The sequence below is a fragment of the Roseicella frigidaeris genome (assembly GCF_003258945.1).
Lineage (GTDB): Bacteria > Pseudomonadota > Alphaproteobacteria > Acetobacterales > Acetobacteraceae > Paracraurococcus > Paracraurococcus frigidaeris.
Window position 1 is genome coordinate 1 of sequence record NZ_QLIX01000031.1, and the last position, 44,578, is coordinate 44,578.

The 44,578-nt window shown below is 74.6% G+C and carries 41 protein-coding genes, 1 tRNA gene and 1 pseudogene; 9 read left to right on the forward strand and 34 right to left on the reverse strand.

Going from position 1 to position 44,578, the window contains the following annotated elements:
- Positions 1–128 precede the first annotated feature (128 nt).
- The 13 genes and pseudogenes from DOO78_RS23715 to DOO78_RS23780 all read right to left on the reverse strand — a co-directional run bounded on the left by DOO78_RS23715 (position 129) and on the right by DOO78_RS23780 (position 15,637).
- Positions 129–674 carry a VOC family protein gene (locus tag DOO78_RS23715; RefSeq protein WP_165839058.1) on the reverse strand — a complete coding sequence of 182 codons (546 nt, stop codon included), beginning with the start codon at positions 672–674 and terminating at the stop codon, positions 129–131.
- Between the two features lie 510 nt (positions 675–1,184).
- Entirely contained in the window at positions 1,185–1,829 is a 645-nt protein-coding gene (locus DOO78_RS23720) for a nucleotidyltransferase family protein (protein WP_111472372.1), read from the reverse strand.
- Positions 1,830–1,914: 85 nt separating this feature from the next.
- The gene (locus DOO78_RS28500) at positions 1,915–3,084 is read right to left on the reverse strand and encodes a methyltransferase domain-containing protein (protein ID WP_111472373.1); all 1,170 of its coding nucleotides are present in this window, start codon (positions 3,082–3,084) and stop codon (positions 1,915–1,917) included.
- Positions 3,085–3,361: 277 nt separating this feature from the next.
- A complete protein-coding gene (pgmG, locus tag DOO78_RS23730; protein ID WP_111472374.1) occupies positions 3,362–4,777 on the reverse strand; it encodes a phosphoglucomutase/phosphomannomutase PgmG in 1,416 nt (471 codons plus the stop codon).
- Between the two features lie 244 nt (positions 4,778–5,021).
- Positions 5,022–6,236, reverse strand: a pseudogene (locus DOO78_RS23735) (UDP-glucose dehydrogenase family protein); the annotation flags it as partial.
- A 254-nt stretch (positions 6,237–6,490) separates the two neighbouring features.
- Complete coding sequence (galU, locus tag DOO78_RS23740; protein WP_111472376.1) at positions 6,491–7,366, reverse strand: UTP--glucose-1-phosphate uridylyltransferase GalU; 876 nt, start codon at positions 7,364–7,366, stop codon at positions 6,491–6,493.
- A 439-nt stretch (positions 7,367–7,805) separates the two neighbouring features.
- Positions 7,806–8,396, reverse strand: coding sequence for a GNAT family N-acetyltransferase (locus DOO78_RS23750; RefSeq protein WP_111472378.1), 591 nt, complete (start codon positions 8,394–8,396; stop codon positions 7,806–7,808).
- A gap of 257 nt (positions 8,397–8,653) precedes the next feature.
- On the reverse strand, positions 8,654–9,388 hold the full coding sequence (locus tag DOO78_RS23755) for a J domain-containing protein (RefSeq protein WP_128080139.1): 735 nt from the start codon (positions 9,386–9,388) through the stop codon (positions 8,654–8,656).
- A gap of 7 nt (positions 9,389–9,395) precedes the next feature.
- Positions 9,396–10,097: a vWA domain-containing protein gene (locus DOO78_RS23760; RefSeq protein WP_111472380.1), complete on the reverse strand. Its 702-nt coding sequence runs from the start codon at positions 10,095–10,097 to the stop codon at positions 9,396–9,398.
- A 48-nt stretch (positions 10,098–10,145) separates the two neighbouring features.
- Positions 10,146–10,607: a cupin domain-containing protein gene (locus DOO78_RS23765; protein WP_111472381.1), complete on the reverse strand. Its 462-nt coding sequence runs from the start codon at positions 10,605–10,607 to the stop codon at positions 10,146–10,148.
- An 8-nt stretch (positions 10,608–10,615) separates the two neighbouring features.
- Positions 10,616–12,901 (reverse strand): NADP-dependent malic enzyme, encoded by a 2,286-nt coding sequence (locus tag DOO78_RS23770; RefSeq protein ID WP_111472382.1) that lies wholly within the window; start codon positions 12,899–12,901, stop codon positions 10,616–10,618.
- Positions 12,902–13,035: 134 nt separating this feature from the next.
- On the reverse strand, positions 13,036–15,381 hold the full coding sequence (locus DOO78_RS23775; protein WP_111472383.1) for a sensor histidine kinase: 2,346 nt from the start codon (positions 15,379–15,381) through the stop codon (positions 13,036–13,038).
- A gap of 170 nt (positions 15,382–15,551) precedes the next feature.
- Positions 15,552–15,637 (reverse strand) — tRNA-Leu (locus DOO78_RS23780).
- A gap of 50 nt (positions 15,638–15,687) precedes the next feature.
- Between DOO78_RS23780 and lipB the strand changes: the two genes are divergently transcribed.
- Positions 15,688–16,335, forward strand: coding sequence for a lipoyl(octanoyl) transferase LipB (lipB, locus tag DOO78_RS23785; RefSeq protein WP_243634767.1), 648 nt, complete (start codon positions 15,688–15,690; stop codon positions 16,333–16,335).
- 138 nt (positions 16,336–16,473) lie between these two features.
- On the opposite strand, the gene DOO78_RS23790 is transcribed toward lipB, so the two are convergent.
- The 12 genes from DOO78_RS23790 to DOO78_RS23845 form a co-directional block, all read right to left on the reverse strand.
- Positions 16,474–17,598 carry a FlgO family outer membrane protein gene (locus tag DOO78_RS23790; RefSeq protein ID WP_128080140.1) on the reverse strand — a complete coding sequence of 375 codons (1,125 nt, stop codon included), beginning with the start codon at positions 17,596–17,598 and terminating at the stop codon, positions 16,474–16,476.
- Positions 17,599–17,613: 15 nt separating this feature from the next.
- Positions 17,614–17,970, reverse strand: coding sequence for a hypothetical protein (locus tag DOO78_RS23795; RefSeq protein ID WP_128080141.1), 357 nt, complete (start codon positions 17,968–17,970; stop codon positions 17,614–17,616).
- Between the two features lie 408 nt (positions 17,971–18,378).
- Positions 18,379–18,642, reverse strand: coding sequence for a PepSY domain-containing protein (locus tag DOO78_RS23800; protein ID WP_111472387.1), 264 nt, complete (start codon positions 18,640–18,642; stop codon positions 18,379–18,381).
- A gap of 79 nt (positions 18,643–18,721) precedes the next feature.
- Positions 18,722–18,961, reverse strand: coding sequence for a hypothetical protein (locus DOO78_RS23805; RefSeq protein ID WP_165839059.1), 240 nt, complete (start codon positions 18,959–18,961; stop codon positions 18,722–18,724).
- 184 nt (positions 18,962–19,145) lie between these two features.
- Complete coding sequence (locus DOO78_RS23810; protein WP_111472389.1) at positions 19,146–20,126, reverse strand: Bug family tripartite tricarboxylate transporter substrate binding protein; 981 nt, start codon at positions 20,124–20,126, stop codon at positions 19,146–19,148.
- A 142-nt stretch (positions 20,127–20,268) separates the two neighbouring features.
- The gene (locus DOO78_RS23815; protein WP_111472390.1) at positions 20,269–21,750 is read right to left on the reverse strand and encodes a DEAD/DEAH box helicase; all 1,482 of its coding nucleotides are present in this window, start codon (positions 21,748–21,750) and stop codon (positions 20,269–20,271) included.
- Positions 21,751–22,250: 500 nt separating this feature from the next.
- Positions 22,251–23,333, reverse strand: coding sequence for a TRAP transporter substrate-binding protein (locus tag DOO78_RS23820; protein ID WP_111472391.1), 1,083 nt, complete (start codon positions 23,331–23,333; stop codon positions 22,251–22,253).
- Positions 23,334–23,486: 153 nt separating this feature from the next.
- Positions 23,487–24,062, reverse strand: a complete 576-nt coding sequence (gene gfa, locus DOO78_RS23825; RefSeq protein WP_111472392.1) for an S-(hydroxymethyl)glutathione synthase — start codon at positions 24,060–24,062, stop codon at positions 23,487–23,489.
- Between the two features lie 104 nt (positions 24,063–24,166).
- The gene (locus DOO78_RS23830; protein WP_111472393.1) at positions 24,167–24,433 is read right to left on the reverse strand and encodes an acylphosphatase; all 267 of its coding nucleotides are present in this window, start codon (positions 24,431–24,433) and stop codon (positions 24,167–24,169) included.
- Positions 24,430–25,167 carry an ATP12 family protein gene (locus DOO78_RS23835; RefSeq protein ID WP_111472394.1) on the reverse strand — a complete coding sequence of 246 codons (738 nt, stop codon included), beginning with the start codon at positions 25,165–25,167 and terminating at the stop codon, positions 24,430–24,432. Before DOO78_RS23835 ends, DOO78_RS23830 begins: the two co-directional genes overlap by 4 nt.
- A gap of 67 nt (positions 25,168–25,234) precedes the next feature.
- Positions 25,235–27,964 carry an AsmA family protein gene (locus tag DOO78_RS23840; protein ID WP_111472395.1) on the reverse strand — a complete coding sequence of 910 codons (2,730 nt, stop codon included), beginning with the start codon at positions 27,962–27,964 and terminating at the stop codon, positions 25,235–25,237.
- A 6-nt stretch (positions 27,965–27,970) separates the two neighbouring features.
- Entirely contained in the window at positions 27,971–28,969 is a 999-nt protein-coding gene (locus DOO78_RS23845) for an RluA family pseudouridine synthase (RefSeq protein WP_111472396.1), read from the reverse strand.
- 156 nt (positions 28,970–29,125) lie between these two features.
- Here DOO78_RS23845 and DOO78_RS23850 point away from each other — a divergent pair, with 156 nt between their 5' ends.
- On the forward strand, positions 29,126–29,599 hold the full coding sequence (locus DOO78_RS23850; RefSeq protein ID WP_111472397.1) for a septal ring lytic transglycosylase RlpA family protein: 474 nt from the start codon (positions 29,126–29,128) through the stop codon (positions 29,597–29,599).
- Between the two features lie 146 nt (positions 29,600–29,745).
- On the opposite strand, the gene DOO78_RS23855 is transcribed toward DOO78_RS23850, so the two are convergent.
- From DOO78_RS23855 to DOO78_RS23865, 3 genes are all read right to left on the reverse strand, one after another.
- Positions 29,746–30,135, reverse strand: coding sequence for a lipocalin-like domain-containing protein (locus DOO78_RS23855; protein WP_165839060.1), 390 nt, complete (start codon positions 30,133–30,135; stop codon positions 29,746–29,748).
- 260 nt (positions 30,136–30,395) lie between these two features.
- Entirely contained in the window at positions 30,396–30,692 is a 297-nt protein-coding gene (locus DOO78_RS23860) for a hypothetical protein (protein WP_111472399.1), read from the reverse strand.
- 405 nt (positions 30,693–31,097) lie between these two features.
- Positions 31,098–32,465 (reverse strand): replication-associated recombination protein A, encoded by a 1,368-nt coding sequence (locus tag DOO78_RS23865; protein ID WP_111472400.1) that lies wholly within the window; start codon positions 32,463–32,465, stop codon positions 31,098–31,100.
- Positions 32,466–32,619: 154 nt separating this feature from the next.
- Here DOO78_RS23865 and DOO78_RS23870 point away from each other — a divergent pair, with 154 nt between their 5' ends.
- Positions 32,620–32,871, forward strand: a complete 252-nt coding sequence (locus DOO78_RS23870) for a hypothetical protein (RefSeq protein ID WP_111472401.1) — start codon at positions 32,620–32,622, stop codon at positions 32,869–32,871.
- 259 nt (positions 32,872–33,130) lie between these two features.
- Here the strand turns inward: DOO78_RS23870 and DOO78_RS23875 are convergent, their stop codons facing one another.
- Positions 33,131–34,288: an NADH:flavin oxidoreductase/NADH oxidase gene (locus DOO78_RS23875; protein WP_111472402.1), complete on the reverse strand. Its 1,158-nt coding sequence runs from the start codon at positions 34,286–34,288 to the stop codon at positions 33,131–33,133.
- Between the two features lie 92 nt (positions 34,289–34,380).
- Here DOO78_RS23875 and DOO78_RS23880 point away from each other — a divergent pair, with 92 nt between their 5' ends.
- Both DOO78_RS23880 and DOO78_RS23885 read left to right on the forward strand, forming a co-directional pair.
- Positions 34,381–35,103 carry an SDR family oxidoreductase gene (locus tag DOO78_RS23880; protein WP_111472403.1) on the forward strand — a complete coding sequence of 241 codons (723 nt, stop codon included), beginning with the start codon at positions 34,381–34,383 and terminating at the stop codon, positions 35,101–35,103.
- Positions 35,104–35,209: 106 nt separating this feature from the next.
- Positions 35,210–35,896 (forward strand): RraA family protein, encoded by a 687-nt coding sequence (locus DOO78_RS23885; RefSeq protein WP_111472404.1) that lies wholly within the window; start codon positions 35,210–35,212, stop codon positions 35,894–35,896.
- A gap of 9 nt (positions 35,897–35,905) precedes the next feature.
- Here DOO78_RS23885 and DOO78_RS23890 read toward each other — a convergent pair whose 3' ends face one another.
- Positions 35,906–37,138: a methyltransferase gene (locus tag DOO78_RS23890; RefSeq protein WP_111472405.1), complete on the reverse strand. Its 1,233-nt coding sequence runs from the start codon at positions 37,136–37,138 to the stop codon at positions 35,906–35,908.
- A gap of 150 nt (positions 37,139–37,288) precedes the next feature.
- Here DOO78_RS23890 and DOO78_RS23895 point away from each other — a divergent pair, with 150 nt between their 5' ends.
- The gene (locus tag DOO78_RS23895) at positions 37,289–37,546 is read left to right on the forward strand and encodes a hypothetical protein (protein ID WP_111472406.1); all 258 of its coding nucleotides are present in this window, start codon (positions 37,289–37,291) and stop codon (positions 37,544–37,546) included.
- Positions 37,547–37,838: 292 nt separating this feature from the next.
- On the opposite strand, the gene DOO78_RS23900 is transcribed toward DOO78_RS23895, so the two are convergent.
- Positions 37,839–38,369 carry a sigma-70 family RNA polymerase sigma factor gene (locus tag DOO78_RS23900; RefSeq protein WP_111472407.1) on the reverse strand — a complete coding sequence of 177 codons (531 nt, stop codon included), beginning with the start codon at positions 38,367–38,369 and terminating at the stop codon, positions 37,839–37,841.
- A 297-nt stretch (positions 38,370–38,666) separates the two neighbouring features.
- On the reverse strand, positions 38,667–40,337 hold the full coding sequence (locus DOO78_RS23905; RefSeq protein ID WP_111472408.1) for a formate--tetrahydrofolate ligase: 1,671 nt from the start codon (positions 40,335–40,337) through the stop codon (positions 38,667–38,669).
- 97 nt (positions 40,338–40,434) lie between these two features.
- Here DOO78_RS23905 and DOO78_RS23910 point away from each other — a divergent pair, with 97 nt between their 5' ends.
- Both DOO78_RS23910 and DOO78_RS23915 read left to right on the forward strand, forming a co-directional pair.
- Positions 40,435–40,683: a DUF1289 domain-containing protein gene (locus DOO78_RS23910; protein WP_111472409.1), complete on the forward strand. Its 249-nt coding sequence runs from the start codon at positions 40,435–40,437 to the stop codon at positions 40,681–40,683.
- A gap of 167 nt (positions 40,684–40,850) precedes the next feature.
- Positions 40,851–41,501 carry an OmpW/AlkL family protein gene (locus DOO78_RS23915; RefSeq protein ID WP_111472410.1) on the forward strand — a complete coding sequence of 217 codons (651 nt, stop codon included), beginning with the start codon at positions 40,851–40,853 and terminating at the stop codon, positions 41,499–41,501.
- Between the two features lie 113 nt (positions 41,502–41,614).
- Here the strand turns inward: DOO78_RS23915 and DOO78_RS23920 are convergent, their stop codons facing one another.
- Both DOO78_RS23920 and DOO78_RS23925 read right to left on the reverse strand, forming a co-directional pair.
- Entirely contained in the window at positions 41,615–42,733 is a 1,119-nt protein-coding gene (locus DOO78_RS23920) for a 2-aminoethylphosphonate--pyruvate transaminase (protein WP_111472411.1), read from the reverse strand.
- 57 nt (positions 42,734–42,790) lie between these two features.
- Positions 42,791–43,462: a DUF1194 domain-containing protein gene (locus DOO78_RS23925; RefSeq protein ID WP_111472412.1), complete on the reverse strand. Its 672-nt coding sequence runs from the start codon at positions 43,460–43,462 to the stop codon at positions 42,791–42,793.
- Between the two features lie 77 nt (positions 43,463–43,539).
- Between DOO78_RS23925 and DOO78_RS23930 the strand changes: the two genes are divergently transcribed.
- On the forward strand, positions 43,540–44,328 hold the full coding sequence (locus DOO78_RS23930; protein WP_243634768.1) for an endonuclease III domain-containing protein: 789 nt from the start codon (positions 43,540–43,542) through the stop codon (positions 44,326–44,328).
- Positions 44,329–44,578: the final 250 nt, after the last annotated feature.

Sequence of the window (44,578 nt, forward strand, 5' to 3'; positions counted from 1 at the left end):
AGGGGGGTGGGGGCTGGGGAGGAGCGGCGGCGGGAGGGGCGAGGCATGGCGGCGATCCCGAGGAAGCGGACGGGATCGTAACGGATTATAGGAAAAAATTCAAGGGAGCGCCGCGGCCCCCGGCTCGCTCAGCCCAGGCCGCGCGCCGCCCGGTGCGCCTGCCGCAGCGCCTCGTACCGGCCCGGCAAATCCGCCACCTCGACATCCTCGCGGCGTGTCATGATGCGCCAGACATGGCCGAAGGGGTCGTGGAACTGCACCATCCGGTCGCCCCAGTAGCCGTCCTCGACCCCGCTGTTCCGGGCGGTCGGCGACGCCCCGGCGGCCAGCGCCCTGGCATAGACGGCATCCACGTCGTCCACATAGAGGGTGAGGCAGGTCGACGGCGCCCCCGCGGCGATCGGCGAGCGCGGCCAGTCCGGCCTGGGGGCCTCCCGCCAGCGCGGATTCTCCCGCACGACCAGGAGATGCGCACCCGCCAGCCGCAGCTCGGCCCAGGTCACCTCCCCGGCCGGGAGCCCGGCCGGCGGGGGCCCGCCCGGATAGGCCGCCGCGCCCCGGTCCACCTCCTCCGCGCCCAGGACATCCCGGTAGAAATCCGCGGCGGCGGCCACCTGTTGCACGATCAGCGTCACGCCGAGCTGCCCAATGCCCTGCCGTCCGGGAATCGCCATGGCCCTCATCCTTGGATGCGAATCAGCGGCCAGGATAAAGCCCGGCCCTGTTCCAGAAAAATTCCAGTGGCCGCGGGCCAGCCGGGGCGCGGCCCTCATGGCCGGCCGGGCCGCCCGGCAGGGATCGGCGAGCCAGGATCGGCGGGCGACCCCAGCCGATCCCACCAACCAGCCCCCGCGAGCGGGGGGGCCAGGGCACTTCCCCTGAACACCGGTTCCGGGGAAGCGTCCTAGACTACCGTTTCCAGAGCATCGTCACCCGATCCGGCGAGTCCACCCGATCGGGATCCGCGTAGGCCAGAGCGTGATCGCCTGAGGTCGCCGCGCCGAAGGGCGTGACGCAGGCGACCGAACCATGGCCGGGGCCTGGTCGATGGGTCGGGCGAGGCGGCGTTGGAACCCGCCGCGGCAGGGGGGTGCCGTGGGAGGGGGGTACCGTGGGGGGATGCCGTTCGAGCTTGAGAGAACAAAACCAGAAAACAGGGAGGCACACAAGCGTTTCCTGCGCCTCTACCCCGCCGCCATCCGCACACCCGGCCACCGCTCCCGCCAGCGCTGCGCCCGGCAGCGCGCGGCGAAGATCGCCCGCTTCGCCGGCAGCCGCGCGAAATCCGGCGTCGGCCGCACCACCCGCCCGAGCAGGTCAGCGAAGCCCCAGGGCGCCGCCACCTCCACCCCTGCCCCGGGCCCTGCCCCTGCCCCTGCCCCGGGCCCTGCCCCTGCCCTGGGCCCTGCCCTGGGCCCAGCCCAGCGGGCCAGCACCGCCGTCGCGGTCTCCGGCCAATGCGCCGCGGCGTCGCGCGTATCGGCATAGGGGGCATCGCCGTTGCGCGCCGCCATCCGCGCCTGGTTGCGCACCGACCAGGGCAGGCCCGGCATGGCCGCCCGCAGCGCCCGTCCGGCCGCCGCATCCGCCGCCGGGCCGGCGCCCGGATCGAACCAGACCACGTCGATATCGCCGGGCGGGTTGCGGCCCGGGGGAAAGCCCGAGAGCGCATCCCAGGCGGCGTTGCGCAGCAGCCCGGCGCCGATCCAGGCCTCCGGCAAGCCGATCGCGGCGACGGCCCGCAAGGGCTCGCGCAGCCGCGCCTCGCCGGCGATCAGCCCGGCCAGCCAGGCACCGCCCTCCCCGTCCCTGGAGCGGATCCCGATCATCTGGATTCACCGGATCGGGTGACGATGCCCTGAAACCAGGAGCCCGGGGCGCTTCCCGTGAACCGGTGTTCCCGTGAACCGGTGTTCATGGGAAAGCGCCCCCGGCATCATCCGGCCGGTGCGCCGCCAGCAGCAGGAACATCGGCCGGTCGAGCTCCGGCTCCAGCGCCGGCTCGGCGGCGAGCTGCGCCGCGTCCGGGGCGAATTCCTCCAGATGGTCGAGCACCAGCCCGGCGCCGCGCAGCGCCGCCAGGATCGTCGCCAGCCTGCGGTGCCGCTTCACCACCTCGGCGCCGAGCCAGCGCACCCGCCGCTCGCCCTCCCGCGCATAGCCCTCCAGCGGCCAGATCCGCTGGCCGCGCGCATCCCTCGCCCAGCCGGGATGCGCCGGCGCGGTGTAGACCGGGTGCTCCATCGAGACGACCAGCCGCCCGCCGGGGCGGAGCGCCGCCCGCACCCGGGCGAGCAGCCCCTCCAGATCCGCGACGTAGTGCAGGGCGAGCGCGCTCCAGGCGAGGTCGAAGGCCGATTCCGGCAGCGCCGCGGTCTCGAGGTCGTCCTGGCGGAAGGCGATGCCGGGGTCCTCGGTCATCCGCCGGGCGCGGTCCAGCATCGCCGCCGAGAGGTCGAGGCCGAGCACGCCCGCGGCGCCCGCGCCGCGCGCCCAGCGGGCGAACCAGCCATAGCCGCAGCCGAGATCGAGCACGGCGCGCCCGGCGAGCGGCGGCAGCAGGGCGCGCAGCCGCGGCCATTCCGGGGCGCCGTCCAGCCCCTCCACCGAGCGCCGGAGCTGGGCATAGGCGGCGAAGAAATCCGGGTCGTCATAGACGGTCCGGGGCATGGCGGTCTCCTCCGGGCGGGCGGGGATGCGCCGTGCCGGCCCTGGCCCCGAGCATGAGCCCGCGGCGGCCGAGTCTCCAGGCTGCCCGGCCCGCCAGCGCGGTGCCACCCAGGCCCGGGCCCGGACGGGGCCGTGGGCCGTCGCCGCCCGCACCGGCACCAGGCGATAGGCGGCGCCCTCATAGGCGGCGAGCCGGGCCAGCGCCGCCGGCCCGGCGCGGAGCAGCGCCCCCGGGGTCAGCGCGCCGGCGGCGCGGCGAAGGGTGGGGTATGGGGTGCCGCGCAGCGCCGCCCGCTCCCAGCCCGGCAGGGCGGCCGGCCGCAGCCGGCGGGCGAGGCCGGGCTGGCCGGCCATGCGCTCCAGCACCACCGGATCGAGCAGCGTGCCGTAGAGGAAAAGCGGCGCGCCGATCATGCGGCGCCGATCATGCGGCGCCCGTCCGGCGCATCGCGGCCGGCGGCGCCGCCACGCTGGCCACGGCCGCCGTCACCCTCGCTGCCCGTTGCCCTGCCGCGGCTTGGCCGCGACAGGCTGTGACGCGCCTCGGGTCGGAGGCGAATCCCGGGGCCCCCGCGAGGGCGCGCAGCGACCTCGTGGGGATAAATCTCGGGGCCCCCGCGAAAGCGCGAAGCGATTTCGCGGGGATGGCTCATGGGGCCCCCGCGGAGCCGCGCAGCGGCTTCGTGGGGATCTAGTGTCCCGCATTCTCCCCGGAGAAGTCCGGCGCCGCGAGGCCGCTGGCGACGAGCTGCTCCACCAGCATGCCCTTCAGCCGCTCCAGCCCCGCCTCCGAGGTCGCCTCGCAGCGGGCGACGAGCACCGCCTGGGTGTTGGAGGCGCGCAGCAGCCACCAGCCATCCGGGGTCAGCACCCGCACGCCGTCCACGTCCTGCACCTTGGCCCCTGCGGCGGCGAGGCGCTGCTTCACCTCCTGCACCACCTCGAATTTCCGCTCCTCCGGGCAGTCGAAGCGGAGCTCCGGCGTGTTGATCACCTGCGGCAGGGCGGCGCGCACCTCGCTCAGCGTCTGCGGCATGCGGGCGACGATGCCGAGCAGGCGCACGGCGGAATAGGGCGCGTCGTCGAAGCCGTACCACTTGTCGGCGAAGAAGATGTGGCCCGACATCTCGCCGGCGAGCGGGCTGCCGGTCTCGGCCATCTTCGCCTTGATGAGCGAATGGCCGGTCTTCCACATCAGCGGCGTGCCGCCGGCCTTGGCGATCTCGTCGAACAGCACCTGGCTCGCCTTCACGTCGGCGATGACGGTGCCGCCGGGCTTCGCCTTCAGGACGTCGCGCGCCAGCACGACGAGGAGCTGGTCGCCGAAGAGGATGTGGCCCTCGTTGTCCACCACGCCGATGCGGTCGGCGTCGCCGTCGAAGGCGATGCCGAGATCGGCGCCCTCGCGCTTCACCTCGGCGATGAGCTGCTCGAGGTTCTTGGCGACGGTCGGGTCCGGGTGGTGGTTCGGGAAGGTGCCGTCCACATCGCCGTTGATGACGTAGTGCTCACCCGGCAGCTTCGCCGCCAGCACCCGGGTGACGTTGCAGCCGGAGCCGTTGCCCGGGTCCCAGACCACCTTGAGCTGGCGGTCGCCGCCGTCGTAGTCCTGCAGCAGCCGGGCGACATAGGCCTCCATGACGTCGAGCTGGCGGTCATGGCCCTCGGTCGAGACGGGCACCACGTCGCCCTCCCGCGCCATGCGGCCGATCTCCTGGATCTGCTGGCCGTAGAAGGGCTTCTTGCCCAGCATCATCTTGAAGCCGTTGTAGTCGGGCGGGTTGTGGCTGCCGGTGACCATGACCGCGCCATCGGCCGAGACATGGTAGGCGGCGAAGTAGAGCATCGGCGTGGCGACCAGGCCGATGCGGATCACCTCGAGGCCGCAGGCGCGCAGCCCGGCGACGAGCTGCGGCTCCAGATCCGGGGAGGAGAGCCGGCCATCATAGCCGACCGCGACCTTGGTGCCGCCGGCGCGATGCACCAGGCTGCCGAAGCAGCGGCCGATCGCGAAGGCATCCTCCGGCTGCAGCGTCGTCCCGACGATGCCGCGGATGTCGTATTCGCGCAGCACCGTCCGGTCGAAGCTGTGGTGGAAGGCGGTCATGCTGGCTCTCCGGTCTGGCGGCCGCCGCGCCGGCCGGGCGCCAGGGGCGGACCGGCGGCGCTGGCCGCATCGATGGTGCTGAGACGATCTAATGGATTTCGCGGTGGAATTGCACCGCGAAGGTGGCGCGGGTGTGGCAGGGGCCCCGCCCCGCCGGCCCCGGCCGTTGCCCCGCCGGGGCATCGGCGCGGCCGGCCCTCCGTGGAGCGCCGCCGGGGCCCCCACGGCGAGGCCGTGGGGGTNGCAGCCGCTGCGGCGCGAGGGCGCGGAACTCGTTCCACTCGGTCAGCAGCACCAGCGCATCCGCCCCCGCCGCGGCATCGAGCGCGCCGGTCGCGTAGCGCACCGCGGCCGGCAGCAGGGGCCGCGCATGCTCCATCGCCGCCGGATCGAAGGCGCGGACCGCCGCGCCCGCCTCGACCAGGCGCGGGATGACGGCGAGCGAGGCGGCGTCGCGCATGTCGTCCGTCTCCGGCTTGAAGGCGAGGCCGAGCACGGCGATGGTCCGGCCGGCGAGGCTGCCGCCGCAGGCGGCGATGACGCGGTCGGCCATGGCCGCCTTGCGCGCCTCGTTCACCGCGATGGTGGTCTCGACCAGGCGCACCGGGGCGCCGTGGTCCTGCGCCGTGCGGGCCAGCGCCAGCGTGTCCTTCGGGAAGCAGGAGCCGCCATAGCCCGGGCCGGCATGCAGGAATTTCCGCCCGATCCGGCCATCCAGCCCCATGCCGCGCGCCACGTCGTGCACATCGGCGCCGACCCGCTCGCAGAGATCGGCGATCTCGTTGATGAAGGTGATCTTGGTGGCGAGGAAGGCATTGGCGGCATACTTGATCAGCTCCGCCGTCTCCAGCCGCGTCGCCAGGATCGGCACCTCGATCAGGTTCAGCGGCCGGTAGAGCCGCTTCAGCACGGCCAGCGCCCGCTCGCCCTCCGGCCCCTCCCGCGTGCCGATCACCACCCGGTCGGGCCGCATGAAGTCGCCGATGGCGCTGCCCTCGCGGAGGAATTCCGGGTTCGACGCCACCTCGATGGCGAGCTCGGGCCGCGCCCGGCGGACGATCTCCTGCACCTGCCGGCCGGTGCCGACCGGGACGGTGGATTTCGTCACCAGCACCAGCGGGCCGCGCGCCGCCCGCGCCACCTGCTCGGCGGCGGCGAAGACGAAGGAGAGGTCGGCATGGCCGTCGCCCCGGCGCGAGGGGGTGCCGACGGCGAGGAAGACCGCATCCGCCCCCTCCACCGCCGCGGCGAGGTCGGTGGTGAAGTGCAGGCGGCCGTCGCGGACGGTCTCGGCCACCAGGCTGTCGAGGCCGGGCTCGTAGATCGGGATGCGGCCGGCGCGCAGCGCCTCGATCTTCGCCGCGTCGCTGTCGAGCAGGCAGACATCGACGCCGAATTCGGCGAAGCAGGCCCCCGAGACCAGGCCGACATAGCCGGCCCCCACCATGGCAATCCGCATCGGCACTCTCCGCCGGCGGCACGGCGCCGCTGGCTCCTCCTATAGCACCCTCGTCCTATAGCATCCCCGCCGCCGGCCGACCCGCCGCCGGGCAGCCACCCGTCACGGCCTGCCGCCACCCGTCACGGCCTGCCGCCACCCGTTGCCCTGCCGCGGCTTCGCCGCGGCAGGCTGTGACGTGCCTGCGACCCGAGGCGAATCCCGGGGTCCCCGCGGCGGCGCGAAGCGGCGTCGTGGGAATCAGGCGTGGGGATTCAGGTGTATTTCTTGAGGAAGTCCCGCACCGCCGGCGCCATGTCCGGCCGCTCCAGCGCGAAGGCGATCTGCGCCTCCAGCCAGCCCGCCTTGTCGCCGCAATCGAAGCGCCGGCCCTGGTAGCGCAGGCCGTGGAAGGGCTGCTGGCCGATCAGCTTGGCCATGCCGTCCGTCAGCTGCACCTCGCCGCCGGCGCCGCGCTCCATCTTCGCCAGATGCCCGATCACCTCCGGCATCAGCACGTAGCGGCCGATGACGGTGAGGTTGGACGGCGCCTTCTCGACCGGCGGCTTCTCCACCAGCCCCTTCACCGAGACCAGCCGCCCCTTGTCCTCGGCGATGTCGAGCACGCCGTAGCGGTTCACCCGCTCGCGCGGCACCTCCTCGATGGCGACGACATTGCCGCCGGTCTCGCGATAGGCCTCGGCGAGCTGCGCGGTGCAGGAGGTCTCGCAGAGCATCAGGTCGTCGGGCAGCAGGATGGCGAAGGGGTCGTCGCCGATGAAGGCGCGGGCGCACCAGATGGCGTGGCCGAGGCCCATCGGCACCTGCTGGCGCACCGTGACCAGGGCGCCCGGCTCGATCTGCTGGGCGCGCAGCTCGGCCAGCTCCTTCGCCTTGCCCCGCTCCTCGAGCGTGCGCTCGAGCTCATAGGCCACGTCGAAATGCTCGACGATCGAGGTCTTGCCGCGGCCGGTGATGAGGCAGAACTGCTCGATCCCGGCGGCGCGCGCCTCGTCGATCGCGTATTGGATGAGGGGCCGGTCGACGACCGGCAGCATCTCCTTCGCCAGGGCCTTGGTGGCGGGCAGGAACCTGGTGCCCAGCCCGGCAACCGGCAGGACGGCCTTCTTCAACGGCTTCAATGCGGACACGTGCCTCTCCTGGCAGTGACGTCGAACGGGGACGGCCGGCGCCCGGGACGCGGGCGGCGAGGAGTGCCACGCATCCCCCGCGAGCCGCAAGCCGGGCCGGCCGGCGGTCCGCACCGGGCCCGCCCGCCGGGCGTCCGGCCTGGCCTGTGCCCTAGACCACGATCCGCTCTCTCTCCGGTTCGCGGACCCTGGTCTAGCGCGGTGTTTGGTCGCGTGAGTCGCGCCTTCGGTGCGTCACCTCCGGCGATCACGCCCTAGCAGTGACCTTTCGCATCACGGCCGACAACCCCCATTTGCCTGACAATTGCTACGACACTGTGAGCATGGCGGGGCGTGGATGCGGCGGGCGGACGCCCGACCGCCGGCCCTCTCGGGGCGCCACGGCCCCCGGCGCCCCTCCTGCCGCCCCTCCTGCCGCCCCTGCGCGCTGCCCCTGCGGTCAGCGGGGCTTCGCAAGCTGCCAGTCCAGGTTCGCGCGGACCGCGGGCCATTCGGGCGCGGTGATGCTGTAGACGCAGCTGTCGCGGATCGTACCGTTCCGCAGGCGCTGGTGATGCCGCAGCACGCCGTCGAGCCGGGCGCCGAGGCGCTCGATGGCGCGGCGGCTCGCCTGGTTCATGACATGGGTGCGGAACTCGACGGCAAGGCAGCCCAGCCGCTCGAAGGCATGCGCCAGCAGCAGCCGCTTGGCCTCGGTGTTGAGCGGCGTGCGCTGGACGCGGGCGGCGTACCAGGTGGAGCCGATCTCCAGGCGCGGCCCGCCGGCCTCGATGTTGATGTAGGAGGTCATGCCGACGGGGCGGCCGCCCGGGCCGTCCAGCACGGTGAAGGGCAGCGAGGCGCCCGCCGCCTGCAGGCCGAGGCGGCGGTCGATCTCCGCCGCCATCGCCTCCGGCGCCGGGACGGTCGTGTACCACAGCCGCCAGAGCTCGCCGTCGCGCACCGCCTCGGCCAGGGCCTCGCGATGCGCCGGCGCCAGCGGGACGAGCTCGACATGCCGTCCGGACAGGGTGACGGGCTCGATCGCCATGGCTGGTCCCTCGCAGCGCCGCGCGGACGCCCGACCGCGCCGCGCCGGCCCCCGAGTCGCCCCCGGATCGGCCTCCGCGCATCAGCCTTGGATCAGCGCCCCGAAGCAAGCCCCTGAGCGAGCCCTGGGGGGGGGGGAGCCGGGCAGCCCCGCGCGCCCCGCCCGTTGCCCTGCCGCGGCGGGCCACGCCCCGGGCCCCTTGGCGAGGCCCCCCGCGGCGGCGCGCCGGCGACGGCGTGGCGATCAGGGCCGGAGGATCAAAGCAGGGTGTCGCGCGCCTGGTTGATCCGCGCCGCCAGCCAGTCGCTCCCCCCCTGGTCGGGATGCGCCGCCCGCATCAGCCGGCGATGCGCGGCGCGGATCGCCGCCGCGTCCGCCCCCTCCGCCAGGCCGAGCACCGCCAGCGCCTCCTCCCGGCTCATCCGCCCGCCAGGCCCGGCGCCGGTCCCGCCACCGCCGCCCCCGCCGGCTCCCGCCCCGGGGGCCGCCTCGGCCGCCCGCCAGTCCGGCTCCACCCGGTCGAGCCAGGCCTCCAGCAGCGGCACGCTCTCCGGATCGGCGGCGCGGCATTCGGCGAGGAGGGCCAGCAGCTCGGCCAGGGTGAGCGCGGCGAGGTCGCGCCCGGCCTGCCGGCCGCGCCGCACCGTGCCGCTCATCCGCCCGCTGGCATGGTCGAGGCGCATGGCGAGGGTCGCCGTCTCCACCGCCGTCTCCCCCGGCCCGCCCGCGGCGGCGCCGGTCTCGCGGCGGAAGCGCCGGCCGGCGAGCGCCCCCTGCCCCCAGCGCCAGAGCAGCGGCGCGAAGAGGCCGATGGTCCAGAGCGCCTGCGCCCCGCGCCCGGTCAGCAGCACCAGCAGCAGCCCCGCGCCGCCGAGCGTGGCGGCGCCATAGACCGCGGCCTTGCGGATGGTCTCGACCCGCGCCGTGGCGAAGAGCCGCGCCAGCCAGAGCAGCAGCAGCAGCAGCCCGGCGCCGAGGGCGAGCCAGACCATCGCCGCCTCAGCGGCCCGGCGCCGGAAGCTGGCCGGCGATGCGCCGCGCCGCGCCGCCCGGCAGCCGGGCCAGCGCCTGCCGCCCGCCCGCGGCATAGACCGCGACCGCCCGCAGCAGCTCGCGCAGCGCCGCGGCGCTCGCCGCGTCGAAGGGCGCATAGGCGCCGCCCGAGAGCCGGGCGACCTGGCGCAGCGCCGCCGCCGCCTCCGGATGCCCGCCCTCGTGGAAGCAGAAGACCGGCGTGCCGTGCAGGCCGAGCTGGCCGGCGACATGGCAGAGCGGATCGACCGCCTCCTCCACCGCATCGCCGACGAAGACGAGGGCGTTCACCCGCTCGCGCCGCGTCTCCGCCAGCACGTGCTCGAGCAGGCGCTGGATCTGGGTCTGGCCGCCGAGGCATTGCACGCCGGCCATGCGCCGCGTCAGCTCGGCGGCATCGGCGAGGAAGGGCGTCGCCGCGAATTCGCGGAATCCCCGGTAATAGGCGAGCTGGATGGCGAGGCCGCCGAGGTCGCGCGTCGCCCCGAACATCTCGCCCTGCAACTGGCAGGCGCGGTCCCAGCTCGGCTGGCGCGAGGCGGTGGCGTCGATGGCGAAGACGAGGCGGCCGCGGCGCCCGGAGGCCGGCCGCGCCTGCGGCATGGCCTCGACGCGCTGCAGGAAGGCCGCGACGGCGGCCGAGGCCGGCTTGTCGGGCAGGTTGCTCATAGGAGGGACATGGGCGCGGCTTGGCGGCAGCGCCAGGGGGCGGTCGGCTCACCCCCCGGGATAGGGCCGGCCATCCTTGTGGCGGAAGCGGCCATCGGCATTGGCGCTCTGCATGTCCACATCCGAGCAGGTGGTCAGGTCGTCCGGATGGCGCGAGCCGACCTCGAGATACACCGCCTCGGCCGCCGAGCGGTTGACCAGGTGGTGGCCGTTGCCGCTCGCCTTCGGGAAGGCGGCGCAGTCGCCGGCCCGCAGCGGCGTCTCGCCGCCCTCCTCGACCAGCACGAGCTCCCCGGACAGGACATAGACGAACTCGTCCTCATGCGAGTGCCAGTGGCGCTGGCTCGACCATTGGCCGGGCGGCAGGCGCATGAGGTTGACGCCGAAATCGACGAGGCCGCCGGCCTCGCCCAGCCGTTGCCGCAGCCGGCCGGCGGAGCGGGCATCGAACTCGGCCGGATAGCCGGTGCCGCGCAGCACCGGCACGGCGGCGCGGTCGATCCGCGGCATCGCCCGCCCTACCCCGCCGCGGCCCGCAGCGCATTCGCCTGGTGCACCGCGACGGCGGTGAGGTTGACGATGCCGCGCGCCGTCACGCTCGGCACCAGCACGTGGATGGGCTTGCGCATCCCGAGCAGCACCGGCCCCACCTGCAGCCCGTCGGCGGCCGCCTTCAGCAGGTTGAAGCTGATATTGGCGGAATCGAGGTTGGGGAAGACCAGCAGGTTGGCGGTGTCCGTCAGCGTGCTGTCCGGCACCGCGCGGTCGCGGATCGCCGGCACCAGCGCGGCATCGGCATGCATCTCGCCATCCACCTCGAGATGCGGCGCCCGCGCCCGCAGCAGCGCCAGCGCGGCGCGCATGGTGCGCGCGGTCGGCGCGTTGGAGCCGCCGAAGGAGGAATGGCTGAGCAGCGCCACCTTCGGCACCAGGCCGAAACCCTCCACCTGCTCGGCGGCGAGCAGGGTCATCTCGGCGATCTGCTCGGCCGTCGGCTCGACCAGCAGATGCGTGTCGACGAAGAACAGCGTGCCGGTCGGGATGATGACGGCCGAGAGCGCATAGACGCGCGAGCTGGCGTCGCTCTTGCCGATGACGTCGAAGGCGTAGTGGAATTGCCGCATCCAGTTGCCGCTGCCGCCGACCAGGGCGGCATCGACCATCCCGGCCTCCAGCAGCAGGGCGGCGGCGACGGTCGCGCGCGTCGTCACCCGCCGCGCCGCCGCCTCGGGCGGGGCGCCGCGGCGGCCGACCCGGCGCTGGTACATCGCGGTCAGCGGCGCGAATTTCGCCACGTCGGCGACCGGGTCGAGGATCTCGACCGACTCGGAGAAATCCATGCGCAGGCCCATGGCGCGGGCACGCGCCTCGATCACCTCGCGCCGGCCGAGCAGCACCGGCTCGGCGATCCCCTCGTCCAGCACCGTCTGCACCGCGCGCAGCGTCCGCTCGTCCTCGCCTTCCGAATAGACGACGCGGCGCGGCGCCTTGCGGTCGGCCTCGAAGAGCGGCCGCATCAGGTAGCCGGAGCGGAAGACGAAGCGCTCCAGCTCGCGGCGATAGGCGGCGAAATCCTCGATCGGGCGGCGGGCGACGCCGCTCTGCATCGCGGCGCGGGCGACGGCGGGCGCGATCTCGAGGATCAGGCGCGGGTCGAAGGGCTTCGGGATGATGTAGTCGGCGCCGAAGACCGGCGCGTTGCCGCCATAGGCCGCGGCCACCACCTCGCTCGCCTCGACGCGGGCGAGCGCCGCGATGGCGTCGGCCGCCGCGACCTTCATCGCCTCGTTGATCGCCGTCGCGCCGACATCGAGCGCGCCGCGGAAGATGAAGGGGAAGCAGAGGACATTGTTGACCTGGTTCGGATAGTCCGACCGGCCCGTGGCGACGATCGCATCCGGCCGGGCGGCGCGCACCGCCTCGGGCAGGATCTCCGGCTCGGGGTTCGCCAGCGCCATGATCAGCGGCTTCGGGCCGAGCCGCGGCAGCCATTCCGCCTTCAGCACGCGCGGCGCCGAGAGGCCGAGGAAGACATCGGCGCCGTCGAGCACCTCCTCGAGCGTCCGCGCATCGGTGCGGCGGGCGTAGCGCGCCTTGTAGGGGTCCATCCCCTCCGGCCGGCCCTCGTAGACCACGCCGTGGATGTCGCAGACGGTCACGTTCTCCCGCCGCAGCCCCATCGCCACCAGCAGGTCGAGGCAGGCGAGCGCCGCCGCGCCGCCGCCGGTGTTGACCAGCTTCACCTCCTCGAGCCGCTTGCCCTGCAGCAGCAGCCCGTTGCGCACCGCGGCGGCGACGATGATGGCGGTGCCGTGCTGGTCGTCGTGGAAGACCGGGATGCGCATGCGCTCGCGCAGCACCCGCTCCACCTCGAAGCATTCGGGGGCCTTGATGTCCTCGAGGTTGATGGCGCCGAAGGAGGGCTCCAGGGCGGCGACCACCTCGATCAGCCGCTGCGGGTCGCGCTCCTCCACCTCGATGTCGATGGAATCGATGCCGGCGAATTTCTTGAAGAGGACCGCCTTGCCCTCCATCACCGGCTTCGAGGCCAGCGCCCCGATGGCGCCGAGGCCGAGCACGGCGGTGCCGTTCGAGACCACGGCGACGAGGTTGCCGCGCGCCGTGTAGTCCCAGGCGGCGTCCGGGTTGGCGGCGATCTCCTCGCAGGCGGCGGCGACGCCCGGGGAATAGGCGAGGCCGAGGTCGCGCTGCGTCGCCATGCGCTTGGTCGGCTCGACGCTCAGCTTCCCGGGTCGCGGCAGCCGGTGATAGTCGAGCGCTGCCTTGCGGAAATCCTCGTCCATGCCTCGCCCCCGTTCCGGTGGGGGAAGATGCGGCCGAAGCGGCGGGGCCGCAACCATCGGAACGGCGGTGTTCCGGCCGCCGGCCCCCGCCTCGCCCCGGCGGTCTCCCGCCCCCCGCGTCTCGTCCCGCCCGCCTACCCCTCTCGCGGCCCCCCCTCTGGCGGGTTCCCCTCTCGCGGGATCCCCTCTGGCGCGGCCGCCGGCTCGGCGGGGCGCAGCGGCATGCGCACCGTCACCCGGGTGCCCTGCCCCGGCGCGCTCTCGGTCTCGATCCGGGCGCCGAGCTGCCGGGCGAGGGAGCGGAGCAGCGTCGAGCCGAGGCCGCTCCGCCCCGCCCCCGCCGGCGCGCCCTCCGCAGCACCACTCGCCCCCGGGGCAGCCCCTTGGGCCGCCCCTGGGGCCGGCAAGCCGCGCCCGGCATCGGTGACGCGCAGCACCACCTCCTCCCCCTCCAGCGCCAGCACCGCCTCGACCAGGCCCGGCGCGCCCTCGGGATAGGCGTGCTGCAGCGCATTGGTCAGCAGCTCGTTGGCCAGCAGGCCGAAGGGGATGCCGCGCTCGGCATCGAGCGGCAGCTCGCCGACGGCATGGCAGCGCAGGGTGAGGGCGGGCGAGAGGCTGCCGAGATGGGCGCAGAGGTCGCGCAGCACCTGGCCGAGATCGATGCTGCGCAGGTCCGGGCTGCCATGCAGGGCGCGATGCGATTCCGCGACCGCCAGCACCCGCGCCTCGGCCCGCGCCAGGGCGAGGCGCACCGCCGGCTCCTCGCTGCGGCCCTGCTGCAGGCGCAGCAGGCCGGCGGCCATCTGCAGGCTGTTCTTGATCCGGTGATCCGCCTCGCGCACCAGCATCTCGCGCACCGCCACGGCATCCTGCAGCCGCGCCTCGGTCTCCTTGCGCGCGGTGATGTCGCGGGAGATGGCGATCACCCGCTGCACCCGCCCGGCCAGGTCGCGGACCGGGGCCACCGCCACGTCCCACCAGCGCGGCCGGCCCCGGGCGGTCGGGCACAGGGCCTCGAAGCGGTCGTTGCGGCCGGCGAGCGCCTCGGCGAGGGCGGCGCGCACCCGCGGCCGGCCCGCCTCCGGCCAGAGCGCCGCCCAGTCCTGGCCGAGCACCGCGGCCGCGTCCTCGATCTCCAGCAGGCCGAGGCCGCTGGCATTCACCACCGAGAGGCGGCCATCGAGCTCGACCAGCTTGATGCAGTCCGGCGCGGCGTCGATGGCGGCGCGCAGCACCTCCGACTCGCGGGCCAGGGTCGTCATGGCCTGGCCGAGCAGGCCGGTGACGTCGAGGTTGATGCCGCGCATGCGCCGCGGCCGGCCATCCGGCCAGGCCTCCAGCACCTGGCCGAGGCCGGCCAGCCAGCGCTCGGCGCCGTCATCGGCGCGGGCGATGCGGAACAACACCCGGTAGCGGCCCGCGCCATCCGAGAAGCCCGTGCGCAGCGCCTGGCGGAGCCGCCGCCGGTCCGCCGGATGCACCATGTCGAGCCAGGCCTCGAGGCCGGGCGCCCCCGCCGCCGGGTCGAGGCCGTGCAGGGCGAATTGCCGCGCCGACCAGACCTGCCGGCCGCTCGGCCCGTCCCAGTCCCAGAGGCCGAACTCCGCCACCTCCTCGACCAGCGCCAGCCGCGCCGCCTGTTCCGCCCGCTCCGCCTCGGCGCGGCGATGCTCGGTCAGGTCGAGGTCGAGCCCGACCAGGCGCTCCGGCCGGCCGGCGGCGTCGCGCAACACGCTGGCGCGGGAGAGCAGCCAGGCCTCGCCCGGCGCATCGGCGCGGCGGAAGGCATGGTCGAAGGAGGTCGCGCCGGCGAGCGCGGCATCGAGCGCCGCCCGCAGCCCGGCGCGGTCCTCGGCATGCGCCCGGGCGAGGAAGGCCTCGGGCGTCGCCGCCGCCTCGCCTTCCGACCAGGCGATGCGGCCGGTGGCGATGTCCCAGTCCCAGAAGCGCATCCGCCCGGCGCCGATCGCCAGCCGGAGCTGCGCCGCCTGCCGCTCCAGCACGGCGCGGGCCTGCGCCGCCTCCCGCCGCGCCAGCACCTCGCCGGTGACGTCGCGCAGGATCAGCAGCACCGCCTCGGCGGTCTCCGGCGCCTCGGCGAGCGGCTGCGCCTCGATGTCCCACCAGACCGGCGCCGCCTCCGGCCGCGCCCGCACCGGCCAGCCGCGGCGGCGGAGGGCGCGGCCGCTGCGCCGCGCCTCCTCGAGCAGCGCCGCGCCGCCCGCCGTGGCGAAGCCGGGCAGGCAGTCGGCCAAGGTGGCGCCGATGCTGGCGCCGATGCTGGCGGGGGCGGCGGCATCGGTGGCGGTATCGGTCGGCTCGCCGCCGGCCGACGCGGCGAGGGCCTGCCAGGCGCGGTTGGCATGCACCACCACCCAGCCGGGCGCCTGCAGCACCGCGACCGGCCCCGGCACCGCCTCGGCGATGCGGCGCAGCAGGGCGAGGGTTGCCGACGAGATCAGCGGCTGGTGGCTCACGCGGCGTCTCCGAGGCGGCGCCCGCGCCGGGCGCTCACCCGGCACAGCCTGTCGGGTGCCGGCGCGGGATGCAACGACGACGGACAGACGGGGGTGTCAGGGGGGCCGGCGCGACACCGGCGGCCTCCCGGGCTATGTCCCGGCGAGGACGCGGCATGCGGGAGAGAGGATGGTGCGGTCGAGAAGAGTCGAACTTCCACGGGGTTTCCCCCACCAGCACCTCAAGCTGGCGCGTCTACCATTCCGCCACGACCGCAGAACCGGGCGAGGCGGGGCGTATAACCGATGACCGGGACGGGGGCAACGGTGGCCCGGGCGGCAATCGGCGGGGCGCGACCGGAATTCCGCATCTCCGACGGGCTCACCCCCTACCCGCTGGCGCTGGAGGCGATGGCGGCGCGGGTGGCCGCCATCCGCGCCGGCACGGCGGAGGAGCTGGTCTGGTTCGTCGAGCATCCGCCGAGCTACACGGCCGGCACCTCGGCCGGCGCCGGCGACCTGCTCGATCGGCGCTTCCCGGTCTACCAGGCCGGGCGCGGCGGGCAGTGGACCTATCACGGGCCGGGGCAGCGCACCGCCTATGTCATGCTCGACCTGGCGCGGCGCGGGCGCGACGTGCGCGCCTATGTGCACGCGCTGGAGGACTGGGTGATCCGGGCGCTCGACCGCTTCAACGTCAAGGGCGAGCGGCGGGAGGGCCGCGTCGGCATCTGGGTGGCCGACCGGGCCACCGGCGCGGAGGCGAAGATCGGCGCCATCGGGGTGCGCGTGACGCGCTGGGTGAGCTGGCACGGCATCGCGCTGAACGTGGACCCGGACCTCTCGCATTTCGCCGGCATCGTGCCCTGCGGGCTGCGCGAGTATGGCGTGACGAGCCTGCACCGGCTCGGCATCTCGGCGACGATGGAGGAGGCGGATGCGGCGCTGATGGCGGCGTGGGACGAAGTGTTCTAGTGACCCCACGAAGCCGCTGCGCGGCTCCGCGGGGACCCCGGGAGTCCCTCCGTACCGAAGTGACGTCACAGCCTGCCGTGGCGAAGCCACGGCAGGACACCGGGTGGCGACGGCGGAAACGATCGTCCGTCGGCCTGCTCAAGGACTACCTGATAAGTCGGACAAGGCCACGAGATGCAGCCTCGCTTGCAAATTCTGCGCCTCCTGAGCTGGCATACTGCTCGTAAGTCGCGGTAGGATTCCAAGCGCCGCAGCGAGGGTAAAGCTGTCGCCAGTTGGCGTGTCCTTCGCCCGAAGCTTGATCGCGATCGCGGCATGTGCGCCTGGCGGCAATGGCCGAAATGCGGCACGAGCAAGCATATAGTTCGCTATGAGGCACATTAGCTGATTGTCTGCCTCCATGGAGCGACTTCCAAGCTTTCCGCCGCAGACGGGGACGCTTGCAACTTGCGTCGCCTCATAAACCGTCCCTTCGTTATCCAGCAGCGACGGCGCCGGGCCGACCATGGCGAGGCCCACCGGGCCGGAACCGATATTCTCCACATCGAGCAGCAACTGCGCCTCCGAACCGCTCCGGCGCAGGCTGCGGACGCACACCCGCACGCCCTCCTGCTCCTCGCAGGCCAGGCCCGACTCGGCCGGACGCGGCGGCGCCTGCGCCCCGCTCGTGGACGGAGCGGCGACCGAGCGCGTTGCGGCAGCGGTCAGGCAGTTCCGGCCACGCCCGGCATCCTGGCGCAGCAGATCCGTCAACTCGCCGGTGCGCGGGATGGAGACGGCCGCCGCGGCCGTCGTCTCGCCAGTGTCGATGGCCACCAGCCGGGCATTCACCCGCACCCGATCGCCGATCACCGCATAGGTGCCGACGAGCAGCGCGCCAATGTTGAGCAACCCGCCGACGCGGCGCCGTTGCTCAGGATCGGTCATGAACTCGTTCAGACGGTTCTGCGCGACGATGGTCTCAAGCTGTTGCCGCTCGACGAGACGGGGCCGGGGCTGGACCGAGGTGATCAATGTCGTGGTCAGCTCATCGACCACGAAGACCGACATCACCGTGCAGGACTGGTCGGCGCCGGGAAAGGGCATGACCGACAGCGCCGGGCGCTGCGCTGCGGGAATGCCGCTCAGCAGCGATTGCGCCAGGCTCTGCAATCCCGTCTCGAGCGAGCCGGCCATTGATTGCGCCGCTGCCGGCCGCGCCAATCCTGCCATGACGGCGAGTACCCCCACCGCGCAGCCCCAGCCGCGTCCCGACCATGTCATGCCACCCCTCCCCCATCATTGCAGAATCTCGGCGAGCCGCAGCCCCAGCAGGTCAGCCGCGGCATTGCGCGCCCGCGCCTCAGCCTCCGCGGCAGTCGCGCCGATCCCGCGAGCGCCTCGCCGCACGACGAGCGGCGGCTCTGCCATGTCGGACCCGCGGCGCAGCCGGGCTTCGAGCGTGACCACCACGCCATAGGGGAGAGGTGCCCCCGCCGGCGCCACCTCCGGCAGGCTGACGATAGGCGCGGCCAGCTCGATGAAAGGTGGCCCCTCCTGCGCCCCGGGCGGCAGCGACACGCCTTCCAGTACCAGCGTACGCCGGATGCGCATGAGGAGTGCCGCCTGGTCCGGATCGGGAGACGGACGCGGCATCGGTGTCGCCATTGGCGGCACGGCTGGCCCCGAGGGCGGCGCCGTTGCGCAGAGCCCGAAGCGTTGACAGATCCGGACAGCCCGCTCGGTCGCGTCGTCAATAGACCCGAGCGCGCCAGCTATGCTCGCCAGCAGCGCAAGACCAAGGAGGGCGCGGTGCCTTAGCCGTCGCTGCCTGGATGAACCGTTTGACTTCGAAATACTTTCATCAGACATAATATGAAAACTGTAATCGTCAGCGGACAATGCCCGCCATGACGATCATGGCGCAGGAATGATGCTCGCAAGAACGTGCAGTGGGTCACACAGGGTGCGTATCTCTCAAGCTGCCGCCCCCTGCTGACGTGAGGCGGCGCCACGCCTTTGCGCCCTTGACGCGGTGCGCACGCTCCAAGCCGAGCGCTGGTCCTACTTGTCCGGCTCGGCCTTGGTGATCTTGCCGGTATGCGGATCGACGTGGAATTCGATCGGCTTTCCGTCGCGGGTGGTCTTGCCCTCCCAATGGCCGTCATCCGCCTCCATCGAGAGGATCGGCCCGTAACCTGCCTGCTTCAGGATCTCGGCGACGCGCTCGCGGCTGATCCAGTCGGCGCCGGGCTGGTCCGCCCGCGCCGGGCCGGCGAGGGCGATGGCGCCGGCCAGCAGGGCGGCGGCGAGGATGGTGCGTGGCATGCTGTGTCTCCTTCCCGGCATCCCGGGCCTCGGTGGCGGGATGCGGTCTCGTGGCGGGCGGCGTCGGGCGGGCCCGCCCTCAGCCGGACTCCGCATCGGTCTCGGTGGCCCGCAGCCCCGGCGCGCCGGTGTCGCCGGCCACCGCCCCGGGCGGCTCCGCCGGGCCGCCCGGCGGCACCCGGTGGCCATCCGCCGTCACCTGCCAGCCCGCGTCGCCCAGTTCGGCCAGCAGCATCGCGTGCCGGTCGGTGCCGTGCTCGCCGGCCACCCGGCCCTCGCCATCGAGCAGCAGCGTGCCGGCGTCGTCGGTGCGGAGCACGCGGCGCTCGCCCGCCCGCTCCAATCTGGTCTCGCGCATGCGCCGGCAACGCCGGGACGGCGGCGCGGTTCGGCCGCCCCCGCGCATTACCCGGCGCGCGAAGTCCCGACCCGCGGCCCGCGGGGCCGAGCGCCCGGATGGGCGCCGCCGCCAGCGCGGCGAAGCCAGGCTGCCGGGGTCGGCATCACAGATCCGCCTTGATCCCCGCCCGCTTGATCAGCGAGGCCCATTTCGCCTGCTCGCGCGCCAGCAGCGCATCGCCCTCGGCCGGCGTGTTCATCACCATGTCGAAGCCGAGATCGGCGAAGCGCGGCTGCAGCGCCGGCTCGCGCGCCGCGGCGGCGAGCGCCGCGTGCAGCCGCGTCACCGGCAGGTCGGGCACCGCCTTCGGCGCCGCCAGCATCGCCCAGGTGTAGATGTCGTATTCGGCGAGGCGCGGATCGCTCTCGGCCATGGTCGGCACCTCGGGGAAGGCGGCGATGCGGTGCTGCACCAGCGAGGCGAGCGGCCGCAGCGTGCCGGCCTTGATGTGCGGCGTCGCCGCCGGGACATCGGCGAAGACCATGTCCACCTGCCCGGCCAGCAGGTCGGCCAGCGCCGGGCCGCTGCCGCGATAGGCGACATGCAGCAGGTCGGCGCCGGTCAGCAGCGCGTAGATGGCGCCGCCGAGATGCAGCGGCGTGCCGTTGCCGGCCGAGCCGTAGCTGAGCTTGCCGGGCTTGTCGGCGACCCATTTGTGGAAGCCGGCGAGGTCCCTCGGCGGCGCATCGGCGCGGACGACGAGGATGTAGGGCACGCTCGCCATGAGCGAGACGACGCGGAAGCCGGCCGCGGAATCGAAGGGCGGCGGGTCCATCGTCAGCGGCGCCATCATGAAGCTGATGCTGCCCATCAGCACCGTGGTCCCGTCCGGCTTCGCCTGCAGCACGCTGCGGGTGCCGATGGTCGAGCCGCCGCCGGCGCGGTTCTCCACCACCACCGGATGGCCGAGCGCCTCGGTCATCCTCGGCGCGACGAGGCGTGCCGCGACATCCGGCGTGCCGCCGGGGGCGAAGGGCACCACCATGGTGACCGGCCGGTCCGGCCAAGGGGCCTGGGCGCGGGCGGAGGCGGGCAGGATGAGGGGGGCCGCGAAGGGGGCGGCGAGCAGGGAACGGCGATGCATGCGGTGGATCCTCCCGGGCGTTGCGCGGGAGGATGCCGGGATGCCGGCGCCGCGGCCAGGGGCCGGCGCGCAGGGAAGGCCGGCCGGCGCGCGGCGGCCTGGGGCCCGGGCGCCGCGCGGCGCCCGGGACGCGCGCGGGGGGTCAGCGCCCCCGCGTCAGGAAGGCCGGCGCGTTGTCGCGGAAGTCGCCGCTGCGGAAGGCGTCGCGCTCGCGGCGCGTGCCGTCCCCGCCCGCCGCCGCCGGCCGGCGCCGCGTCGCCTCGCCGCCCGGCTTGGCGCTGGCCTGGGCCGGCTGGCCGTGCCGCGGCTGGCCGCGGGTCTCGCCGCCGCCGGCCTGGCGCGGCGCGTGCTGGCCCTGGCGCGGACCGCCGCCCTGCGGGCCGCGCCCCCTGCCCTGACCGTGGCCCTGTCCGTGCCCCTGGCCGCCGCGCGGGGCGGCCGCCGGGCGCTGCAGCAGCCCGGGCTTGGCCAGCGAGCGCGTCTTGTCCTCGCGCCGGTCCTCGGCCGGGATCGCCTGGCGGATCAGCTTCTCGACCGCCCAGAGCTTGTCCAGGTCCTCGGCCGAGACGAGGGCGACGGCCTCGCCCGAGGCGCCGGCGCGGGCGGTGCGGCCGATGCGGTGCACATAGGTCTCCGGCACCTCCGGCAGGTCGTACTGCACGACATGGGTGACGCCATCGACATCGATGCCGCGGGCGGCGATGTCGGTCGCCACCAGGATCGGCGCGCTGCCGTCCTTGAAGGCGGCCAGCGCCCGCTCGCGCTGCCCCTGGCTCTTGTTGCCGTGGATGGCGTTGGCCGAGAGCCCGTCCTGGTCGAGCTGCTTCACCACGCGGTCGGCGCCGTGCTTGGTGCGGCTGAAGACCAGGGTGCGGCCAACGCCCTCGCCGCGCAGCAGCTCGGCCAGGATGCGGCGCTTGCCCGCCTGCTCGAGATGGATGGCGCGCTGCGCCACCCGCTCGGCGGTGGTGGCGACGGGCGCCACCTCGACGCGGGCCGGATCGTGCAGCAGCTCGCCGGCCAGGCGGCCGATCTCGCTCGGCATGGTGGCGGAGAAGAACAGGGTCTGCCGCCCGCCCGGGCCGCCGGCCGGCAGCACGCGCACCAGGCGGCGGATGGCCGGCAGGAAGCCCTTGTCGAGCATCTGGTCGGCCTCATCCAGCACCAGCACCTCGACGCGGTCGAGCCGCGCCGTGCCCTGGTCGAGATGGTCCTGCAGCCGGCCCGGCGTGGCGACGAGGATGTCGACGCCCTGCGCCAGGGCGCGGCGCTGCGGCCCGTGCGGCACGCCGCCGAAGACCACCGCGACCGAGAGGCCGAGATGCCCGCCATAGGTGCGGACGTTCTCGGCGATCTGGGCGCAGAGCTCGCGGGTCGGGGAGAGCACCAGGGCGCGGCAGCCGCCGCGCGGCGGCCGGCCGCCCTTGGCGTTCAGCCGGTGCAGGATGGGCAGCGAGAAGGCGGCGGTCTTGCCGGTGCCGGTCTGGGCGATGCCGAGCAGGTCGCGGCCTTCCAGCACGGTCGGGATGGCCTGGGCCTGGATGGGGGTGGGGGTGGTGTAGCCGGCCTCCTCGAGCGCGCGCAGGAGGGGCGCGGCGAGGCCGAGGGTGGTGAAGTCTGTCACGAGTGGCAATCGATCCGGTCGCGCGGCGCCGGACGCGCCCGGCTGTGGGGCGGCGCGCCGCGGGTTGCAGGTGGCGACCCCGCGTGGCTGGGCCAATCCGATGGGAAGCTCTGGCGTGCGCCGGCAGTTCGGCTTGATCCGCGGGGACCCCGATGGGGCCGCGCCCGCGGGCCGCTCACGCGGCCGGGCACCGTCGGCACCGTTCCGCGCCGACGCCAGGACTATGGGGTTTCGCAGCTGCGAAAGCAAGGGAAAGCGGGGGCGGCGCGGTCGATGGCGCCGCCAGGCGGCAGGGCATGGCAGGCCGCCCCGGCCCCGCATGGCCCCAGATGGCCTCGCATGGCCCCGGCTGGCCAGGGCGTCGTCGCCCGACCGGGTTCGGGACCGGCCCCGGCGCGGGCCCGGCGGCGGATGCGGGGTGCCGGACCGGATGCGCCATCGCCGTCGCCACGACCGGCCGCGGGCGCGCCGCCCGGCACGGGGTCCGCCCGCGGCGGCCCTCAGCTCCGCGCCGCGGCGGCGAAGGCGAAGGTCTCGTAGGCGTTCTCGGCCACCCGGAACCATTGGAACTGCTCGTCGCGGAAGGCGCGGTAGCTGGTCCACATCCGGCGGAAGCGCGGGTTCTGCGCCGCGGTCTCCTCGTAGAGCTCGAGGGAGTTGCGCCAGGCGGCCTGCAGGATCTCGCGCGGCCAGGCGCGGAGCTGCGCGCCCGCCGCCACCAGCCGGCGCAGCGCCTTCGGGTTGCCCTCGTCGTAGCGGGCCATCATCTCCATCGTCGCCTCGCCGCAGGCGACCTCGAGCACCGCCCTGTAGGCCTCCGGCAGGCTGTCCCAGGCGCGCTGGTTGATCATCAGCACGCCGCGCGAGGAGCCCTCCCAGAAGCCGGGCGCGTAGTAGTAGCGGGCGATGCGCGCGAAGCCGAGCTTCTCGTCGTCATAGGGGCCGATCCACTCGGCGGCGTCGATCGTGCCGCGCTCGAGCGAGGGATAGATGTCGGGCCCGGCGATCTGCGTCGGCGCCGCGCCGAGCCGGGCGAAGAGATGGCCGGCGAAGCCGGAGATGCGGAATTTCAGCCCGCTCAGATCGTCGAGGCTGCGGATCTCCTTGCGGAACCAGCCGCCCATCTGCACGCCGGTGTCGCCGAAGGGAATGCCGACGACGTTGTAGTCGCGGTAGAGCTCGGCGGCGATCTCGTTGCCGCCGCCATGGCGCAGCCAGGCGCTCATCTGCCGCATGTTCATGCCGAAGGGGATGGCGGTGAAGGCGGCGAAGGTCGGGTCCTTGCCGACATAGTAGAGCGAGGCGGTCTGGCCGCATTCCACCGTGCCGGCCTGCAGCGCGTCCAGCACCTGCAGCGCCGGCACGACCTCGCCGGCGGCGAAGCAGCGGATCTGGAAGCGGTTGTCCGTCATCTGCGCGACGCGGCGGGCGAGCGATTCCGAGCCGCCGTAGAGGATGTCGAGATTCTTCGGGAAGCTGCTGGTCAGGCGCCAGCGGATCTCGGGGGTCTGGCTCTGGGCGAGCGCCGGCGTGGCCAGCGCCGGAGCCGCGGTGGCGGCGCCTAGCAGAAGGCGGCGATGCATGACGTTGGCTCCCTGTGCCTCTTGGCCGCCGGTCTCCGCCGCGGCGGGCCGAGCATGCGCGGGGCCGGCGCCGTCACGCAATCGGTTTCGCTACAACGGCGCGGGCCGAGCCAGGCCGGCGGACCGGTCACCCGACCGGTCCGCGGCCAGGCCTCACGCCGGCAGCACGCCCTTCTGCTTCGCCACATGGGTGGCGATCGCGTCCATCAGCGGCGGCGAGAGGCAGTCATAGGGCTCGAGGCCGAGCTCGCGCAGCCGGCCGCGGATGCCGTCCATGCGCTCCGGCCGCACCCCGCCCTCGATCACCGAGGAGACGAAGGCGGCGAAGCCGGGCGGCGGCGCGCCCGGCTCGGCGAAGAGCTCGGGATGCACGAAGTCGAGCCCGTAGAAGGGATGGTCCTGGTTCTCGATGCGGCCGAAGAGATGCACGCCGCAGACGCTGCAGGCATGCCGCTGGATCGCCGCCGTGGGGTCGACCACCTGCAGCTTGTCCGCGTTGCTGCCGAGCTTCAGCTTGTCGCGCGGCACCACGGCGACGACGGAGACGATGGCGCCCTCCGGCTTCCAGCACCTGGTGCAGCCGCAGGCGTGGTTGTGCGCGATGCCGCTCTCGACCTTCGCCTTCACCTGGTCGCGCTCGCAGCGGCAGGACAGGGTGCCGCCGGCGAAGCCGGCCGCGCCGGGCTTGATGCCGTCGTCGAGGAGCGGGTGCAGATGCGTCTCGGCCATCTCGGATCTCCCTCCCGGGTAGAGCGGCAGCGCCGCCCGCCTGGGCAGGTGGTGGGGGGCGGCCGGGTGAAACCCCCGCTCCGGCGGAGTTGAACGCGACCGCCTCAGCGCCGCCGGAACCCCGGCTCCACCTCCTCCTCCCAGAAGGTCTCCTCGACCGCATCGACGCGCGCCAGCCGCGGCCCGCGCCGCAGCAGGGTGAGCAGCGCCTCGACCGCCGGCTCCGGCCCGCCGATCACCGCCTCCACCCGGCCATCGGGGCAGTTGCGCACCCAGCCGGAGAGGCCGAGCCGCCCGGCCTCGCGCTGCATCCAGTCGCGGTAGCCGACGCCCTGCACCCGGCCCGTGATCAGCAGGTGCCGCGCCTTCATGCGCCCTCCCCGCGCCCATCCTCCGGCGCCTCCCGGCGGGCGAGGCGCAGCAGCCGCTCGGCCTGCGACGCCTCGGCGGCGATGCGGGCGCGGCGCGCCGCCGCCTCGGCATCGGTGCCCCAGAACGCCTCCTGCGCGCTCTCGTCGAGGGTGGCGAGGCGGTGCGCCTCCGCCGCATCCACATGCCCCTCGACCACGGCGAGGCCGAGGACGAGGCTGCCATAGGCCGGCACCAGCACGCCGAGCGCGGTGAGCTCGAGCGGCGAGAGGGCGGCCACCGCGCGCCGCACCGCGGCCAGCGAGGCCGGGTCCTGCGGTACCGGCATCAGACCGGTGGTGACGCGCAGCGGCGCCCGGTGGCGCAGCGCCAGCCAGTCGAGCAGCGGCTGCCATTCCGCCGCCTGCATCGCCGCCAGCCGCCGGTCCTCGGCGCGGTAGCAGAGCAGGTCGGTCTCGGCGTATTTCGCCAGCCCCTCGACCATCGGCGCCGGATCGGGCGCGACCCGCTCCTGCGCCGTGCCGACGAGGCGGGTGAGCGGGATGTCGGCCGGCGACATCTCGCCGCCCTTGGCGCCGCCGGCCAGCGCCCATTCCGCGGCGATCGCCTCGGCCAGCGGCGCCGCCTCGACCAGCAGCGGCGCGCCGCCCGGCAGCCGCACCGGCCGCCCGTCCAGCACCACCCGGAAGCCCTCGGCCGCCGCCTCGGTGGCGGCGCTGTCCCAGAAACGCTTCATCCGATCCCACCCGATCCACGGCCCATCCGGGCGAAGATAGGCACGCGCCGGCCGCAGCCGAAGGGCCTCACCGCCCGCGCAGGAGGCCGCGCAGCAGATCCTGGGCCGGCGCCTGCAGCGCTTTCGGCAGCTCCCGCAGGCCGGGGGCGGTGGCCGCCGCTCCCCCCTCGGCCGGCGCCCCCTCGGCCGGCGCGCCTGGGGCCGGGGCCTCGGCGGCCGAGGCCGGCACCGGGCCGGAGCGGCCGCCGCGCGCCGCGGCCAGCGCCGGGCCGCAGGCCGGCAGCGCCGCGCCGCCGCCGGCCGGCGCGCCCCCGAGGGCGCCACCGAGGGCGCCGAGGATCTCGCCGGCGATGTCCCCCCCCTTCTCGCGCGCCACCCCCTCGGCCAGGGCGCCGACCGCGCCGCGGGCCGTGGCGGGGCCGAAATCCGGCCGCGGCCGGGCGAAGCTGCCGGTGACCGGCAGCGGCGCCCGGATGCGGAGCTGGCTCATCCCCGGGATCGGCAGCCGCAGGTCGAGCTGCAGCCGCAGCGCCAGGCTTTCGTCGCGCAGGTCGGCGGTGCCGCCGCCGCCGACCTTGCCGAGGCTGGAATCGAGCAGCAGGGCCTCGGCGCGGGCGACGCCACCCTCCACCCGCCAGCGCGTCGCGGCGCAGGCGAGGGCGATCCGGCCCTGCGCCAGCCCGCCGAGCTGCGGCAGGGCCTGGCGCAGCTCGCCCACCGCCTGGCCGAGCAGGCTGCCCGAGCCGCTCTCGATCTGGCCGTTGGTGACGGCGAGGCTGAGATGCCCGGCGGCGGTGGCGGCGACGGCGCGCAGGTCCGCCCCCTGCCCCCGCAGGTCCATGTCGAGCTCGAAGCGGCCGCTGGTGCCGCCCGGCGCGTGCAGCGCGGCGAGCAGCGGCGCCAGCTCGATGCCGTCGGACCGCGCCGCGAGCTGCAGCACGGGCGGCGTGGCCCTGGCATCGGCGGCGGCGCGCAGGGTGAGCTGGCCGCCCGGCAGGGTGGTGGTGAGCGGGTCGAGCCGCCCCTGCCCGTCCTGCACCACGGCCTGGAGCCTGGTGTCGCGCAGCGTCACGCCGCCCGAGCGCAGCGTGCCGATGGTCCAGTCGAGCGTGCTGTCGGTGTGGCGGAGCGCCGCGACGGGCAGCGGCAGCGGCGGGATCAGCCGGCCGTCGCGCGGCGCCGCCGCGGCCCCGGGTGAGCCCCCCGCCGCGTCCCCGGCTGCGCTCCCGGGCGCGGCCGGCGCCGGCGGCGGCCGCAGCGCGTCGAGGTCGAGGCGCTGCGAGACGAGGCTGCCCTGCACCCCCGGCCGCGGGCCGCGCAGCAGCGCCAGGTCGCCGCCCGCATCCCCGGCCGAGGAGGCGATGCGCAGCCCGTGCAGCATGGCGCCCTCGGCGAAGCCGGCGCCGCGTTCGGAGAGGCTGGCGCCGAGGGTGAGGTTGGTCACCGCCGGCAGCGGCCGCCCGGCGAGCGGCGCCAGGGCGGCGAGGTCCGGCACGCCGAGGGCGACCAGCAGCGCCACCCCCTCGAGGCGGCGGGGATCGGCGATCTCGCCCTTCACCGTCGCGGTGGCGCCGGCCGCGGTGGCGGTGAGGTCGATGGGCAGGGGCCGCGGCGGGCTCGCCTGCAGCAGCATGGGCGAGCCGATGCTGCCGCCGAGGGCGAGCGGCAGGCCGCGCAGCACCGCCCCGCCCACCAGGGTGAGCGGCGCCCCCGGCCCGGCCTGCCGCGCGGTGAGGTTGGTGAGCGCCAGGCCGGGCAGCAGGGCATCGAGCGGCGAGGCGCCGATGCCGAGGTCGAGCCGGGTCAGGGCCGGCCCGCCGGCGCCGGAATCGGCGAGGGCGAGGCTCGCCGTCACCCCCTGCAGCGGCGGCAGCGCCAGGCCCGGCAGCAGCGGCGCCAGGCTCCGCGCATCCGGCACCGTGGCCTCGAGGCCGAGATGCCAGCCGCGCCGGGCCGCCGGATCGGCGATGCCGCCCTCCAGCACGGCGGTGGCGCCGGCGGCGGCGAGCCGCGCCCGCAGCGGCCAGGCCGGGCCGCCGGCGGCGGGCGCGACGAGGCCGGCGAGCGGGCCGGTCTCCGCCTCCACCGCCACCGGGATGTCGTCCAGCACCACCTGCCCCTGGCCGCGCAGGGGCCCCGTCCCCCCAGCGCCGCGGGCGGCGACCGACAGCGCGGGGATGCCGAGCACCCGGCTGGCGCCGGTCGCGCCGTCGCGCCAGGCGAGCCGCCCCTGCTCGATCGAGACGGCATCGACGGCGATGGCGAGGCGGCGGCCGCCGGCGGGCCCGGGTTCGGGCTCAGGCGCCGGGCCGGCGGGCGGATCGGCGGACGCCGCCGGGCCGGGGGGCGATCCGGCGAAGATCCAATTGGCCCGCCCGGCGGCATCGGTCTCGAGCAGGATGTCGGGCGCGACCAGGCGCAGCCGCCGCACCTCCACCCGCTGGCGGAGCAGCGGCAGCAGGGCCAGCTCCAGCTCCACCCGGCGGATGCTCGCCATCGCCGGCCGGCTGCCCGTCGGCATGTTGGCGAGCGACGCCCCCTCCACCGTCAGGGTCGGCACCAGGGCGAGCTTCAGCCCGATCGGGCCGGCGAGGGTCAGCTGCCGCCCGGTGGCCTGCTGCACCGCCGCCTCGATGCGCGGCTTCAGGCCGTTGGGGTCGAAGAGGGCCAGCCCGAGGCCGATCCCGGCGACCGGCAGGGCGAGCAGGCCGCCCGCCACCCAGGGCCAGCGCCGCCGCCGCCCCGGGGGGCGGGCCCCGCTCGGCCCGGGATCGGGGAGGCCGGTCTCGCGCGGCATGCCGGGTTAGCGCCGGGAGACCGGGTCGAGATGGCGCGGCTTCGGCGGCCGCGGCGCCTCGAAGCCGAAGAAGGCGAAGGTCTCGCGCATATGCGGCGGCAGTGGCGCCGCCACCTCCAGCGTGCCGCCCTCCGGATGCGGCAGGCGGAGCGCCCGGGCATGCAGGTGGAGCTGGTTCGGCAGCCCGTCGAGATGCGCCGCGGCGCCGCCATACTTGCCGTCGCCGAGGATCGGCGTGCCGAGCCCGGCGGCGGCATGCACCCGGAGCTGGTGGGTGCGGCCGGTGAGCGGGTTCATCTCCAGCCAGGCGACGCGGCGGCGGGCGGCGTCCAGGGTGCGGAAATCGGTGATGGCGCGGACCCCCTCCTCCCCTTCCTCCACCACCTCGGTGCGCTCGCCGCGCGGGCCGGAGAGGCGGGCCAGCGGCAGGTCGATGCGGCCGCCGGGGATCTCGGGCTGCGGCGTCACCACCGCCCAGTAGGTCTTCTCCACGTCGCGGCCGCGGAAGGCGCGGGCGAGGAAGGCGGCGGCGCCGGCGGTGCGGGCGAGAACCAGCACGCCGGAGGTGTCGCGGTCCAGCCGGTGGACCAGGCGCGGCCGCTCCTCGGCCTCGAATTGCAGGGCGTCGAGCAGCCCGTCGAGATGCCGGGCGATGCCGGGGCCGCCCTGCACCGGCAGGCCGTGCGGCTTGTCGAGCACGATCAGGCTGGCGTCGCGGTGCAGCACCAGACGCTCCAGCGCCCGCGCCTCCTCCGGCGGGACCGGGCGGCGGCCCGCGCCCAGCGGCTCGGGCTTCGGCCCGGTGGGCAGCGGCGGGATGCGCACCTCCTGGCCGGGCGCGAGGCGGGTGTTCGCCTCCGCCCGCTTGCCGTCGACGCGGATCTGGCCGGTGCGCAGCATCTTCTGCAGCGCGCCCTGGGTGAGCTGGGGGAAGTGGCGGCGAAGCCAGCGATCGAGGCGGATATCGGCCTCGTCCTGGCTCACGGTGCGATGGGCGATGGTCATGGTGGCGGGGGCTTACCACCTCGGCTCGTCTGCCGCGAAACATGGCGCCGGCGCCCGGGCGGCGGCAGGGGCGCGCGCGGCCCGGCGGTTCACGAAACCCGGCGCGCCCCGGCCCCGCGGCGGAACCGGCGCCGCCCTCGGGCGTCAGGGGCCGCCATGACGCGCAATGCAGGACGGTCCCTCCCCCGGCTTCTCCCCAGGGCCGCAGCTGCGGCCTGCCTCGCCCTCGCCCTCGCCGCCCCGGGCCTGGCGCCCGGGCCGGCGGCCGCCGCCGAGCGCCATGCGGCCGGCAAGCCGGCCAAGGTGGCGCCGCAGCGCGGCAAGGCGAGCTATTACGCGCCCAAATTCAACGGCAAGAAGATGGCGAATGGCGCCCGCTTCAACCCGAACAGCAATTCGGCGGCCCACAAGACGCTGCCGCTCGGCACCACCGCGCGGGTGACGAATCTCGAGAATGGCCGGACGGCCGAGGTGAAGATCGAGGATCGCGGCCCCTACAAGCCGGGGCGGGTGATCGATGTCAGCCCGAAGACGGCCGAGCGGCTCGACATGAAGAAGGACGGCACGGCGCCGGTGGTGGTGCAGCCGGTGCAGGTGCCGGCGCAGGACCAGCGGGTGGCGGCGCAATAGCACTCCCCACGATGTCGCTTCGCGCCATCGCGGAGGCTCCGGGATTCGCTCCTGCACGTTGCATGTGGCACAGCCTGCCACGGCGAAGCCGCGGCAGGGCAACGGGTGGCGACGAGTTGAGGCGGGTTGCCTGGTGTGGAACCAGTTCAGGCGAGCTTTTCCCAGGTGAGCTCGAGCTGTTGCAGGGTGCCGCGCACCCGCCGCGGCGGCGGGCGCAGCACCAGGCGCGCGCCCTCGAAGCGGCACTCCCGCACCTGGTCGCTGCCGATGCCGATGCGGTCCGCCGGATGCGCGCCATCGACGCGGGTGCGCAGCACCTCGCCCTCGACCTGCCAGAGGCCGGTATAGGTCACCCAGTGCCGGCTCTCGCCCGCGGCCGGCGGCCTGCCGTCGCCGAGCGCCGCCATCATCCGCTCCGGCCCGAATTGCGCCGTGCCCATCGGGCAGGGGCCATATTCCGAGGGGACGACGCGGCCCTCGGGATCGCGCGCCTCCACCGCCAGCAGACGCCAGACGCCGATGATGCGCTCGCGCATTTCACTGTGCCCCTCCTGCGTGACCGCATTAGGGGCCCCTCCGTCGCCGGGCGCAAACCTTCGGTTTGCCCGGCATCGGGCCGCAGGCGCCACCACGCCCCATGCGGGCAGGTCGCCCGAAGCGAGGACGGCACCCATGCGAACGGGGCCGAGAGCGTCGTCTCGCGGTGGATTTCCGCGGATATCGGCAGCGAAGACGTGACGGCGCGAGCCACGCTGGGCAGGCGCATCGTCGGCCTGCCCAGCGCGCGTCGCGTCGGTCAGTTGTTGGTCAGCCGCAGCGTCGCATTCTTGTCGGTGATATCGTTGCCCTTGAAGATCTGCACGAAGTCTCGTCCCTGCGATGCAGAATAGTGGATCTCGAATTCCGCATCATTCACGCACTTGATGTTCAGCGTCTGCCTGACGCTCCGCGACGCGCCGGGAGCCAGGTTGATGACGCTTCCGCCGAGGGTCATGGTGTTCCACCCCTCCAAGCCGCCGGGGTTTTTGACCCTGTGCCCCTCGCTTGGAATGGTGATCGTGAGGCCGGTGTCGTTGACGAGGTTGATCGCCATGTCCTTGCATTGTCCGAACGCCACTGGACGTCTCCTCTCGGTTATCGCCTACGCTTTTGTCATCGCGTGGCAATCGACCGTTTAGATTTTCTGTCCAGGCGCTGAATATGCCTTCGCACACATGATGGAGCATGTCCCGCGCTCACCCCATCAGCGTGCAGCAAGACGATCGGTGATCGTGTTGGCTGGATCATGATCCGTTCACTCGGGGTCACGGCTCACGGTCCAGGCCAATTGCGGTGATTCCACCTCGGGCGATCACGCTCCCGGATCGGCCGGCTGACCTCGCCGTGATAGGCATGACCGCGTGGTGGCGGGCGCCACCGGATGCCGGGTTGGCTTCGCGGCATGAGCCGCGGGCCCCGTCCGGGGCCTCGGGCCGGTCATGCGACCGGTCGGCTGGCGTCAGTCCCCTCCCCGCTTCGCCCTGAGCGCCGCCCAGTGGCGCAGTCGCTCGCCGATCGCCGCCTCGGCGCCGCGCCCGGTCGGGCGGTAGAATTGCCGGCGCGGCATCCCGTCCGGAAAGTAGTTCGCGCCGGAGAAGCCCTCCGCCTCGTCATGGTCATAGGCATAGCCGGCGCCGTAGCCGAGCTGCTGCATCAGCTTGGTCGGGGCGTTCAGGATATGCGCCGGCGGCATCAGGCTGCCGGTCTCCTTCGCCGCGCGCTGCGCCTGCCCCCAGGCGACGTAGACGGCATTCGATTTCGGCGCGGTGCCGAGATGCACGACGAGCTGCGCCAGCGCCAACTCCCCCTCCGGGCTGCCGAGCCGCTCATAGGTCTCCCAGGCGGCGATGGCGAGCGGCAGGGCGCGCGGATCGGCCATGCCGACATCCTCGGCGGCGAAGCGCGTCAGGCGCCGCGCGAGGTAGCGCGGGTCCTCGCCGCCCTGCAGCATGCGGGCGAACCAGTAGAGCGCCGCGTCGGGGTCGGAGCCGCGCAGCGACTTATGCAGGGCCGAGATGAGGTTGTAGTGCTCCTCCCGGTCCTTGTCGTAGAGCGCGGCGCGGCGGGCCAGCAGCTCGGCCAGGGCGGCCGGGTCCATCGGCGCGGTCCCGGCCGGCAGGGCGAGCAATTGCTCGGCGAGGTTCAGCAGGTAGCGCCCGTCGCCATCGGCCATGGCGCGCAGCGTGGCGCGCGCCGCCGCGTCGAGCGGCAGGGCGCGTTCGCCTTCCGCCTCGGCGCGGGCGAGCAGCCGCTCCAGCGCCGCGTCGTCCAGCCGGCGCAGCACCAGCACCTGGCAGCGCGAGAGCAGCGCGCCGTTGAGCGCGAAGGAGGGGTTCTCCGTCGTCGCGCCGACCAGGGTGACGGTGCCGTCCTCGACCACCGGCAGGAAGCCGTCCTGCTGCGCCCGGTTGAAGCGGTGGATCTCGTCGACGAAGAGCAGCGTGCCCTGCCCCGCCCGCCGGCGCAGCCTTGCCTCGTCGAAGGCGCGCTTGAGGTCGGCGACGCCGGAGAAGACCGCCGATAGAGAGATGAAGACGAGGCCGGCGCGCTCGGCCAGCAGCCGGGCGATGGTGGTCTTGCCGGTGCCGGGCGGGCCCCAGAGGATGAGCGAGGCGAGGCTGCCGCGGGCGAGCATGCCGGTGAGCGCGCCCTGCTCCCCGACCAGATGGTCCTGGCCCACCACATCCTCCAACGCGCGCGGGCGCAGCCGGTCGGCGAGCGGGCGCGGCCCCTCGGGCTCGCGCGGCGGCCGCGGCGCCGGCGGGCCGCCGAAGAGATCCTCGGCGGGGGCGTCGGCGGCGGCAGGCGGGGGGCGGCGGGGCGGCATCGGGGCGACTATAGAGCGGCCGGCGGGACCCGGCGCCCCCCCTCCCTGGCCCGACCGGTGCCGCCGCGCCGCGGGGCCGGCGGCAGCCCCGGCCCGACCGGCGTCACGCCCCGGCGATCCGCGCAACCAGGGCAGCCTGCAACGTTCTGACGGGATGCTGCCCCCCGACGCCATCGCGCAGCTTTGCGCCTTCCTCCTCCTCGCCCTGCTTGCCGGCCTGGTCTCCGCGCTCAACTACCGACGCGCCGAGCGGGCGCCGGCGGCGCCGCAGACGGTCGGCGCCGCGGTCTTCCTCGGCCAGCTTCTCGGTTTCGTCGCCCTGGCCGGGCTGGGCTGGCCCGCCGGCCTGGCGCAGGGGGCGGCGCTGACCCTCGGCACCGCCGCCGCCTGGACCGAGCCGGGGTGAGCTGGCTGCCCGGCGCGGCCACCCGGTCCGCGTCAGGCGGCGCGGCGGATCGCCGCGCCGGCCAGGGCCTGTCCGCTCCCCCGCCGTTGCGACCGATGCTCCGGCAGGGCGTTCGGTCGCGTGCTTCGCGCCCCAGGCTTATATTTTCAGAGCAATCTTCACCCGATCAGGGGAGTCCCCCTGATCGGGATCTGCTCTAGACTATTGTTTTCAGAGCATCTTCACCCGATCAGGTGAGTCCCCCTGATCGGGATCTGCTCTAGCGATAGGTGCTCGGCACCACCTCCCGCACCTGCCGCGCCCGCTTCTCCAGCCAATAGGCCTGGGCCGGCGGCACCAGGGCGAAGCGCGGATCGACGCCGAGCTTCTGCGCCGCGTCCATCGGCCAGTTCGGGTTGTAGAGCAGCTCCCGCGCCAGGGCGATGAGATCGGCCCGGCCCTCCTGCAGGATCGCCTCGGCCTGGTCGGCATGCACGATGAGGCCAACGGCCATGCTCATGATCCCCGCCTCGCGCCGCAGCCGCTCGGCATAGGGCACCTGGTAGCCATAGGTGACCGGGCCGGCGCCGACCACCGGCGCGCCGCTCATCCCCCCCGAGGAGCAGTCGATGACATCGACGCCGAGCGGCTTCGCCCGCCGGGCCAGCGCGACGCTCTCGGCCGGGCCCCAGCCGCTGTCGTCCTCGACCGAGAGGCGGAGAAACAGCGGCTTGTCCTCCGGCCATTCGGCGCGCACCCGCTCCACCACCTCGAGGCAGAAGCGCATGCGGTTCTCGAGGCTGCCGCCATACTCGTCGTTGCGGCGGTTGGCGAAGGGCGAGAGGAATTGGTGAATCAGGTAGCCATGCGCGCCATGGATCTCGAGCACCTCGAACCCCGCCTCGCGCGCCCGCCGCGCCGCCTGGCCCCAATGCTCGATCACCGCCGGGATCTCGTCCCGGCCGAGGGCGCGCGGCAGCGGGTCGCTCTCCGGCGCCGCCAGCGCCGAGGGGGCGACGAGGTCCCAGGCGTCCCATTCCTGGGCGCCGAGCGCCTCGGCCACCGCCGCGCGGGTCAGCGGCGCCCCGCCCTCCCAGGGGCGGAAGCGCCGCGCCTTGCGGCCGGAATGGCCGAGCTGGATGCCGGGCACCGCGCCCTGGGCGCGGATGAAGCGCACGCAGCGGGCGAGGCCGGGGACATGCGCATCCTCCCAGAGGCCGAGATCGCCGAGCGTGCCGCAGCCGCGCCGCTCGACCTTGGTGCTCTCCATGATGACGAGGCCGGCGCCGCCCGCGGCGTAGCGGCCGGCATTCATCAGGTGCCAATCGGTGGCGAAGCCGCGCTCGGCGGCATATTGGTGCATCGGCGCGACGACGACGCGGTTCTTCAGCGTCACGCCGCGGATCGTCAGCGGCGTGAACAGCAGCGGTGCATCCATCCCTGGTGGTCTCCCCTCCGGTTCGCCCATGCTACGCCGATGCGCCGGGCCGGCCAGCCCAGGGGCCGGGGGCCGGGGAGAAGGAGAGGCGCATGGCGGAGGGCGGAACGGTCGCGCTGGCGAAGGTCGCGCTGGTGACGGGCGGGGCGCGCGGCATCGGCGCGGCGGTGGCGGCGCGCTTCGCCGCGGAGGGCTGGCGCGTGGTCATCGCCGACCGCGATCCCGCCCGCCCGGCGCATGCCGCGCGCTGCGTGCAGGCGGATGTGTCGGAGGAGGCGGCGGTCGCGGCGCTGCTCCAGGGCATCGCCGCCACCGAGGGGCGGCTGGATGCGCTGGTCTGCAATGCCGGCGTCATGATCCGCAAGCCGCTCGCCGCCCTCAGCCTCGCCGAGTGGAACGCCGTGCTCGCCACCAACTTGACGAGCGCCTTCCTGCTGGCGCGCGCCGGCGAGGCGATGCTGCGCCGGGCGCGCGGCGCCATCCTCACCATCGCCAGCACTCGCGCGCACCAGTCGGAGCCGGACACCGAGAGCTACAGCGCCTCCAAGGGCGGGCTGCTGGCGCTGACCCATGCGCTCGCCCGCAGCCTCGGCCCGGCGGTGCGGGTGAACTGCATCAGCCCGGGCTGGATCGACACGCGGGGCGAGGCGCTGCGGCCAGAGGACCATGCGCAGCACCCGGCCGGGCGGGTCGGGCGGCCGGCGGATGTCGCGGCGCTGGCCGCCTGGCTCTGCGGGCCGGAGAGCGGCTTCGTCACCGGCGCGGAATTCCTGGCCGATGGCGGCATGACGCGGACGATGATCTACGCGGAATAGGCCCGCGCTGCCCCCGCGCTTCCCCCCGCACTGCCCCTGGGGGCGGCGCGTTGCGCGGCGCGCCACGGCAGGCGATGGTCGCGCCCTCCTACAGGGGAGGACCGCCATGCTCGACAACCCGCCGCTGCTCCGCATCCATCGCGGCCACAAGCGCCCCGACCCGGCGCTGCTGGAGCGCTTCCGCGGCGCCCAGACCTCGCATCTCGCCGATGCCATGGACGGGCGCGGCGCCCTCGACTGGCAGATCAAGCCGCTCGATCCCGGCTGCGCCAGCTTCGTCGGCCCGGCGCTGACCGCCTTCGCCTATCCCGCCGACGTGGTCGCGGTGATGGGCGCGCTGGGCGAGGCCGAGGCCGGCGACGTCATCGTCGTCGCCAATGACGGCTACCGCGCCACGGCGGTGATCGGCGACCTCGTCATCGGCATGATGCGCAACAAGGGCGTCGCGGGTTTCGTCACCGATGGCCTCGCGCGCGACCGCGCCGGCATCGTGGCGACCGGCCTGCCGAGCTTCGCCGCCGGCATCGTCCCCGCCTCGCCGGCGGCGAACGGCCCGGCCGAGGTGGGCGCGCCGATCGTCTGCGGCGGCGTGCCGGTGCGCAGCGGCGACATCGTGGTGGGCGATGCGGATGGCGTCGTCGTCGTGCCCATCGAGCGGGCCGAGGCGGTGCTGCGGGCGCTCGACGCGGTGCGCGCGGCCGAGGCCAAGGCGGTCGCCGCCGTCGAGGCCGGCGCGACCGAGAGCGAGAAGGTGCGCAAGCTGCTGGCAGCGGCGACCATCGTCGAGGGGTGAGCCGAGCCCTCAGCCACGCCGCAGCAGGAACAGCGCGCCGGCGACCGGCGCGCCCCGCTCCTGCCGCAGCACCGCGGCCTCCCGCGCCACCGGGGCGAGGCCGGCCGCCGCGGCCAGCGCCGCGACATGCGCCGGGTCGTGGCGGTAGCGCAGCGCCTCGCCGAGGGTGAAGGGCGCCCCCTCGCCCGCCTCCCCCTGGGCCTCCCCCTGGGCCTCCACCGAGAACAGCGCATGCCCGCCCGGCGCCAGCGCCGCGGCGATGGCCGCCAGCGCCGGGGCGAGGTCGCCGAGATAGTTCAGCACATCGGCGGCGGCGAGGAGGTCGAAGCCCGCCGGATGGCGCGGCAGCCAGTCCAGCAGGTCGGCCTCGTGCAACGCGTCGTAGAGGCCGCGGCGGCGCGCCTCGGCCAGCATGCGCGGCGAGAGGTCGAGCCCCTCCAGCCGCCGCGCGAAGGGCGCCAGGGCGGCGCCCGAGAGGCCGGTGCCGCAGCCGAGATCGAGCACGCGCAGCCGCCGCTGCGGGGCGATGCCGGCCGCCGGCAGCAGCGCCGCGAGCAGGGCCGGCGTGCGATAGGCGAGCCGCCCGGTCAGCTCGGCCTCGAAGCGCGGCGCGAACTGGTCGAAGAGGTCGCGCACATAGGCGGCCGGGGCGCGGTCGGGCGCCGGCGCGGCGCCGAGCCCGGCGAGCAGGAAGCGCGCCTGGCCGGCGAGGTCGGGCCGCGCCCCGGCGCGCTCCAGCGCCGCGCGGGCCGCCGCGGCCGCGCCACCGGCATCGCCGGCCTCGCGCCGGGCATGGGCGAGCGCCAGCAGCGGCTCCGGCGCCTCGGGCTGCAGGGCGGCGGCCTGTTCGAGCGGCGCCAGCGCCGCGGCCGGGTCGCCGAGCGCGGCCAGGGCCTGGCCGAGATTGCGCAGCGCGACGGCATCCCCCGGCCGGCGGGCGAGCGCGGCGCGCAACGCCATCACCGCCTCGGCCAGCCGCCCCGACTCGGCCAGGGCGGCGCCGCGATTGGCGAGGAAGGCCGGCTCCTCCGGCGCCACCGCCAGGGCGCGCTCGGTGTGGCGGAGCGCGCCGGCGGCGTCGCCGCGCTGGCGGGCCAGCACGCCGAGCAGGTTGTGGGCGTTGGGATCCTGCGGCCGGCGCTTCAGCACCAGCCGGTAGAGGCGCTCGGCCTCGGCCAGCGCGCCTTCGGCATGGCGGGCGGCGCCTTGCTGCAGCAGCGCGGCGGGGTCCGGTTCGGGCATGGCGGCACTCTGCGCAGCGGCGCGGCGGGGGCGCAATCCGAGGCAGCCGGCAATGATCGCGTCTTGTAACTAATACTTGCTTGTCATGATTGGTTTATCTACCATTACGTTCTGCTCGGCCCTCTGGCCGGCACCGGAGCCGTTGCACCGATGTCCGACCCGAAGCCCCCGCCCGAGGCCGGTGCCGCCCGCCCCAGGGGTGTCTCCAAGGGCGCCTCCAGGGGCGCGGCGCGGGCCCCGGCTTCGCCCGGCCCCGCCCCCGCCCGAGCTTCGGCCCCGGCCGATTCCGCGGGGTTCGATGCCTGGCTGCGCCACCACCTCGCCGACCTGCATGCCGAGGTGCTGCTGGCGCCGCCGCCGGCCCGCTTCCTCGAGGCGCTCGGCCTGCGGCCCCGCTCGGACGGCTGATCCCGGCGGCCGGATGGGGGCCGGGTCACTGGCCGTGCCGGGTCATTGGCCGCGGTCCGCCGGCCTCCCCTTGCCTTTGGCGCCCATCGCAACCGTCGCTGCCCTGCCGCGGCAGGCCAGGGCGCTTCCCCTGAACAGCGGTTCAGGGGAAGCGCCCTAGCTCCTGTTTCCAGAGCATCTTCACCCGATCAGGTGAGTCCACCTGATCGGGATCTGCTCCAGGATGTCCCTCGGACAGGAGCGGACGCCCCGGCTCCCCGCCCCGCCGCGACGCGGCCTCGCAGGGATATCCTCAGCCATCCGCCGCCTCGCCGGCCTCCCCGGCATCCAGCCCGACGCTGCGCCGCAGCGCCTCCCGGGCGCGGGAGAGGCGCGAGCGCAGCGTGCCCGCCGGCACGCCGAGCACCGTCGCCGCCTCGGCATAGTCCAGCCCCTCCACCACCACCACCCAGAGCGCCTCGCGATGGATGGGCGGCAGGCGGCGGAAGGCGGCGATGACGTCGCGCATCGCCTGCCGCTCCTCCTGCCCGCCGGAGACCGCCGCCTCCGGCATGGTGTCGGGCGAGAGGAAGGGGCTGCGGGCGGCGCGGCGCAGCGCCGCCGCGCGGGCATGCCGCAGGATGGTGAAAAGCCAGGCGCGCAGGTTGGTGCCGTCCTGGAACTGCTCCCGCGCCCCGATGGCGCGCACCAGGGTCTCCTGAACGAGGTCGTCGGCGGCATCGCCATTCTTCACCAGCACGCGCGCGAAGCGTCGCAGCCGTGGGATCTCCGCGGCAATAGCGTGTGCGAAGGCGTCCGCCTCGGGCGCCCTGTCTTCCTGCATGCGAAACAGCGGCCCCCTCTCGCGTAGCAACCTCGTCGGAAACGAGATTATCCGATGATTAAGCCGCATTGCGTAACGACCGGCACACCCTTGCGTGTGACCCGTCATATTGCGCCGCACGCTTGCGTGGGGCGGTCGCGACCCTGCGGCCATGGCGGGCCGGGTCCTGGCGACCCCGTGCCGGCTCCTGCCGCATCGCGCGATCCGGCGCCGATCCCCCGCCGCGTCGCGTGCAGGGCCGCTGCCGTCACAAGCCTGGCGTGTGCCGTCGCGGCCTGGCGGCCGCGCCGCCCGGCGTCAGAACAGCCCCTCGATCCGCCCCGCCGGGTCGAGGCCGATTCCCTCCGCCGCCGGGTGCCGCGGCAGGCCCGGCATGGTCATGATGTCGCCGCAGACCGCGACGACGAAGCCCGCCCCGGCCGAGAGCCGCACCTCGCGCACCGGCAGCACATGGCCCGAGGGCGCGCCCATGCGGCCGGCATCGGCGCTGAAGCTGTACTGCGTCTTCGCCACGCAGACCGGCACCCGGCCGAAGCCCATCTCCTCGAAGCGGGCGAGGCGCGCGGCGATGGCGGGCGGGATCTGCACCTCGGCGGCGTGGTAGATCTCGCGCGCGATGGTGCGCAGCTTCTCGGCCAGCGGCAGCTCGGGCGCGTAGAGCGGCCGGAACCGCGCATGCCCCTCCTCGAGCAGCTGCCGCGCCCGCCGCGCCAGCGCGGCCGCGCCCGCCGCCCCGTCGCCCCAATGCGTGCAGAGGATCGCCTCGGCGCCGATGCGCGCCATGGCGTGCCGCACCGCCTCGATCTCCGCCTCGGTGTCCGAGGTGAAGTGGTTCAGCGCCACCAGCACCGGCAGGCCGAATTTCCGCATGTTCTCGACATGCCGCTCGAGATTCACCACGCCGCGCTCGACGGCCGCCACATCCTCGGCGCCGAGCGCCGATTTCGCCACGCCGCCATGCATCTTCAGCGCCCGCACGGTCGCGACCACGACGGCGAGATCGGGCGCGAGGCCGGCGCTCGGGCATTTGATGTCGAGGAATTTCTCGGCGCCGAGATCGGCGCCGAAGCCGGCCTCGGTCACCACCACATCGGCGAGGCCGAGGCCGAGCGCGGTCGCCATGACGCTGTTGCAGCCATGCGCGATGTTGGCGAAGGGGCCGCCATGCACGAGGGCCGGCGAGCCCTCCAGCGTCTGCACCAGGTTCGGCTGCAGCGCGTCGCGCAGCAGCGCCGCCATGGCGCCGTCCGCCTTCAGGTCGCGCGCGGTGACGCTGCGGCCGTCCCGCGTCTGGCCGACGATGATGCGGCCCAGCCGCGCCTGCAGGTCGCCGAGGTCGCGGGCGAGGCAGAAGATCGCCATCACCTCGCTCGCCACCGTGATGTCGAACCCGTCCTCGCGCGGCACGCCCTGGGTCGCGCCGCCGAGGCCGAGCACCAGGTTGCGCAGGTTGCGGTCGTTCATGTCCATGGCGCGGCGCCAGGTGACGCGGCGCGGGTCGAGGCCGAGCCCGTTGCCCCAGTAGAGATGGTTGTCGACCATCGCCGCGAGCAGGTTGTTGGCGCTGGTGATGGCGTGGAAGTCGCCGGTGAAGTGGAGGTTGATCTCCTCCATCGGCGCCACCTGCGCCCGGCCGCCGCCGGTCGCCCCGCCCTTCACCCCGAAGCAGGGGCCGAGCGAGGGCTCGCGCAGGCAGATCATGGTCCGGGCGCCGAGCGCGTTCAGCGCATCGCCGAGGCCGATGGTGGTGGTGGTCTTGCCCTCCCCCGCCGCGGTCGGGCTGATGCCGGTGACGAGGACCAGCTTGCCGCGCGGCCGGCCGGCCTGGGCCGCGATGAAGTCGAAGTCGATCTTCGCCTTGGTCCGGCCATAGGGGATCAGCGCCGCCTCCGGGATGCCGGCGCGGGCGGCGATCGCCCCGATCGGTTGCAGGGTCGCGGCGCGCGCGATCTCGAGGTCGGTGGCCATCGCAATCCCTCCGGTCGAGCCCTGGCGCTTATCGTTCCCGCACCGGCCCGGCAAGCCGCCCTTGCAACCGGCCGGCCCATGCTGGCTTCTAGCCGCCATGGCCAGCCCCTGCATCGATGTCTGCCGCTATGACGAGGCCACCGGCTGGTGCCTCGGCTGCGGCATGACGCGGAAGGACAAGAAGCACTGGAAGAAGGAGAAGGAGCGCCGGCCGGAGATCCGCGCCGTGCTCCCCGGCCGGCTGGCCGAGCTCGCCGCCGCCGGCGCGGCGACGGGCAAGGCGGCGGGGAAGAAGAAAAAGAAGCGGCAGCCGGACGGGCCGCCGGCGCCGGACGCGGCGCCCTGATCCGGCCGCGCCGCCCCGGGGCGGCGCGCCGCTGTTGCCGGAATGCCACAGCGTGGCCGGGCGGCCGGAAAGCCTGGCCGGATTGATCCGCCGCAAGGTCCCGCCCCTGTCCGGCGCCTAAACCCATCCGCGGCGGCAGCACCGCTGCCCTGGATGGACGAGAGACAATGCGTAAGAGTTTTGCAGTTCTGGCTGGCACCCTGGCGCTGAGCGTCGCCGCGGCGACGGGCGCCGTGGCGCAGACCGCGCCGCGCGGCAAGCAGGCGGGCGATGTCGTCATCGGGCTCGGCGCCATCGGCGTGCTGCCCAGCAACGGCGGCTCGACCAGCATCGGCGGCAAGCCGGAGGCGAGCAACGCCGCGACGGCCCAGCTCGACGTCACCTACTTCCTCTCGCCGATGCTGTCGCTGAACCTGATCGCCGCCACCACGCAGCATGACGTGAGCGCCAAGGGCACGGCGCTCGGCGACGTGAAGCTCGGCCATGTCTGGGTGCTGCCGCCGACCCTGACGGCGCAGATCCACCCCTTCCCGACGGCGCGGCTCAGCCCCTATGTCGGCGCCGGCCTGAACTGGACCTTCTTCTACGGCTATGGCGGCGACAAGACGGCGCCGGTCTCGCGGGTGCGGATCGACAACAGCCCGGCCTTCGCGATGAATGTCGGCCTGGATTACGAGCTGGCGCCGAACTGGCTGCTCAATGTCGATGCCAAGAAGATCATGCTGCGGACCGATGTCAGCGTGAACTCCGGCACGGTGACGGCGCGCGCCAACCTCGAGCCCTGGGTGGTCGGGGCCAGCGTGCGGTACCGCTTCTGATCATCCCCACGACGTCGCTGGCGCGACGCCGCGGGGGCCCCGGGATTCGCTCCTGATCGCAGGGGCGTCACAGCCTGCCGAGGCGAAGCCTCGGCAGGGCAACGGGCGGGGGCTCAGAGGGCGGGGGCGCGCTCCTTGACGCCGAGCTCGTCGAGCGAGTCGCCGATCGCCGTCACCGCGCGGCGCATGTCGTCCGGCGTGATGGCGCCGATGCAGCCGATGCGGAAGGTGGGCGTGCGGGTGTTCCAGAAATTGCTGATCAGCACCCCGCGCCGCTTCAGCGCATCGACGAAGGGCTGCAGCGCGAAGGCGGGATCGGCGGGCTGGTGCACGGTGACGATCACCGGCCCCTGGTGCCGCCAGTCCAGATAGGGCGTGAGGCCGAGGCCGCGCACCCCCTCATACAGCACCCGCATGGTCTCTCGGTAGCGGGCGAGCCGCGCCGGCTGGCCGCCCTCGGCGGCGTGGAGGTCAAGCGCCACCGCGAAGGCGGCGAGCGCCTGCACCGGCGGGGTGAAGCGGAAGCTGCCCCAGCCGGCCCGCAGCGCGTGCTGGTAGACATCGGCCAAGTCGAAGGCCCAGGAGCCGGCATTCCCCGCCGCGGCGGTGACGCTGTCGATCCGCGCCACGGCGAAGCCGATGCCGGGCAGCCCCTCGAGGCATTTGCCGCTGGTGAAGAGCACCACGTCGCATTCCGGGTGGTCGGCCAGCGAGAAGGGCAGCGCGCCGAAGGCCGAGACGGAATCGAGGATCAGCCGCCGCCCGGCCGCCCGCACCACCGGCCCGATCGCCTCCGGGTCGTTGACGATGCCGCTGCCCGTCTCGTTGTGGACCATCGCCACATGCGAGATGGCGGGGTCGGCGGCCAGCGCCGCTTCGATCTCCTCCGGCGTCACCGGCCGCGTGTCCGGCCCGGCCAGCGCCACCACCTGCCGCCCCGCCTCGCCCGCCAGCCGCACCGCGCGGTCGGCATAGGCGCCGTTCTGCGGGATCAGCACCTTGCCCCCGGCGGGGATGAAGGTGCGGAGCGCCGCCTCCATCATGAAATGGCCGCAGCCCTGCAGCGCCAGGGTGGCGTGCGCCGCCTCGGTGCCGCCGGCGATGGCGCGCACCCGCTCGCGGATCCCGGCATAGACCGGGCGGAAATCATTGTCCCAGGGGGCGATGTCCTGCGCCATGGCGGCGCGGGTCTCGGGCCGGGTCTGCACCGGCCCGGGGATGAGCAACAGCATGCGGCACATGTTCCTTGCGGCGGCGCGCAACCACGCCACGCGGCACCGCTGCCCTCTCTACAGCGCTTCGCGGGCAAAATCGAACCTCGCGGCGAGCAGCGGCGCCCCGACCTCCCGCGCCAGCTTGGCGCGGATCGCCGCGGCGAAGGCGGCATAGTCCGGGCAGTCCATGGCGAAGCAGCCCGGCCCGCCGATCACCTCGGCCCGGTAGTGATCGAGCAGGTCCGGCTCCTCGTTCAGCACGGCGAGGCCGTTGATGGTGACGCCGGCCGCGACGCCGAGATCGCGCACCGGGCCCGGGGGCGGCCCCTGGTTGTGCCGCCCGTCGCCCGAGACGTCGAGCACCAGCCGCGCCGCCTCGGCCGGGCAGCGCGCCAGCAGGGCGAGGCCGGCCGCCATCCCCTCGCCGAGCCCGGTCGCGCCGGGCTGCGGCAGGCGCGGCGCCGCCTCGATCGCGGCCGCCAGGGCCTCGGCCGCCGCCGGCCCATCCACCCGCATCCAGGGCACCGCCAGCTCCGGCGGCGCCGCATGCCGCATGGCGGGCCAGGTGCCGGACCAGAACAGCATGGCCACGGCGATGCCGCCGCGCGGCCCGGCGGCGCAGGCGGCGACCAGGCCGGGGTCGCGGAAGGCGGTGGCATAGCCGCCGATCATCAGGCCGAATTCGTCGAAATCGACGCTGGCCGAGACATCGACGGCGAGGCAGAGGGCGAGATCGACGGGCTGCATCGCCGCCAGCATGGACCGGCGGGCCTCCCGGCCGGAAGCGGCGCCGAACCGGCGGGCGCCGGCCGAGTTGGAGCCCAATGCCCCTCCCCCGCCGCGCCGCGACGCCTGCCCCGGCCGCCCTGCTGCCCGGCCTCGCCGCCGCGCCGCCGCCGCCCGCCCTGGCCGATCCGGCCCGGCGGGCCCTCGCCCTCACCGTGCATCGCCGACTCTGCGAGGAATACGGCTGCCCGATCGCCTATTTCCAGTCCCTCTCGCCGCTCGACGAGCTCGTCTCCTCGCTGCTCTCCCACCGCACCCGCAACCGCGACAGCCACCGCGCCTATGAGAGCCTGCGCGCTGGCTTCGCCGATTGGGCGGCGGTGCGGGACGCGCCGGTCGAGGCGGTCGAGCGGGCGATCGCCGGCGTCACCTGGCCGGAGGCGAAGGCGCCGGCCCTGCAGCGGGTGCTGCGGACCATCACCGAGCGGCGCGGGGCGCTCGACCTGTCGCATCTGGCGGCGCTGCCCGAGGCGGAGGCGGCGGCCTGGCTGGCCGCCCTGCCCGGCGTCGGGCCGAAGACGGTGGCGGCGGTGCTCTCCTTCAGCACGCTGCGGCGGCGGGCGCTGCCGGTCGACAGCCACCACCACCGGGTGGCGCAACGGCTGGGGCTGATCCCGCCCGCCTGCGCCGTCGGCCCCTCGCATGCCCTGCTGCTCGCCCTGCTGCCGGAGGAGTGGGATGCGCAGCAGGTCTATGACGACCACCAGGTGATGATGCGGCACGGCCAGCGCTGCTGCTTCTTCCGCAACCCGGCCTGCGCCCGCTGCGTGCTGCTCGATCTCTGCCCGACCGGCCGGGCGCGCACCGGCGCGGCCCCGGCGGGCTGAGACCGGCCGCGCGCCGGCGCGGCGCCCGGCGCCGGCGGGGCAGGACGAGGCAATCATCCTGCGCTCGGCACGGTACCAGGCGCACGACGTTCCGACATGCGGCCCGCAGGGCCGAGCGCCCGAACGGGCGCCGCGCCCAGTGGCGCGAAGCCAAGCAACTGTCTTTTGTATGAATGTGGTGTTTTAGGCTGGGGCGTAGGGTTTGTTGTCGCGGATGAGTGCGTTGGCGAGGACGATGAGCTTTCGCATG

Bases quoted from the DNA above. Each gene is read 5' to 3' on its own strand.
- DOO78_RS23715 (WP_165839058.1), bottom strand. From the start codon at position 674: ATGGCGATTCCCGGACGGCAGGGCATTGGGCAGCTCGGCGTGACGCTG.
- DOO78_RS23720 (WP_111472372.1), bottom strand. From the start codon at position 1,829: ATGATCGGGATCCGCTCCAGGGACGGGGAGGGCGGTGCCTGGCTGGCC.
- DOO78_RS28500 (WP_111472373.1), bottom strand. From the start codon at position 3,084: ATGATCGGCGCGCCGCTTTTCCTCTACGGCACGCTGCTCGATCCGGTG.
- pgmG (WP_111472374.1), bottom strand. From the start codon at position 4,777: ATGACCGCCTTCCACCACAGCTTCGACCGGACGGTGCTGCGCGAATAC.
- DOO78_RS23750 (WP_111472378.1), bottom strand. From the start codon at position 8,396: ATGGCGATCGAGCCCGTCACCCTGTCCGGACGGCATGTCGAGCTCGTC.
- DOO78_RS23755 (WP_128080139.1), bottom strand. From the start codon at position 9,388: ATGGTCTGGCTCGCCCTCGGCGCCGGGCTGCTGCTGCTGCTGCTCTGG.
- DOO78_RS23760 (WP_111472380.1), bottom strand. From the start codon at position 10,097: ATGAGCAACCTGCCCGACAAGCCGGCCTCGGCCGCCGTCGCGGCCTTC.
- DOO78_RS23765 (WP_111472381.1), bottom strand. From the start codon at position 10,607: ATGCCGCGGATCGACCGCGCCGCCGTGCCGGTGCTGCGCGGCACCGGC.
- DOO78_RS23770 (WP_111472382.1), bottom strand. From the start codon at position 12,901: ATGGACGAGGATTTCCGCAAGGCAGCGCTCGACTATCACCGGCTGCCG.
- DOO78_RS23790 (WP_128080140.1), bottom strand. From the start codon at position 17,598: ATGACATGGTCGGGACGCGGCTGGGGCTGCGCGGTGGGGGTACTCGCC.
- DOO78_RS23795 (WP_128080141.1), bottom strand. From the start codon at position 17,970: ATGCCGCGTCCGTCTCCCGATCCGGACCAGGCGGCACTCCTCATGCGC.
- DOO78_RS23800 (WP_111472387.1), bottom strand. From the start codon at position 18,642: ATGCCACGCACCATCCTCGCCGCCGCCCTGCTGGCCGGCGCCATCGCC.
- DOO78_RS23810 (WP_111472389.1), bottom strand. From the start codon at position 20,126: ATGCATCGCCGTTCCCTGCTCGCCGCCCCCTTCGCGGCCCCCCTCATC.
- DOO78_RS23820 (WP_111472391.1), bottom strand. From the start codon at position 23,333: ATGCATCGCCGCCTTCTGCTAGGCGCCGCCACCGCGGCTCCGGCGCTG.
- gfa (WP_111472392.1), bottom strand. From the start codon at position 24,062: ATGGCCGAGACGCATCTGCACCCGCTCCTCGACGACGGCATCAAGCCC.
- DOO78_RS23830 (WP_111472393.1), bottom strand. From the start codon at position 24,433: ATGAAGGCGCGGCACCTGCTGATCACGGGCCGGGTGCAGGGCGTCGGC.
- DOO78_RS23835 (WP_111472394.1), bottom strand. From the start codon at position 25,167: ATGAAGCGTTTCTGGGACAGCGCCGCCACCGAGGCGGCGGCCGAGGGC.
- DOO78_RS23840 (WP_111472395.1), bottom strand. From the start codon at position 27,964: ATGCCGCGCGAGACCGGCCTCCCCGATCCCGGGCCGAGCGGGGCCCGC.
- DOO78_RS23845 (WP_111472396.1), bottom strand. From the start codon at position 28,969: ATGACCATCGCCCATCGCACCGTGAGCCAGGACGAGGCCGATATCCGC.
- DOO78_RS23850 (WP_111472397.1), top strand. From the start codon at position 29,126: ATGACGCGCAATGCAGGACGGTCCCTCCCCCGGCTTCTCCCCAGGGCC.
- DOO78_RS23855 (WP_165839060.1), bottom strand. From the start codon at position 30,135: ATGCGCGAGCGCATCATCGGCGTCTGGCGTCTGCTGGCGGTGGAGGCG.
- DOO78_RS23860 (WP_111472399.1), bottom strand. From the start codon at position 30,692: ATGGCGATCAACCTCGTCAACGACACCGGCCTCACGATCACCATTCCA.
- DOO78_RS23865 (WP_111472400.1), bottom strand. From the start codon at position 32,465: ATGCCGCCCCGCCGCCCCCCGCCTGCCGCCGCCGACGCCCCCGCCGAG.
- DOO78_RS23870 (WP_111472401.1), top strand. From the start codon at position 32,620: ATGCTGCCCCCCGACGCCATCGCGCAGCTTTGCGCCTTCCTCCTCCTC.
- DOO78_RS23875 (WP_111472402.1), bottom strand. From the start codon at position 34,288: ATGGATGCACCGCTGCTGTTCACGCCGCTGACGATCCGCGGCGTGACG.
- DOO78_RS23880 (WP_111472403.1), top strand. From the start codon at position 34,381: ATGGCGGAGGGCGGAACGGTCGCGCTGGCGAAGGTCGCGCTGGTGACG.
- DOO78_RS23885 (WP_111472404.1), top strand. From the start codon at position 35,210: ATGCTCGACAACCCGCCGCTGCTCCGCATCCATCGCGGCCACAAGCGC.
- DOO78_RS23890 (WP_111472405.1), bottom strand. From the start codon at position 37,138: ATGCCCGAACCGGACCCCGCCGCGCTGCTGCAGCAAGGCGCCGCCCGC.
- DOO78_RS23895 (WP_111472406.1), top strand. From the start codon at position 37,289: ATGTCCGACCCGAAGCCCCCGCCCGAGGCCGGTGCCGCCCGCCCCAGG.
- DOO78_RS23900 (WP_111472407.1), bottom strand. From the start codon at position 38,369: ATGCAGGAAGACAGGGCGCCCGAGGCGGACGCCTTCGCACACGCTATT.
- DOO78_RS23905 (WP_111472408.1), bottom strand. From the start codon at position 40,337: ATGGCCACCGACCTCGAGATCGCGCGCGCCGCGACCCTGCAACCGATC.
- DOO78_RS23910 (WP_111472409.1), top strand. From the start codon at position 40,435: ATGGCCAGCCCCTGCATCGATGTCTGCCGCTATGACGAGGCCACCGGC.
- DOO78_RS23915 (WP_111472410.1), top strand. From the start codon at position 40,851: ATGCGTAAGAGTTTTGCAGTTCTGGCTGGCACCCTGGCGCTGAGCGTC.
- DOO78_RS23920 (WP_111472411.1), bottom strand. From the start codon at position 42,733: ATGCTGTTGCTCATCCCCGGGCCGGTGCAGACCCGGCCCGAGACCCGC.
- DOO78_RS23925 (WP_111472412.1), bottom strand. From the start codon at position 43,462: ATGCAGCCCGTCGATCTCGCCCTCTGCCTCGCCGTCGATGTCTCGGCC.
- DOO78_RS23930 (WP_243634768.1), top strand. From the start codon at position 43,540: ATGCCCCTCCCCCGCCGCGCCGCGACGCCTGCCCCGGCCGCCCTGCTG.